We start from the raw sequence: 44,494 nt of genomic DNA, 5'->3' as shown, positions 1-44,494 counted from the left end.
CTTGGACCTCGCGCTTTCCTGAGGTCGCTATGGCACTGTCCAGCGTTTAAACGGAGAGCCGGATGCGCTGAAAGGTGCACGTCCGGTTCGGAGAGGAGAGGCAGGGAAATAGTCCGACTACGCCCTGCCTCTTACTCTACTCAAGTCCACTGTCCGGGGCCGGTTCTTTTATCTGTACTTCATGCTCGACGTGTACAGCCGCAAAATCGTGGGCGCCGAAGTGTTCGACGCGGAGAACGCGGTCAACAGCGAAACCGTGCTGCGAAAAGCACTGCTCCGTGAGGGTTGTGTGAACAATCCGCCGGTGGTGCATTCAGACAACGGCAGCGCCATGAAGGGCGGCACTCTGCCGGCCACGTTCGAGACATTGGGTGTCACACCGTCCTACAGCCGACCGCGTGTGTCCAATGACAACGCTTATATCGAGTCGCTGTTCGGTACCACCAAACAGCGTCCGGAATACCCGCCTGAGGGCTTTGAGAGCCTTGATCTGGCCCGTGACTGGGTGAGCATGTTCATCCGCTGGTACAACAACGAGCATCGCCATAGCGCGATCCGTTATGTGACCCCGGCCCATCGCCATGAGGGCAAGGATGTTGACATCCTGGCGAGCCGAAAAATGACACTGCTCAAGGCCAAGGAAAAGAATCCCGGGCGTTGGTCCACCGGTATCCGAAACTGCGAACCGGTCGGAGCTGTGTGGCTGAACCCGCTGCCAGAAGAACAGACTGTTAAAGAGCAGTGTATGGCTCATTAGAGCCTAATTGAATCAGGTGCCAACTACCTTGACAGACGACGCCATGAGCTCGCTGTTGGCGGAGCATGGATTGAATGCCTGATGCATTAAATGTAACCGCGCTGACGCATCTTTTCGATGAATGCTTTGCATTGATCAGACTGGCGAATAACTTCAGGGTCCAGTCGAACAGTGCCTTGACCCACTATTCGCACATGCGGATTTGGATGCTCTCTGAGCAGTCGACGGATTCTCTGCGTTTACTCACAGGCGGAGAGCAATTTTGATAGGCCCATCTCTAGTTCTTCCGGAAGCTTTGATTCGGATTCCCGGATACATCAAAAAGACAGTTTTTTCTGAGATCGCACAGTTCTTTGGCGGGCAATTGCTCCTCACACATTTTCAAATGTGGCTTCTGTATTTTTGGAAGCACGGATTTCAAGCACTTTTGGAAGGAGATAGTTGGGAAACTTAGTGGCCCGCGAATTTCGGCCTTTGTGTACAGCAAACACGTTATCGGAGAGGGGAGAAGGAGGCGGCCACAACACCCAACCTATGACACCATAATGTGGCCGTTCCGGCCAATTTATGGTGTCACGACCAGTAAAAAAAATCGACACGGCGAGTATGGTGGGCCCAGCTGGACTCGAACCAGCGACCAAGGGATTATGAGTCCCCTGCTCTAACCAACTGAGCTATAGGCCCGTTCAGCGAATGCTGTTTTGAAAGGTGTTTCCTGGGGGGAAACAAAGCGGGCGCCATTATACCGGTGAGGTGTGGCGCCCGCTACTGTTTGGGAAATTATCCCTGATTGCCCTGATCGTCGATGAAGCCACGCAGGTGATCGGAGCGTGAAGGATGGCGCAGTTTGCGCAGGGCCTTGGCTTCGATCTGACGAATCCGCTCACGGGTAACGTCAAACTGTTTGCCGACTTCTTCCAGGGTGTGGTCGGTGTTCATCTCGATACCGAAGCGCATCCGGAGAACCTTGGACTCGCGGGCGGTGAGGCCGGCCAGTACCGAGCGGGTGGCTTCGCGCAGACCTTCGGCGGTGGCGGAATCCACCGGGGAGAGGGCCTGGATATCTTCGATGAAGTCGCCCAGATGGCTGTCTTCGTCGTCACCAATCGGAGTCTCCATGGAGATCGGCTCTTTGGCGATCTTCAATACCTTGCGGATCTTGTCCTCAGGCATTTCCATGCGCTCGCCCAGTTCTTCCGGCGTGGGTTCGCGACCCATCTCCTGCAACATCTGGCGGGAGATGCGGTTGAGCTTGTTGATGGTCTCGATCATGTGCACCGGAATACGGATGGTGCGGGCCTGGTCCGCGATAGAGCGGGTGATGGCCTGACGAATCCACCAGGTGGCATAGGTCGAAAACTTGTAGCCCCGACGGTACTCGAACTTGTCGACGGCCTTCATCAGGCCGATATTGCCCTCCTGGATCAAATCCAGGAACTGCAGGCCGCGATTGGTGTATTTCTTGGCGATGGAAATAACCAGACGCAGGTTGGCCTCTACCATCTCTTTCTTGGCACGGCGGGCCTTGGCTTCACCGATAGAGACGCGACGGTTGATTTCCTTGATGTCGGCAACGTCCAGGTCTACTTCGGTCTGCACGTTCTGGATGCGCTTCTGCAGACGAACGACTTCGTCGATACGCTCGGCCAAGGGCGCTGCGTAAGGCTTCTTGCTCTTGGCAATTTTGTCGGCCCAATCCAGGTTGGTCTCGTTGCCCGGGAACGACTTGATGAAGTCCTTGCGGGGCATTTTGCACTCGCGAACACAGATCTGCATGATCGCGCGCTCGTTCTCACGAACCAGGTCGTTGGTGGAGCGAACCACGTTCACCAGCTCGTCAAAGGCCTTGTTGGCGAGTTTGAACGGTGCGAAAACCTGTCCCAGCTCGTTCAGGGCTTCCTGGGTCTTCTTGTCGGACCGACCGTGCTTGGCCAGGGCCTTGTTGGCGGCCTCCAGCTTTTCGTTGAGCAGTTCGAACCGGAGACGTGTCTCTTCCGGATCCGGGCCGTTATCGGTTTCTTCTTCCGAGGAATCGTCGTCATCGTCTGAATCCGAGTCGGAATCATCAGAGCTTTCGGGTGTGGTGTCCTCACCCATGAACGGCTCGGCGTCGTCCGGATCCAGGAAGCCGGTTACGATGTCGCTGATACGGCCTTCGTTTTCGAGAATGCGGTCGTAGGCCTGGATAACGGTGCCAGCGGTGCCCGGGAAGTGGGCAACGGCGGCCATCACATCGCGAATGCCTTCCTCGATGCGCTTGGCAATGACGATTTCGCCCTCGCGAGTCAGCAGCTCGACGGTGCCCATTTCGCGCATGTACATGCGAACAGGATCCGTAGTGCGGCCGGCGTCGGTCTCAACAGCGGCCAGAGCGGCAGCGGCTTCAGCGGCGGCGGCTTCGTCAGCGGTGGAGTCACCCTCGGTCATCAGCAGGGTATCGGCGTCCGGTGTTTCTTCGCACACCTGGATACCCATGTCGTTAATCATGCGAATGATGTCTTCGACCTGATCCGGATCGGCGATGTCTTCCGGGAGGTGGTCGTTTACCTCGGCGTAAGTCAGGTAACCTTGTTCCTTGCCTCGTGCAATGAGGTCTTTCAAACGTGATTTTTGCGAATTGCCTGACATAGACACCCTGTAAACTCGCTTTTAGAAGGAAAAAAGTTAAACAGCCATTATAGCTGCCGCTTAGTTGCTCTGCCACCAAGGAGCCTAGGCTCAAAGGTTAGATGGTGATCAGTGCCTCAAGTTTCAAGTGCTGCTAGTCCCCGGTGCCGCTGCTCAGGGCCCTCAGCTCCTGTCGTTCCTCACTCGAGAGGTTGGACAGGTTTCGTAACAGTGTGGCAAGCCGCTGCTGGCGGGATGCCTCTTCGTTCGGGCTCAGAAGCTCCCGGGCGGCGGCCAGTGTGCTCTCACGCGCCGGAATATGTTCAATCCCGTCAAACAGGTGGTAAAACCGCTCCCGAGCGGTCGTATCCAGTGCCAGCGTGCGCACCAGTGTTTTCCGGTTCAGGATCTCGTTCGCCAGAATCCACTCGGCAAAATTCCGGGCCTGATTGAACTGCCGGGAACTGCGGGCCAGTTCGGTAACCTCGGTGGCCAGGTCCGGTGCTTCCAGCAGGGCAAGGCACAGAATGCTGTCCTTGCTGAGCTTTACATCAATGCGATCTTCGGAAACCCGGTCCCGTCGCTCGCTGTTCCGCCATCCTTTCTGGCCCTGCTGGCGGTTTTGCCACTGGTTCCGGCCACCGCAAAGACGGAGCATTTCGTGCCACATGGCATCCCGGAGGGTGCTTCTGGGCATCTTGTTGAGCAGCGGTTCAACCCTGGCTCGCAGTTCGCCCCGGTGCTCCGGCAGTTGCAGGTCCAAACCTTCGCTCTGCCGGTCAAACAAATACCGTGACAGAGGCGTTGCCCCTTCAATGCGCTTCTGGAACGCCTCGGGCCCCTCCTTGCGCACCAGGGTGTCCGGGTCCTCGCCCTGGGGCAGCATCAGGAACTGAAGGTGCAGGCCGTCGGCCATCAGTTCCAGTGCGTTCTCCATGGCCCGGTCGGCGGCCCGGAAACCGGCCTGGTCGCCATCAAAGCAGAACACAATGTGCCTTACCTGCTTCAACAGGGCTGTCAGGCTGTCCTGGTTCGTCGCCGTGCCCAGTGTCGCAACCGCATAGTGAATGCCGTGCTGGGCGAGGGCGATCACATCCATGTAGCCCTCAACCACCAGCAGCTTGTCCAGCTGCCGGATGGCCTGCTTGGCTTCAAACAGACCGTAGATCTCTCGGCTCTTATGGAATACATCCGACTCCGGGGAGTTGATGTATTTCGCCTTGTCATCGCCCAGGGTGCGGCCGCCAAACGCCACGGTTCTGCCCCGGGTGTTACGAATCGGGAACATTACCCGGTTGCGGAACAGGTCCCTGGGCCTGCCGTACTTGTCGGAAACCGTGCCGGTTTCGATCAGCGGGCCCTGCAGGTCCTTGCTGGCGGCATCAAACAGGGCGGTCCCTGTTGAGGGCGCGTAGCCTACCTGATACTGCTCGATAATGGCATTGTCCAGGCCCCGTTGTTGCAGGTAATCCCTGGCATAGGCGCCTTGCTGGCCCTTCAGTGATGTCTGGTAGAAGCGGCTGGCAAAATCCAGGGCGTCGGTTAATGTTCGTGCCTGCTGGATTTCCTGCTTTGCCGCCCGGTCGTAGGGCACTTCCAGCCCCGCCCGTTTGGCCAGTTCCTCAACCGCCTCGGTAAAACCCAGGCCTTCAAACTCCCTGACAAAGCTGATGGCATCGCCATGGGCGCCGCAACCGAAACAGTGGTAAAAGCCCTTGTCCGGCCGGACATTGAACGAGGGTGTTTTCTCGTCATGGAACGGGCAGCAGGCCTTGTAGTTGGCTCCGGCTTTCTTGAGCGTGATGCGTGAACCGATCAGTTCCGCCAGGTCGATACGATCCAGCAGGTTTTCAACAAACTGTTGAGGGATCAGTCCGCTCATGGGGGCTCCACATCAGGCCGTCATCGGAGTTGGCCAATAGCCAAAAATGCCGCCGAAGCCAGGCCTCGGCGGCATTTTTGAGTCGCTCTGTGCAGCCTGCGGCTGTACAGGCAATCAGTGCTTTGCAGTCAAGCGGCGTCAGATAAAACTTAGTACAGACGCTCGAACTTGCGCTGTTCCCGCTGAAGCTTCTTGAGATGACGCTTAACGGCAGCGGCTGCTTTGCGCTTACGAACAGCGGTCGGCTTCTCGTAGTGCTCACGACGACGTACTTCGGAAAGTACACCCGCTTTCTCGCAGGAACGCTTGAAGCGACGCAGTGCTACGTCAAACGGTTCATTCTCTTTCACTTTAACAGCTGGCATTCGAAAATCACCTACCTGATAGATTCGGTTTCAATTTTGTCCGTCTGGCGAGGCCAGACCGGTTCTCGATTCCTGGTCAGATTGGCTAAAACTCGACCAGTGCATATTTTAGGGCGGCAATGATAGCGCCTGCGTTATGGCAAGGTCAATGTTTGTTCGATGAATCTGCCAGTGGGTTTCGGGTTTCTGCTAAAATGCGCGTCGTTTTCATTTCTGCCAACCAATGTGGCCCGAAATTATGCTGATTCTAGGTATCGAAACCTCTTGCGACGAGACTGGTGTAGCGCTTTACGACACGGAAGCGGCCCTTCTGGGGCACGCCCTGTTCAGCCAGATCGACATGCATGCTGATTACGGGGGTGTCGTCCCTGAACTGGCGTCCCGTGACCACGTTCGCAAGCTCCTGCCCCTCTGCGATCAGGTGCTTTCGGATGCCGGTAAAGGCCGTGCCGATATAGAGGGAATTGCCTACACCGCGGGTCCGGGCCTGGTCGGCGCGCTCATGGTTGGGGGCGCGGTTGCCCATTCGCTGGGGTTTGCCCTTGGAGTGCCGGTGCTCGGTGTGCATCACATGGAGGGCCACCTTCTGGCGCCCATGCTGGAGGATAATCCACCCGCGTTTCCCTTCGTCGCACTGCTTGTTTCGGGTGGCCATACCCAGTTGGTAAGGGTTGATGGTATTGGCGAATACGAAATGCTGGGAGAATCAGTAGACGACGCCGCGGGTGAGGCCTTTGACAAGACCGCCAAGATGCTCGGTCTGGACTATCCGGGTGGCCCGCGGGTGGCAGCGCTGGCGGAAAAAGGCACAGAGGGCCGTTATCGGTTCCCGAGGCCGATGACCGACCGTCCCGGCCTGGATTTCAGCTTCAGCGGCCTGAAAACCTTCACGCTCAATACCGTGAATGCTGCTCGTGAGGCTGAGGGGCTGACGGACCAGACCCGGGCGGATATTGCCCTGGCGTTCGAGGCTGCCGTGGTCGATACGCTCACTATCAAATGCCGCCGGGCCCTGGAGCAGACAGGCTGCAAGCGGCTGGTCATAGCCGGAGGGGTGAGCGCCAATAAACGGTTACGGGCGGGCCTGGAAAAAATGGCCGACAAACTCAAAGCCCACGTTTTCTACGCCCGGCCGGAATTCTGTACGGATAACGGTGCAATGATCGCCTACGCCGGTGCCCAGCGCATGAAGGCCGGCCAGCAGGACGGCGAGCGGATTGTAGCAGTGCCCCGGTGGCCAATGAACACGCTGCCGCCCATTAACGAACCTCGTTCAACCGGTCTGGTGGACTGATCGTTAAAGTCCGGCTTCCCGTCCCTGGGCGAGCCGGATGAGGTTGTTGCGGTGGCGAACCACAATCAAAAGTGCGAGCAGGCCGAACAGTGGCAGGGTTTCCGGTTCAAGGAAGGCGCTGATCAGCGGGCCGCAGACAATGGCTATCAGTGAGGCGAGGGCGGATATTCGCCAGCGCCAGATTACCAGCATCCAGATAGCGGCCATCAGCAGCGTTGTGACCGGCGCCAGCGCAAGACCGGCCCCGAGCGCCGTCGCGACCCCTTTTCCACCCTTGAATCGATAGAAGATCGGGATCATGTGGCCGGTGACGGCGAACAGGGCAACGACAGCCTGAACCATTACGGAAAGACCGGCGGCATGGGCCAGCCAAACGGGTAACCAGCCTTTCGCGGCATCCAGCGCAAGCGTGAGTAGCGCTGGCGGCCATCCGCCGGTTCGGTAGACATTCGTGGCGCCGGGATTGCCTGAACCCTGCGCCCGTGGGTCCGGGAGTTTCCAGAGTTGGCAGACCGGCAGGGCAAACAGCACTGAACCTGCCAGGTAAGCGGCGGCGCAGAGTAAAACCGTTAAAACCGGGTCACTGGGAAACATGCTGTGGGCTCGGAAGCAAAGACGTATACAACCAATATGTGCGAAAATGCCCGCCCTGAAAACGCGGGCCATGCTCTTCACAGTATCCCCTGGTTGTGCGTTATTCAATCACCAAAGAGTGGAAGAACTCCGGAGTACCCTTGGCAGACACTGTATTGATCGAAGGCCTGGTTGTGGAAACTGTGGTCGGCGTTTATGACTGGGAGCGGGAAGTCACCCAGAACCTGGTGGTCGATCTGGAAATGGCCTGGGATAACCGGGTGCCGGGTCGAACAGACGATGTCGCCGATGCCCTGGATTATGCGGCCGTCAGTGCTCGGGTGGAGACCTGTCTGCAGGCACTCAGGCCGCAACTGCTTGAGCACGGCGCTGAGGTGCTCGCCAGAGCCTTGCAGGATGAATTTGGCATCACGTGGCTTCGGTTGGCGATACGCAAGCCGGGGGCCGTACCTACGGCACAGGCGGTGGGTGTGCAAATCGAGAGGGGAGTCCGGTGATGGCAGCGGCCGTTCGGGTTTACATCAGTATTGGCAGCAATGTCGACAGGGAACGCTACGTCAGGGCAGCGCTCGATGCGCTCTCGGCATGGTTTGGCGAGCTGATTATCTCCCCGGTCTACGACAGCGAAGCGGTCGGGTTTGATGGCTCGCCCTTCCTGAACCTCGTAGTGGGCGTGGATACGTCCCTGTCGGTTGCCGAGCTTTCGAAGCGTTTCAAACAGTTGGAGGCGGACAACGGCCGGCGTCGGGATGTGCCTAAATTCAGTGCGCGAACGCTGGACCTCGATATTCTCACCTATGGCAGTGCCGTCGGGCGCATCGATGGCGTTGAACTGCCAAGGGGTGAAATCCTGAAAAACGCTTTCGTGCTTCGGCCACTGGCCGACATAGCGCCTGAAGCAGAGCACCCGGTGTGCGGCAAAACCTATGGCCAGCTATGGCGGGAGTACGACACTGGCCAGAAGCTCTGGCCGGTGGGCTTCAGCTGGCAGGGTCGGCAGATTTCACACGCTGCCGGTTGAGCGGAACAGCTCGATGAGGTGATCGGTCGAGCTGTCGCTGGCCTGGGTGCCATCTTCCTCGCCCAATAGCCGCGGCAGGATGCCTTTACCCAGTTGCTTGCCGAGTTCCACACCCCATTGGTCAAACGAATCCACGTCCCAGATAACCCCCTGCACAAAGGTGCGGTGCTCGTAGAGCGCGATCAACGCGCCCACAGTCTCGGGTGTCACCTTCTCCATGGTCAGCGTGTTACTTGGCTTGTTGCCTGGGATCACCTTGTGTGGCGCAAGCTGTTCAATCTCGCTTTCATCCCGTCCTTCGGCTTTCAGCTCGGCCCTGGCTTCTTCCAGTGATTTTCCGGCCATCATGGCCCTGGACTGGCTGAGGCAGTTGGCAAACAGGTCGGCGTGATGGGTGGCCACCGGATTGTGGGTTTTCAGAGGTATGATGAAGTCCGCCGGAATCAGGCGGGTGCCCTGGTGGATCAGTTGGTGATAGGCGTGCTGGCCATTGGCACCGACGCCGCCCCAGATCACCGGGCCGGACTGCCAGGCGAGTGGGGTGCCCGCTTGCGTAACGCTCTTGCCGTTGCTTTCCATATCCAGCTGCTGGAGGTGGTCTGGCAGGCTGCGCAGGTAATGATCGTAGGGCAGTATCGCGTGGGTCTCGGCTGCCCAGAAATTGGTGTACCAGATGCCCAGCATGGCCATAACCACCGGCAGATTCTTTGCCAGCGGCGCTTCACGAAAGTGCTGGTCCATGGCATGGGCGCCGGCCAGCAGGGCCCGGAAGTTGGTCATGCCAACGCTAAAGGCAATGGGCAGGCCGATGGCTGACCACAGTGAATAACGGCCGCCGACCCAGTCCCACATCGGGAAGACGTTCTCCGGATCGATACCGAAGTCCTGCGCCGCCGGCACATTGGCCGTCACGGCCATGAAATGCTGCGAGACGGCCTGTTCATCCCCGCAATGATCCAGAAACCACTGTTTTGCGACTTTACTGTTCTCGAGGGTTTCCTGCGTGCGGAATGACTTGGACTGGATCAGGAACAGAGTGGTTTCCGGATTGACCTGGCGCAGAGCCTCGCAAATCTCGGTGCCATCAATGTTGGCCACGTAATGGCAGCGAATGCCGGCCTGGGCGTAAGGTTGAAGGGCTTCGCCAACCAGCTTCGGGCCCAGGTAGGAGCCGCCGATACCGATGCTTACCACATCGGTGAAAGGTTTGCCGGTGTACCCGGTGCGGTGTTGGCCCAACACCTCCTCCACCAGGGTTTCCATGCGTTGCAGGGTGCGCTGCACCTCGGCGACCACGTTTTCGCCGTCAACGGTGATGGCGTCGGTTCCCGGGTTGCGCAATGCCGTGTGCAGGGCAGGGCGATCTTCGGTAACGTTGACTCTCTTTCCGCTGAGCAAGGCCTCCCGCCGTGCTTCCAGGTTACAGCTGCTGGCCAGTGCCAGAAGCGCGTCGAGCACGTCGTCAGTGATCCGATTCTTGGAAAAATCCAGTGACAGCCCTGCGCCTTCAATGAAATAACGCTTTGCCCGCCCGGGATCCTGGTTGAACAGGTCCTTCATGAGAACGCCGTCCAGGCGTTGCCGATGTTCCTTCAGTGTCTGCCATTCGGGTTTCGAGGTCAGTACTTCAGGATGTGCGGGCATCAGAGGTTCCTTTTCTGTTGGCTTATCGGGTCAGGGACAGGTTATCGATCAAGCGGGTGGTGCCCAGGAAAGCTGCCGTCAGGATGGTAATCTCCCGATCTTCAGCCGTGGCCGGTTTGAGTGTCTGACTGTTGACGATATTGAAGTAATCCGGCCTGAGCCCTGCGTCCCCGAGACTTTGCTCAGCTTCGCTTTCCAGGGCCTGGAAGTCTGTACGACCATCGGTGATCTTGGCGGCAGTGGCCTGCAGCGTCTGGTAGACCGCTGGCGCAATCTGCCGTTCCTCGGGCGTCAGGTAACCATTGCGCGAGCTTTTCGCCAGGCCGTCGTCCTCTCTCACCGTGGGGCCGCCCACCACATCCACAGGGATCATCAGATCCCGGACCATTTTCCGGATCACGGCCAGTTGCTGAAAATCCTTCTCGCCGAATACAGCGAAGTCCGGCTGCACCATATTGAACAGCATGGTGACCACCGTGGCTACGCCCTCAAAGTGACCCGGGCGACTGGCGCCACAGTGGCCGTCGCTGACATCCGGCACGACCACCTGGGTCTGACTTGCCAGCCCTTCCGGATAGATTTCCTCGGCGGAGGGCGCGAATACCAGTGTGTTACCGGCCGAGGCGAGCTTGTCCTGGTCTTCAGCCAGGGTTCTCGGGTAGGTCTCGAGATCTTCGCCGGCTCCGAACTGCATCGGGTTCACGAAGATGCTGGTAACCACCACATCCGCCATCTCCGCTGCTTTGCGCACGAGGGAGATATGGCCCTCGTGCAGGTTGCCCATGGTGGGTACCAGGCCGATGGTTTTGCCCTGCTGCCGGTAGCCGCGGAGGATGGTTCTCAATTCTTTCAAAGAATGTACAGTTCTCATGCCTTGAACGTATGCTCCTCAGCGGGGAATGAGCGCTCGCCTACGGCTTTCACGTAGGCCTGGAGGGCTTCCTGTACCGAATCTGTTTCTGCCAGGAAGTTCTTGACGAATCGTGGCTTACGGCCAGTGGTAATGCCCAGCATATCGTGCAATACCAGAATCTGTCCGTCGGTGTCTGGCCCGGCACCTATCCCGATGACCGGTGCTTTGACGGCCTGGGAGATGCGTGCCGCCAGCGGCGCGGGAACGCACTCCAGCAGGATGGCATCGGCGCCGGCGGCTTCCAGCTCGCAGGCGTGCTCAATCATCATCTCCGCCGCTTTCTCGTCACGGCCCTGGACCTTGTAGCCGCCAAATTTATTGACGAACTGCGGCGTGAGGCCCAGATGTGCGCATACGGGCACGGCGCGCTCGGTCAGAGCGGTAATGGTTTCTTTCATCCAGTCCGTACCCTCGAGTTTTACCATGTGCGCGCCCGCGCGCATCAGTTCCGCTGCGTTCTCCAGGGCAGACTCGACCGTACCGTAGCTCATGAAGGGCATGTCGGCCATGATCAGGGACCCACGGTTTCCTTTGGCCACGCAGCTGACGTGATACACCATCTGGTCCATGGTCACCGGCAGGGTGCTGTCATGCCCCTGAAGTACCATCCCGAGGGAGTCGCCGATAAGGATTACGTGAACGCCCGCTTCACTGACCACCTGGGAAAAGGTGGCGTCATAGGAGGTAAGGGCAGCGAAGGCTTCGCCCTTCTGCTTGAACTCACGCAGGGTATTGATGGTAACAGCCATAGAATCCTTGCCTTTTGGGTGGATGGGCCTGGGCGTGCCGGGGTGTCGGCATTGAAGTGTTAAGGGTAATCCGCCGGTGGAAGCTTGCGCAAGCCGTTGTCGGGGCATTGGCGACGCAGTTTGGCAATCGGTGTGCCGTCGGGCAGAGTCAGGCCGGCCTTCAGGTCCAGCAGAGGCTGGAGCGCAAAGTCCCGGTTCCGCAGTTCCCGATGAGGTACGGTGAGGCGCTCGTCATCCAACATCTGATCGCCGAAGATCAGTATGTCCAGATCAAGCGTTCGGGGTCCCCAGTGGCGAAGTCTCTCCCGGCCATGCTGTTGTTCGACGTTCTGCAGTTCGTCAAGCAGTTGGTGTGGTAGTAGGGAGGTTCTAAGCCATACCGCGCCGTTGACGAAGTCAGGCTGGTCCTGGGGGCCGACCGGGCGGCTGGCATAAAAGGGCGATTGGGCCACCAGAACCGTCTCCGGCAGGTTGGCCAGGGCGGAGACTGCCCGGGCCAATTGGGCTGCAGGGTCTTTCAGATTGCTGCCAAGACCGATAAAGACGTCTGTCATCATTGCTGGGCTGGGCGTTTGACCGGTTTGCGGCGGTGCCGCCGCTTCTTGGGGGCGTCGGTGCTCAGTTGTGAGAGCATTCGCTCCTGGCCCCGTTCATCTTCCTGCTGGAACTCGGTCCACCATTGGCCAAGCCCGGGCTCAATCTCACCAGACGCCTCGCGAACCAGCAGGAAATCGTAAGCGGCCCGGAACCGTGGATGAGTCATGGTGGCAAAGGCCCGCTTGCCCTGGCGTCGGGGCAGTCGCATCTGAAGTTCCCAGATCTCCTTCATCGGGCCAGAGAATCGTTTCGGAATCGAGGTTGCCTGCACCTGACGGCCAATCACCTTTCCGATGGCACCGTGCAATGCGGGCTGGACCGGGTCACCATTATCCTGCCTGCGATGCCACTCTGCCTGAAGTGCCGGCCAAAGCATGGCAGCAAACAGGAAATAGGGCGTGACCGATTTGCCCTGGGCAATCCGGGCATCCGTGTTTCTCAGGGCCTGGCGGATCAGCTCGTCCGGCTCACCCGACTCAATGGCTCTGACCGTCTCCGGGAACAGAGGCTCCAGCAGATTGTAACGGGTCAGAAGGTCGTAAGTGGCTTCGCCATGGCCTGCGGAAAACAGTTTGAGCACTTCATCAAACAGGCGGGCCGGCGGAATATGGGTTAACAGTGGGGCCAGTTCCCCGATCGGGGCCTCGGTCTCCGGTTCGATGTCAAAGCCGAGTTTGGCGGCAAAACGGATAGCGCGAAGCATGCGCACGGGGTCTTCCCGGTACCGCGTCTCGGGATCGCCAATCAGTCGCAGCTGGCGGTTGCGCAGATCCTCGATCCCGTTGGCAAAGTCGATTACGGTAAAGTCGCGGATGCAGTAGTAAAGCGCATTGACGGTGAAGTCGCGACGCAGGGCGTCTTCTTCCTGGTTGCCGTATACGTTGTCACGCAGAAGCAGGCCGTGTTCACTGGTCCGGCGATCGTCATCATCGGTGTCGGTGTCTGCTTCGGCAGCGTTGCCCCTGAACGTGGTCACCTCGATGACCTCGCGGCCAAACACCACGTGGACAATCCGGAATCGCCGTCCGATCAACCGGGAGTTCCGGAACAGGTCGTGCACTTCCTCGGGGGTGGCATTGGTCGCGATGTCGAAATCCTTGGGCTTGCCGCCCAGCAGGATGTCTCTTACGCCGCCGCCCACGAGGTATGCTTCATAGCCTGATTTGTTCAGGCGATGCAGAACTTTCTTGGCGGGTTCGCTGATAACCGAGCGGGAGACGTTGTGCTGGTCCCTGGGGATTTCCCGTCGCTGGTAGGTGCGGGCTTTCTTTTTTCCGTTGCCGGGCATGAAGGAACGGAGTTTGTCGACAAGTCGTTTAGGCATTGAAATCCGTGGTTGCGATGAGCAAAAACCGAGAGTTTAACGGTTTGAGCAGGATTTGCACACGTTTGCCGTGGATTACCGTTTCGGAGCCCAGATAATCAAAAGGCGGATCCGTTTTCACGAATCCGCCCTCAAAGCGTTGACGATCTGCATTGTTTTTGTTTTTGCCGGGATTTTTCTTGGTTTCTGTACCCCACTGCATATCCCCACTTCAGGGGCATCTCAGCAGTGCAAACGGAAAGCTTTGAATACACAGAGCGGTCAGAGACATCGAGCGGGCCTTGGGTAGCTGCAGCGTCACCTGGAAGGTGATTCTTCTCTACATCTACAACTCGCACGTGCCGTGGGACCACTAAAAAGCAAAGTACCCAAAACACTCAGTTCGCTTACGTTCTGTTGTTGTTTTTGTTACCGAACGCATCCTGCAGCTTTTTGTTCTTGTTGTTGGCGCTGCTTTGTCACTCTTGTTTTTGTTGTTGTGCGCCAAATAGGTTGCAGTCCATGTGCCAGTTTTTGAATTTCGTTTATTAACAGAGTCTTACGATTTTGTAGGCCATAAGTGTTACCCCGTATTCAACCTAAGTGTTACTGAGGTCACGTTACTTTCGTGAGGAGTGTTACCGACAGGAACATGGGGTAACAACTGAGCCCGGGTTCATACTATGCCGGACTCAGTTGCCAGAGGATTTTTTCCGGGGTATGCCGAGACGCTGGCGACGTTCCCAGAGCGATTTTCTGCTGATGCCCAGTTTCTGCGCCAATTCTGTCTCGCTCATGCGGTCCTGGTTCTCGAGAACAAAATGCTGGAAGTAATCTTCGAGGGAGAGATCGTTGGACGCGTCCACCTCCCGGGTATGTGTCTGCTCGTTGTTGCCGTCCACGAGAGTCTCGGGGATGTATTTGTCGCTGCCTTCGCTGTCCAGGTCCAGCAATGAGGGCGTGATCACGTCTCCGTCACACAGGATGGTTGCGCGCTCAATGGCATTCTCCAGTTCCCGTACGTTTCCCGGCCAGCGATGGCGTTCGAGGGCGCGCATGGCCTCAGGGCTTAGATTGAGATCGGGCTTGCCCATTCTTTCGCCCTGGCGCTTCAGGAAGCGGCGGGCCAGTCCCAGAATATCGCTCTGGCGCTCACGCAGCGGCGGGATACGGATCTGCATGACGTTCAACCGGTAGTAGAGGTCTTCCCGGAATTCCCCGGTACGCGTCATGGCCTTGAGGTTTCGGTGGGTGGCGGCAATCATCCGCACGTTGACGGTACGGCTCTGGGTGGAGCCGACTTTCCGGATCTCGCTTTCTTGAAGAACCCGTAGCAGGCGTGCCTGGGCTTCGGCCGGCAGTTCGCCGATTTCGTCCAGAAACAGGCTGCCGCCATCGGCGGCCTCGATCAGGCCGGTCCTGGCCGATACCGCACCGGTGAAAGCGCCCTTTTCATGGCCGAACAGTTCCGATTCAATCAGGCTTTCGGGGATGGCCGCGCAGTTGACCGAAATCAGCGGCTTGGCAGCGCGCGGGCTGAGCAGGTGCAGGGCGCGGGCCGCCAACTCCTTGCCGGTTCCTGATTCGCCCTGGATCAGGACAGTGGTTTCTGTCGGTGCTACTTTACGGATCAGCGTGAACACCCGCTGCATCGGCTCACACTGGCCGAACATGATGTTGGCAGGATCGCTGCTTTCCGGCGTTTCCAGGGCTGGTGCCGAGTCGTCACCCGAGTTCCGGCCGGCGGGTTTCCGGGCCAGAATGTTTTCGACCGCGGCCAGCATTTCATCGTGATCAAACGGTTTGGCGATGTACTCAACGGCGCCCATTTTCATGGAGTCCACCGCTGATCTCAGGCTGGCATAGCTGGTCATGATCAGCACCGGCGTGTTGGGTGCGCGATTGATCAGTTCGGTGCCCGCAGCGCCTGGCAGACGCAGGTCGGAAATGATCAGATCGAACTGATCGGGTTCGTGGTTCTGTTCGGCTTCCTCAACGGAGGCCGCATCGGCGACCTCATAGCCGGCATGCAACAACAGTTTGCGCACTGCCGAGCGAATAATGTCTTCGTCTTCCACGATCAGAATGCGAGGCATAACAGTCTCAAGACCTTTGGTTCTGGCTGATGGCAATAGTGCCGGTTTCCGGTTCGTAGGCTGGCAATCTCAGCCTCACGCAGGTTCCGCGGCCGGTGTCGGCATTAGCCGGGCTTTCCACCTGAACGTTGCCATAGTGCTCTTCAATAATGCTGTACACCAGCGACAGGCCAAGACCGGTTCCCTTGTTGGGGGCCTTGGTGGTGTAAAACGGCTCGAAGATATGATCGAGTTGATCCCCGGGAATACCGGAGCCCTCATCAACCACCTCGATGATAGCGGAGTAGCCATCGCCCTTTCCACTGACCCGGATGGTACCGCCTTCCGGTGAGGCATCGCGGGCGTTCGCCAGCAGGTTGACGAATACCTGGACCAGACGCTGCTCATCTCCCAGCACCTGCAAAGAGGGCGGGCAGTCGTTGACATAGTGAATGCCCAGGCCCTTGTCGCTGAGCGACAGCAGGTTGATTGATTCTTCCACACAGCGATGAATCGCTACCGGCTCGTACCGGTTGGCCTGGGCATGATTGCCGGTGCGGGCAAAGTTCATCAGCGACTGCAAAATGGTAGAGATGCGCCGGGTCTGCTGCTGGATCTGGTCAGCGGTGTCCAGGATGTCCGGGTTGTCGGTTTCCAGTTTCAGGTTCTGGGCCAGGGATGAGATACCGGTGACCGGGTTCCCGATCTCGTGGGCGACACCGGCGGCGAGTCTTCCCACCGATGCCAGCCGTTCGCTGTGCATCAGTTCGTCCTCAAGCAGCCGCGTTTCGGTCTGGTCCTCGACCAGGATAATGCTGCCACCTTCGGTGTGGTCCGGTCCGCTCAGGGCCGCTTTGTGGAGGTTCAGCCAGTGGGGTTTGCCACGCAGGTCCAGGCGATGCTTGTAGCGATGCAGGTCCGGGCCACGGTTGAAGTCATCAAGCAGCAGGTGCCAGTGCTCGGGCAGTGCCATCAGCCTGGCACCGACCACGTCATCGGCGGTGATGCCGGTGAGCGCCTCCATGGCGTGGTTCCACATCAGGATTTCACCGTCCTCGCCCACGGAGCAGGCAGGAATCGGCAGGTTCTGAAGGGTCTGGCGGTAATGCCGGCGCAGGTTGTCCAGCTCGCCGGCCAGGCCGGTCAATCGGTTCTGGTAGTCGCCGAGGGCGCGTTCTACATAGCGGATGTCCTGGGCAGTGCCGCCCTGGGCCATGGGCTTGAAGCCGAGATGGCGCTTGACCATGTCCCGGGCCACGGAGGGGCCGAGCAGGCCAGACAGGTTTATTTCCACCTGGTCGCGCAGTCGCCTGAGCTGGTACGGCCGATACTCCACATTGGGCAGTTTCAACTGGCCCAGTGCCCGCTCCACTTCTCGCCGCGCCACACCGTAGCCCAGCGGCTCCGCTAACTGTCTCACAAAGTCACTGGAGGACGTGGCCAGCAATTCACGGCGTTGCGGACGGGACAGTGCGCCCAGTGAGCAGGCTTGGGCTGCGCTGTTCTCCTCACTGGTGCTGGTGCTGAGGATGGAAATCAGCGCAAACACGGTAATGTTGGCAGTCAGGCTTACGAACGTGAAGATATGCCAGTTGCTGTAGTCCGGTATCAGTGGCGCATCCAGCCAGGCCAGTAGATTGGCCGTGTGCGAGAATGGCAGCACGAGCGTCACCACCCAGATGGCCAGCCCGACAACAAGGCCGGCGATTAGGCCGCGGCGATTGCCCTCGGGCCAGTAAATCACGCCCAGGGCGCCGGGCAGCAGTTGCAAAGTGCCGGAGAGGGAAATGGCGCCGAGAATGGACAGGTCGAGGTTTTTGCCGACAACTTCATGAAACAGCAGCGCCAGGAAAATGATCACGGCGATGAGCAGGCGCTTGATCCACTGCAGCCACCGGTAGATATCGCCCTGGTCTTTCGGGGTTTTCAGGGGCAACACCACATGGTTCAGCGCCATGCCCGCCAGTGCCAGGGTGCTGACGATCATCAGGCCGCTGGCCGCTGACAGGCCGGCAATGTACATCAGCAGTGTCAGTGCCGGGCTTTCCATGGCCTGGGCTGCCCCGATGGCAAAGAATCCTGGCCCTGTGGTCACCGCCAGCTCCTGGCCTCCCCAGAGAATCAGGGGCACCGGCAGGCCGAGCAGCAACAGGTAGAGTGGCAGGCCCCAGCTGGCTTTTGCCAGGGCCTTGGGCGAGGGGTTTTCGCTGAAGGTCATGTGGTACATGTGTGGCAGTACCAGAGCAGCGGCAAAGGACATCAGCATCAGTGCCCGCCAACTGCCGTCGTCAATGCTCAGGGTCATGGTTGTGGCTGGCGACGTCCGGTTGTCCAGCCAGCTTTCCAGTCCGCTCATGCCGTCAAAGACCCCGAAGAGAATGACGCCCCCGAGCACCAGCAATGCCCCAAGTTTCACCAGCGAATCAAAAGCAATGGCCAGCACCAGCCCCTGATGGTTTTCCGAGTTCTGGTCGCGCCTTGCTCCGAATAGCATGGCGAAAAGCACCACGATCAAGCTGAACATCACGCTGATTACCGCAGGCGATGTGTCCGGCGCAAGAATGCTGGCAGAGGTGGCAACGGCCTGTATCTGCATGCTCAGCAAGGCCAGAATGGCCCCGCCGGAGCAGAGGGTGACCAGGGTGCCAGCCCACTGGCTTCGGTAGCGGTAGGCAAACAGATCGGCGAGGGACGTGAGCTGATAGGCGCGTCCGATCCTCATGACCGGGTTCAGAAGCACAGGCGCCAGCAGGAAAGCGCCGCTGATGCCGAGATAGTAAGCCAGAAAGCCGTAGCCGGATTCGGCGGCCATACCAACCGCGCCGTAGACCGCCCATATGCCGGCATAGACACCCAGGCTGAGCACATAAACCAGGGGGTGGCGAACCCAGCGCCGGGGGACCATGCCTTTTTCGGTAAACCAGGCGATGCCGAACAGCAGAATCAGATACAGGAGGCTGGCGAGCAGCAGGCCGGAGGGACTAAAACTCATTGGGGTCCCGCCGCCATTCCAGCCAGAAACCGATGGCGATCAGCCCGGCCCAGATAAGGTAGGGGCTGTACCAGACGTTTCCCGGCGAAGTCCACCAGTCAAGGATGTTGGGCGAAAAGATATAGATGGCCAGTACCAACAGGAAGACCAGACGGTAGATATACATCAGGCATGCTATCCGCGCTGAGGTGTGAGAAGGGCTTTATACCATGTCCCTCACCGGGATGTCAGGTGGATGGCGCCCCGTCGCCAGTTACTCCGGCCCCACTCCAGCAGCGAATCCAGCGAACCGCTGGCAAGGTTGGCAGGCGGGTTCTGGCCAAGGGCAACGAGCGCCATGAACAGGTTGTCGACAGGCTTGTCATCATCAAGAGCTGGCGCATGGGTCTGCTTGCTCAGCTTCTGACCCTGCTCGTTGAGTATGACCGGGATGTGAAGCCAGCGTGGAGGAAGAGCACCCAGGGCACGATAAATCTGTTGCTGCTGCGCCGTCATGTCCAGCAGATCCGAACCACGCACCACGTCCGTGATGCCCTGATCAATGTCATCGACCACCACCGCCAGTTGATAGGCGTAGAACCCCTCCTTGCGGAGGATGACCGGATCGTCAAGCTCTGCCTGCACCGTCTGGTGCTGGGGTCCCAGCAGCTGGTCCTGCCAGTGGCAGTCTTCGTCTTCGAGGGCAAAGCGGATTGCGAATGGCCGGTCACCGTCAATTTCTGTGCGAGTGCGGCACTGGTTCGGGTGGCGCCCCTCATTGGCCTGCAATTCCTTGCGCGAGCACCGGCAACGATACGCGTAGCCGCTTTCAAGCAGCCGGTTAACGGCGTGCTGATAGGCGTCGTGACGTCTGGATTGAAAGCGTACCGGCTCGTCGGGAAACAGCCCGTGGGCGTCAAGGCTGGCAATGATCTGGCCGGTCGCCTCCGGCGGCTCTCTCAGAGGATCCAGGTCTTCAATGCGGATAAACCACTGGCCGCCCTGGCTGCGGGCTTCCAGAAAGCTGGCAAGTGCGGTAACGAGGGAGCCAAAGTGCAGCGGGCCTGTCGGAGAGGGCGCAAACCGGCCCCGGTAGTGAGGGTTGTTCATGGCGGTCAGTCAGCCGGCGGGGCTGGGAAAAGCCCCAACCGGCAGCTGTTGCGTAGTAGGCTCAGATGCCGGTCTGGCGTTCGCGAATCTCGGCCAGTGTCTTGCAGTCGATGCACAGGGTGGCTGTTGGTCGAGCTTCCAAACGGCGGATACCGATTTCTACGCCACACTGATCGCAGAAGCCATAGTCGTCTTTGTCGATGCGGTCGATGGTCTGGTCAATCTTCTTGATCAGCTTCCGCTCGCGGTCGCGGGTACGCAGCTCCAGGCTGAATTCTTCCTCCTGGGTTGCGCGATCGCTGGGATCCGCGTAATTTGCGGCGTCTTCCTGCATGTGGTGCATGGTGCGGTCGACTTCTTCCATCAGCTCCTGCTTCCATTGCAGCAGCAGATCTTTGAAGTGCTGGAGCATTTCCGCACTCATGTACTCTTCACCCTTCTTCATTTCATAGGGGGTGAAGTTGGTAAAACGTTCGCGTGGTTGTTCTGCAGTAGTTGCCATTGAACCCGGCCTCTTGTTTGTACTTCACAAGAACGGTTTGCTTCCCTCCGCGTGAGCCCCCGTGGCTGCGCGGTTGTACCCTGGATGAAGCATTCGTCCTGAAACGGGAATTTGCGGAAAATAGCAGATTAGTCACGGGGGTGCCAGCCTTGTGACATCGACTTTTGTACGGAGATCACATGAAGTTTCCAGAACCGCTGGTTGAAGGCCGGCTTATCCGCCGCTACAAACGCTTTCTGGCAGACGTGCGTCTGCCGGATGGTTCAGAAATTACGGCCCATTGTCCGAACACCGGCTCCATGCTGGGCTGTCAGCCGGAGGATGCCCGAGTCTGGCTTAGCCGTAGCGATAACCCCAAGCGCAAACTCCAGTACACCTGGGAGTTGGTGGAAACCTCGCCCGGGCAACTGGCCTGCGTGAACACCGCCCGGCCGAACAGCCAGGCTCGGGCGGCCGTACAAGCTGGCACCGTGGTGGAGCTGGCCGGCTATTCCGAGTGCCGCGCCGAGGTTAAGTATGGTTCGGAGAAGAGCCGGATCGACCTGCTGCTTTCCGGCCATGACACCGCGGCCGATGCCTGGGTGGAGGTCAAGAATGTCACGCTGGCGGAAGATGCTCAGGGTTTTTTCCCCGATGCGGTGACCGAGCGCGGCCAGAAGCATCTGCGGGAGCTGATTGCCCAGGTTGAGCAGGGCGATCGCGCGGTGCTGTTTTTCGTGGTGAATCACACCGGCATTCAAACCGTTCGCCCGGCGGACCATATTGATCGAAAATACGGTGAGTTACTGCGGGAGGCCTGCGATGCTGGCGTGGAAGTGATCGCCTATCGTGCCGATCTGAGCGAGAGCGACGGCACGCCAACAGGTGTGTTGACCCTGACCGAATCGGTGCCCGTTATTCTGGAAGTCTGACCTCAATCTGGCCGTCCCGCTCCCGCAGGTCCAGCTGGGTGAGCGCATCGCCCTGGCAGGGCCCGGCAATGCATTCGCCGTCTGAGGGCTTGAACAGGGCGCCGTGGGTGGAACACTGGATAAACAGGTTGTCGGAATCCATGAACCGGCCGGGCATCCAGTTCAGTTCAACGCCCAGATGCGGGCAGATGTTCAGGTAGGCGCGGGGCGTGCCACCGTCCAGAAACAGGAACCCGGTCAGCGGCATGCCTGCCGGCTCCCGGGCCTTCTCTCGGAGCCGGAATTCCAAGAATTGGCCCGGTGTCAGCTCGGAGGCCGGACAGACGGGCTGCCAGGTATGCGGGACGCTGCTCATTTCGGCAAGATCGTGTATCGCATGCGGGTCCCGTGATTCAGGGACATGACGATCTCATCGGCGTCCAGACGATGCGGAAAATAGCAGCCGGAAATCTTGGCGCTGGCAATACTGGAGCCTTCCATTCGGGATTTCGAGAAGTCGACACCTCGCAGGTCGGCGCCCCGGAAGTAGGCGTGGCGGAAATCCAGCCCCTTGGCATCCATTCCCCTGAGATCCAGACCCCGGAAATCGCCATGGGCGAAACTGGGTAACTCTGCAAGCTTTGCCTTTTCAGCATTGAACGCCTGCATGTCTTCGCTACGAAGAATATCGTAGAGCGGGTGACTGATCTGATGTACTTCGTGTTCGCTTTTATCGTCCATATCGAACCTCGCGCTCGCCAGTGGGAGCCAGTTGTTGTTCTTAGTCGGCCTTGCCGCCGGGGATGCCCAGATGTTGGCGGATCCGGTCGGCCACCGCCTCTGCCACATGCTCCTGGTCAGTGTGCAGGTGGATGGTGTGGCTCTTCTCCTCCGCGGTTAACGGTTCAAACCAGGTTTGCTGGACGTCCAGCAATTCCTCGGTTGCCTCGGAGGCATCGCCCTTGCGATTGCGGATCCACTCCCGGCGCAGATCTTCCGGCGCCTCGCAATGGATCAGGGCAAAGGGCACACCCTGATCTTCGGCTATCGATGCCAGCAGGGCCCGCTCTTTCTGTTTCAGGCTGGCGGCGTCCACAATCACCGGGAAACCGGCTGCCAGAACGTGACTGGCAAGCTCCGCCAGCCGCTGATAGGTTTTCTCTGTCGCTTCCTCGGTGTAAAGATTGCCGCCGGTCGGTGAGCGGGAGCTGTCGAGTGGGGCCAGTCCGTGCAGGCGCTTGCGCTCGACATCGGAGCGCAGGCGTATCAGCCCCAGTTCATTGGCCATGGCGGCGCTGACGCAGGTCTTGCCGCTGGCGGACAGCCCGGTGGTTGCCAACAGGTAGTGGTTGGGGATGGTGCCGTAATCCTCTGCCAGTTGGGCATAGTCGCGATAACGTTGCATCAGATCGGCTTTCTCGGCGTCCGTGATTCCCGGGTTGCCCATGGTGAACAGTGCGATCTTGGCGCGGACCATGGCGCGGTACGCCTTGTAGAGTGGCAGCAACGGCAGAGCCTCGAAGTCGTCCCGGTATTCCAGGTAAGTATTCAGCACCTGGTTGGCGAGGGCACTTTCCCCGCGGGACTCCAGATCCATCAGCAGGAACGCGAGATCGTTGATGACATCAATCCAGCGGAACGGCTCGCTGAATTCGATGCAGTCGAAAACGGTGACCTCACCCTCGAAGCGGGTGATATTCGCCAGATGGAGGTCGCCGTGGCATTCCCGCACCATACCGCTGGCGCGGCGTTCGGCGATCAGCTCCCGGTGCCGCTCGAAGGTGGATTCGGTCCAGGCCTGGAGGTTATCCAGCTGCAGAAGCAGATCCGAGTCGTCAATCATCGGACGGATCTGGTCGAAGTTCTCCTGCATGGCGGCAAACACAGCCTCCGGGGTTCCAAGCGGCTTTTCATCAGGCACGGGCGGCAACTGTTCGTGGAAGGCGGCGACCTGACGGGCAAGATCGGTCAACAATTCGGGCGCCAGTTTCCCTTGTTCCTGCAGGCGATCGAAAAGCTGGTCCTGGCCGAACTGCCGCATCTTGATGGCGTATTCGAAAGCCTCGCCCTCGCCGCCAAGGATAGGAGCTTCCGGTGTCCCGGTGATGGGCACCACCTCCAGATACAGGTTTTCCGCGAGCCTCCGGTTGAGTCGCAGCTCCTCCTCGCAGAAATGTTTTCTGCGATCGAGAGTGGAGAAGTTCAGGAAGCCGAAATCCATGGGCTTCTTGATCTTGTAGGCGTAGTCACCGGTCAGGATCACCTGTGAGATGTGAGTTTCGATAACCTGCAAACCATCGACAGGATGGTCGTACAGGTCTGGATTCTGCATGGCCAGAATCAGATTGCCTGGGGATGTCTCACTCACCGTGCTCTCCTCGCGTTCCCTGAACCCATTGATTTTTCTTGCTCTATCATAACGGGCAGATTACAGAAATAACACACGGATGGCCTGCCTTCCTCACCGCTCCCTTCGTTATAATCGCGGCATGAAAAAATCCAAAGCATCTTCCAGCCCGAGGCGAAAGCCCTCCAGACGTTCCTCCAACAACGGTCGCCGGCCGTGGTTCTGGCGTTTTATGTTCCGGTTATGTGCCATCGGTCTCGTTTTGCTGGCTGGCTGGATGGTTTACCTCGATGCCGTGGTGACCTCCCGTTTCGAGGGCCGGCGTTTCGAGGTTCCGTCCCGGGTTTACGCGCGCCCTCTGGAGCTTTTCGATGGCGCCAGCGTCAGTGCCGGTGCCCTGGAGAGGGAACTGAGCCTCTCCGGTTTCCGTAAGGGTGACGGCAGGAAATCCGGCAGTTACCAGCGCACGGGCAATCGCTTTGTGATCAGTACCCGGGGCTTTTCCTTCCCGGACGGCGATGAACCCAGGCGCAGGATCTCACTGATGATATCTGGCGATCGGGTTCAGGGCTTTTCGGTGATTGAAGGCGATAATGCCCCGATTGTGCGGCTTGAGCCGGCGCAGATTGGCGGCATCTACCCGGCGCACAAGGAGGACCGGGTGCTGGTTCAGCTGGATGAAGTGCCGGCCCTGTTGCCCACCACTCTGATGGCGGTGGAGGATCGTAACTTCTACGACCATTTCGGCATCGCGCCACTTTCTATTGGCCGGGCCATGCTTGCCAACATCCAGGCCGGGCGCATCGTTCAGGGTGGCAGCACGCTGACTCAACAATTGGTGAAAAACTTCTTTCTGACTCGAGAGCAGACGCTGGTGAGAAAGGCCAACGAAGCCCTGATGTCGGTGCTCCTGGAGTTGCACTATGAAAAAGACGATATCCTCGAAACCTATCTGAACGAGGTCTACCTCGGACAAGCCGGTACGCGCAGCATTCATGGTTTCGGTCTTGCCAGCCAGTTCTATTTTGGCGAATCCCTCAAGGATCTGGATGTGCACCAGATCGCTTTGCTGGTGGGCATGGTCAAAGGCCCCAGTTACTACAATCCGCGCCGCCACCCGGAGCGCGCAACCGAGCGGCGGAATCTGGTGATTTCTGAAATGGAACAGGCCGGCCTCATTGAGCCGGGGCGCGCGTCCAGGGCTCGTGGATTGCCGCTGGGCGTCAGTGAGCGCCCGTCGTATTCGGAAAATCGGTACCCGGCCTATATCGATCTGGTTCGGCGACACCTTGCCCGCGATTACAAGGAAGAGGATCTGCGCAGTGAAGGTTTGCGGATTTTCACGACCCTGAACCCGGCGATCCAGTACGCGGCAGAGTATGCGGTAACCGATACCCTCCCGAGGCTGGGCGGCGGGCAGAATGCCGAGGCGCTGGAAGCGACTCTGGTGGTAACGGCGAAGGATTCCGGGGAAGTGCTGGCACTTGTGGGTGGCCGCGATCCGCAATTTGCCGGGTTCAACCGGGCACTGGATGCCAACCGTCCCATCGGGTCGTTGATCAAGCCGTTTATCTATCTGTCGGCGTTGCAGGAGCCGGAGAGGTATACCCTGACCACACCGGTGCTGGATAAGAGCTTTACCCTGGAATTCGACGATGGCAAACGCTGGCAGCCCAAGAACTATGATGGCGAGGAGCGGGGCGAAGTACCCCTGCACAAGGCCCTGTCCCACTCTTACAACCTGCCTGCCGTGCGTGTCGGGCTGGATATCGGAGTGGATCGGGTGCAGGAGACGCTGACAGCGTTCGGCGTCGATACCCCGATTTCACGTTACCCGTCGATGCTTCTGGGCTCGGTTTCCATGAGCCCGGTGACCGTGGCGCAGATCTATCAGGGGCTGGCGACATCCGGCTTCAATACGCCGCTGCGCACGATCCGTGAAGTCACGGACGCCGGCGGTGAGGCGCTATCCCGTTACAGTCTTGAAGTTGAGCAAGTGGCCGATCCCGCCGCCGTGCACCTGGTGCAATACGCAATGCAGGAAACCATGCAGGAGGGGACAGGACGCTCTGCCTATTACACCGTGCCTGAAGAGCTCAGTCTTGCCGGCAAGACCGGCACCACCGATGATGGTAGGGACTCCTGGTTTGCCGGGTTCAGTGGCGACCTGCTTGCGGTGGCCTGGGTTGGGCGGGATGATAACGGGCCAACTTCACTGACCGGGGCCAGTGGCGCTCTGCCGGTGTGGTCGAGGTTTATGGCGCAGGTTCCCCAGCACGGCTTCTCGCCGGTGGTACCCGACGGGGTCAGTTATCACTGGGTGAATTCGGAGCGGCAGGCACTCACAGACGAATACTGCGACAATGCCCGCCTGCTGCCCTACATTGCTGGCAGTGAACCCACGCAGACAATTTCATGCTCCGGAACTCTGGAACGTCGAATCCGGGGTTGGTTTGAAGGACTGTTTCAATGATTGACCGACTTTCGTTAAGGACTGCCCTGATCGCCACGCTGCTATCCGTGGCTGGTTGTGCTTCCGGGCCAGGAGGCGGAATCTACGTGCCGATCGGCAGTGAGCCGGCCAAGGCGCCCGAACCACCCAGAACCAGTACTGATAGCGAAGAAAGCGAAGCCCCCGTGTGGCGCAAGAGCGAACAGCCAGAGGCGGCTTCGGAAACCCGGGAACCGGCCCGGTCCAGCTCCCCTAGCTATCGGGAAACCGGGGATGGGCTCTCACCGGCGGCGCTCAGCCTGGTACGTGAGGCCGATCAGCTGTTGGCCCAAGGTAACGTCTCTGGCGCTATCGCACGCCTCGAACGGGCACAGCGGATCGCCCCCCGATCTGCGGAGGTGTATTTCAAGTTGTCCGAGGCCTATGTGGCGGGTAATCAGTTGGGCTCAGCGGAGCAGTTCACCCTGAAGGGGTTGTCCCTGGCGGGAAGTGATATTCGGCTGCAGAGAGCCGGCTGGCTGTTGCTGGCGGATATTCGCCGGGCTCGAGGTAATGTGGCGGGTGCGGATCAGGCCGAGGAAAGGGCCGCCGCACTCTAACTGTTTCTTGCCTGGCAGGCGGTCCCTGTTGTTCAGCGACCGACTGCCAGGACAGGTGCTTATTCGACCAGAGGAATCAGCTCGGCTTCGGTTGTCTGGTTGGCAACAACCTCAAGGCTCTGTGTTCCCTCGAAGTCAAGGTTGTCATCCTCCTCGTTGTTGTCCTCCTGGCAGCTGTAACTGATGGTGTAGTTACCCTCTGGCAGGAATGCTGCCGTATAGCTGTAGAGGCTAGATTCATCATCGAGCTCAACCGGCACAATCATTAAAGGGTTGCCTTCCTCATTGTTTACATTCAGATCTGAGGTTTCGGCATTCTCACCAGAGAAGACGTAAACAGCGCCGTCATACTCACAATCAGCCACACCGTCGTCTTCGAGGCGCGTCGAGCGGATCAGCGCCACATCAACTTGTCCACTGATAGAGCCAACCTCAAGGTTGTTGACCAGTCTCAGGGACGGTTTCAGCATATAGTCGGCCAGGGCCTTACCCTGAGGGTCGACGATGGACTTGCGCACGTCAAAGTCGATGGTGAAGTTGGTGGTTGTGTCTGCGGCCACCAGGAATTCACCCTTAAGCTTGAGGCCACTTTGCTCGCCAGACGGAACTGCCAGTGAGTACTCGCTGTCGCCTGTAGATTCGCGCTTCACAAACGAGTTATCCGTGTCGACAATCAGTCGAAGTTCGGTGTATGTGCCGGCAGGTACTTCTTCATCTGTAATCAGAGGTTCGCTCAGGCCACCCTGAAGATCCAGCAGATTCACCTGTTCGAAGCCTTCAAGGGGAAATTCCACCCATTGTCCTTCCTCGGGTTTTAAACGAATTTCCGTGAAAGCAATGGTGACATTGCTCAGGTCCATGGCCGGGGCGTCGGTAATACCGAAGGACACTGTTCCGGTGCCCGAAGACGCTGAACTGTCGCTACCACTGCCACCACAGGCCGCCATGCCCGCAGCAAGAGTTGAAATGGCAATAAGTTGAACCGAACGTTTCATATAAACCTCCAAGGTTTATTTGCTGGACTCATAGCGAAGCAACATCGCTACCTGACTCCACCCTCACGCTGCGGTAGAGGGCAGAGTTCCGGAAATTTTGTTAACGTTCCCTAATGTCTGGGCAACCGTTGAATCGTCAGATCGGGAACGCGGCCAATGCATCGGCCCGGCGACTTGAGATAGACTTCGCCGCTGGCATGAACCCACGCAGGTAAACAACGGCTTTGGCAATTTTTCCTTTCAAGCCCTCGAAGTCCCGGCGTTTTGACGCTCTGGTGCGGCCCCATCTGGATGCGATGTACCGGTTTGCTTACCGTCTGGCGGGTCAGCAACAGGATGCTGAGGATCTGGTTCAGGATGTGGTGGTCAAGCTATTCCCAAAGCTTGATGAGCTGGAAAGCGTTGACCAGCTAAGGCCCTGGCTGAATCGGGTGCTCTACAGGCAGTTTATTGATCAGGTGCGGCGTAAGAACCGACAGAGTGACCGCCCGTTGACGGAGCTGGTCGGCAGTGAAAGCCAGGCCGATTGGCTGGACAGCCTCGAATCCGACAGTGTTGGCCCGGATCTGCAACTGGAGCAGTCGCGCCTTGGACCGGCATTGGATCGGGTCATGATGACTCTGACGCCCGATCAGCGAACTCTTTTGTTGCTTCATGATGTGGACGGCTGGCGCCAGGAAGACATCGCGGAGGTGCTGGACATCCCGTTGGGAACCGTGAAATCGCGATTGCACAGGTGTCGGGCCGCCCTGCGAAAGAAATTGCAGCGGGAGCTGGAACCAACCGAGCCGGCCGGACGTGTGGGGGAGTGAGGTGAAGACAATGTCCTGCAATGAAATCCGGGTGGATCTACCCGCCTACATCAACAATGAGCTTTCCGCCCCCGCCCGTGACCGGGTGCAGGAGCACGTTGCTGCCTGCACGTCGTGCAGAGAGAGGCTTGCCTCGGAGCGGTCTCTGAACCGGGCGTTGCAGGAGCAATTCAGAGTCCCTGGGCCTTCCCCTGATTTTCACAGCCGTGTTTTGTCCTCTGCCCGAGGCGAAGCCAGACCGGAGTCCGGATGGAGTCACGGGGCACTGGGTGGCGCCATTGCGGCGGCTCTTGCCCTGGGTATCGGCCTGGGCTTTCTGTTCCAGCCCGATGATGTGACTGATAGCGCCCAGCCTGTTGTCGCGTCCTCGGCGTCCTCGGACAGTGCCGCTGAAGAGTCGGCAAACGGGATTGCCGAACCTGTTGAGAAAACCGTGCGCCTTGCCTTCCGTTCGGGTGAGGCTCTGGAAAACGTTACGCTTACCTTGGAGCTGCCACCGAATGTGGAACTGGCTTCCTGGCCGGGGCATCGGGAGCTTAGCTGGCAGGTGAGCCTGAACGCTGGGGAGAACGTCCTGTCGCTGCCCCTGAAGCTCCTCTTTCCCGGTGCCGGTGAGTTGGTGGCCCGACTGGACACCGGAGATCGCCAGAAAACCTTTCGGGCCCCGATTCCCGAATATCCACAACGCCCGGTCGAGGATCCCGAATCATGACAGGTTGCAGGTTCTTATTGAGTGCCAGGCTGGTCGGATTGCTGATGTTGGGGTTTTGGGTCCCTGCAACAACACTGGCTAATGATGATCTGGATGTTACCATGCGAATGGTGACTGACGACGCAGAACTCACCGATTCGGTCGTGCGGGAAATCGAGTTGCCCCGCGCTATCGAAAAACCCGAGAATCCGGGTGAGTCTGGCTCTCGAGGGCTGGATACGGCGAGTGAAGCCCGAGAAAGGGGGCGCGAGTTTGGTGAGTCCATGTCCGAAAAAGCCAGGCAATCCCGGGAGCTGATCAAGGGTAAGCCTGAGTTACCGGAGCGGCCGGAACGCCCAGAGCTGCCGGATGCACCAGGGCTGGATCGCTGAAACCGGATACATAACCGGACCTGCCCCGCGTGGATTAATCCGGAGAAACCTGTTTGCTGGTATTTTGGCGCGCCCTGTCCCTGATCCTGTTGTTAATGCCCACGATGATTCTTCAGGCGGCTGAAACGGAAGCCGGCATGGAGGATTTCCGTGCCGGCGTTGAAGCCTTTGAAGCAGGAGACCTGAACGCCGCGAAACAGCGCTTCCAGAGGGCCGTTGATGCTGGCCTGAGATCTCCCTCGCTTTTCTATAACCTCGGTGTTGTCTGCTACCAGCTGGGCGATTATGGCGCCGCTGAATCTGCCTTCCGTTCCTTGCTCGACGGCTCCAATGGCGCCCTCGCGCGTTATAACCTCGGTCTGGTCGCGCTTGCCACGGAGGAGTCTGCCGAAGCCCGTCGCTGGTTCGAGCAGGCCTCGGCCGAGAGCGCTCCGGATAAGATTCGGACACTGGCTCGGGCGCAACTGAATAGACTGGCCGGCGGAGTTCCGTCGTCGGCCGGTCAGCCCTCCATTCGCGGCTATCTGGGTATCTCGGGCGGTTACGATTCCAATATTGCCGGCCTGCCCGAGGATACGGCGTCGAGTGAAGGTGGGGTGTTCCTCGAGGCGCTGGCTGCCGGAACCTACGAGCGGCCAGTCGGCACCCGCTCACGGCTTGCCCTCGATGCTGCCGCCTACTCCCGGGAACATACGTCCGATGAAGAATACGACACTCAGGTGTTGCAGGGACGACTGGCCTGGTCTGAGACCCTCGCTGCAGTTGAGCGCGGCGCTCTGGTGTCGTTGGTGAAGTCCTGGTTTGGCAGCGAATCCCTTGAGACCCGATACGGCATCGAGGGGTTTTATCGTTGGCGTGAGTGTTCGCTACCCGTAGCCCCGGATCAGTGTGGAGTTGCCCTGGCGGCGGCTACCGTGAATGGTGGTTCAGGCTTCGAGGCCTATGACGGACAGTGGTATCGGGCACGCGTTCATGCGCGGAAGTACCTGGGACCCTGGCGATTGGACGGCGACTACTCACTGGAAATCAATGACCGGCGGGATCTGCAAACAACCAGTGAGTTTATCAGTGTCTCACCTACCCACCACACACTGGAGTTTGCCGGTCGCTACCGCTGGCGGCCAGATATCGTATTCGGAACGATGGGCTCTGTTCGCCACAGTCGATACCGGGACGCCCATCAAGTGGTGTCCGGGGAAGGCGAGAGCGGTCGCAGAACAGATAACCGTCTGGAGATCGGATTGCTGGCGGAAAAGTCTCTGGACAGCCTTTGGCTGGTCCGGGGGGAGTGGCTGGTTCGGGATAACAGAAGCAGTCTGTCGCAGTATGACTATCAGCGCCAGACCCTGATGTTCACCCTCGAAGGGGCCTTCTAGCTCTGCAAGGCAAAGCCAGAAGGCGGGCTACCCGTTACAGTCCTGCGTTTCTCAGGCGGTTGGCGTGTTGCTTGAAAACCGCTTTTGGATCAGTTTCGAAGAGGCTGTGCAGGCCCAACGCCTGATTCACTTCATCCAGATGGTTCATGAAGTAATTATCCCGGATAACCTTGCCAAAGCGGCTGCTGCAGCGGCCTACCAGACCGTCGTTCTGGCTGAAGCCGAAGGCGAGGCTGGTGGTGCCCAACAACGCGTCGGACGGATCCAGAACGTTGGTCAGAACACCGGTGCCACCCCAGGAGTAGAAGCGGACACCATTTGCCGAGTAGGCGCCTTCACCGCAAGCGGTGGTTGGAATCCCAGCAGGGGCAAAGTTGTTGAATTCGGCGCTGCCCTGAGTGGTGAGGGATTCCAGGCTTGACCGCAGGTCCTGGTTATAACCGCCACCGGACAGCAGATCGATAAGCCCACCCAATGCATTACCCAGACTGGCCGCCAGGCTTTCGGCAGGGGAGCCGTAGATAAGGTCGGCGACCGGCGAGCCTTTATGGGGCGAGCCGACGGACGTCACTGAGGCGACCAGATCCGGCCGCACCCTGGCGATGTAACGGGCCGTGGGGCCCCCGTGGCTGTGGCCAATCAGATTGACCTTGCCGTGCACCGCGGCGATCGCCTGTACCTGCGGCAGAAGCGCTTCACCGCGAGCAATGGTGCTGTCCAGGGCGGGCACCTGAGTGGTGTAGACATCAGCGCCGTATTTGCGGAGATCCTCGGCGACGCCGTACCAGTAGTCCACGCCGGCAATCGAATCAAAGCCGAACATGCCATGCACCAGCACAACCGGGTAGCGAGTATCCGTATAGTTTGAAGGGGTAGAGTCCCACCACCAGGCGGCGGAGGGGGCCGACCAGGCCACAGTCAGGGCCAGGGCCATTGCTTGGATCCAGAGTTTCATTGTCGTTCCTACAGTTTGATGTTGTGTTTGTTATTCAAACTGCGGCTCAACCTAACGGGTTGCTCCAGAGACTTCCTGCTCGTACTGCATCTGCCTGTAGGCAGACCGAGTGCTTCCGTGCGCTGACTTGATTTTTGTGTTTGTTAGATTGGTGCCGTCAGAGCATCTCGGTAGAGATTAGATCAACATTTGATCAGGCTGGATGGTAAGTCAACGGCACAAGAGGCCAGGCAGGGGTATTCGCCGTGGAACTGTGATGCCCATCACATCGGTGGCCCCGCAGGACATGTTCTGCGGGGCAGCGATGGGGACAGCGGAAGTATCAGAGCGTGGCCATGACCTTTTTGGCCGCCGCTACCGTATCGGCGATGTCCTGTTCGGACAGTGCCGCTGTCGTAAAGCCAGCCTCAAAGGCGGATGGTGCCAGGTATACGCCTTCTTTAAGCATGCCCTGGAAGAACTTCTTGAACCGTTCGACATCACAGCCCATCACCTGGTCAAAGCGGGTAACAGAGCTTTCCTCGGTAAAGAAGAATCCGAACATGGCCCCGGCACTCTGGACCGTCAAAGGGATGCCAGTGGCGTCAGCGGCTTCTTTCAGGCCGTCGCGAACGGCATTGGTTTTCTCGGTCAGCCGGTCGTGGAAACCGGGCTCGGAGATTGCGTTCAGTGTCGTCAGGCCGGCGCACATGGCCAGGGGGTTACCGCTCAGGGTGCCTGCCTGGTAAACCGGTCCCAATGGTGAGATGTGTTCCATGATTTCCCGTTTGCCGCCAAAGGCGCCGACCGGAAGTCCGCCACCAATCACCTTGCCCAGTGCGGTGAGGTCCGGGGTTACGCCATACAGCCCCTGCGCGCCGCCAAGGGAAACCCGGAACCCGGTCATTACTTCGTCGAAGATCAGCACGGTGCCGTGCTCGTCGCACACTTCCCGCAACCCCTCCAGGAAGCCTGGGACCGGTGGAATGCAGTTCATATTGCCAGCGACCGGCTCTACGATAATCGCGGCGATCTGGTCGCCCATCTCCCGGAAGCATTCGCGAACGCTGTCCATGTCGTTGTAGGTCAGCGTGATGGTGTGCTCAGCCAGGCTGGCGGGGATGCCCGGGGAATTCGGCACGCCCAGGGTGAGGGCGCCGGAGCCTGCTTTGACCAGCAGTGAATCCACGTGGCCGTGGTAGCAGCCCTCGAACTTCACGATCTTGTCGCGACCGGTGTAGCCCCTCGCCAGGCGGACAGTGCTCATGGTGGCCTCGGTACCCGAATTCACCATGCGGACCAGTTCGATGGATGGCACCAGTTCGCACACTTTCTTGGCCATCTCGGTTTCGAGGGCGGTCGGCGCACCATAGCCAACGCCCAGATCAACCTGCGCATGCAGGGCGTCTTTGATGCGTTGGTCACCGTGGCCAAGAATCATGGGGCCCCAGGAGCCGATGTAATCGATGTAGCGCTGATCGTCTTCGTCGTAAAGATAGGCGCCCTGGGCGTGCTTGAAGAAAATCGGCGTGCCGCCAACGCCTCGAAAGGCCCGGACCGGAGAATTCACGCCACCGGGGATGTATTTCTGGGCCTGCTCGAACAGGGTTTCGGAGTGCGTCATGGATCTGGGCTCCTGTTATTCCGGAAGTGAAAAAAGTGGATGATGGCTTGCGAACAGGCGCTCGAACGCTTTGGCTCGCATCTCAATGTCATGTGTGTCGCCGCCAAAAAGGCCGCCTACCACGGCGAGCATGTCGGCCCCGGCACGGATAAGAGGTTCGCCGTTGTCTGTGGTTACCCCGCCGATGGCGGTGATCGGGAGGCCGAAACGCTTCGCGTCGGTCAGCACACCGGGAGGCGCTGCCGGGGCGCCGGGTTTGGTCGACGACGTATAAAATCGCCCGAACGCCAGATAGTCCGCGCCCGCCCCCAGAGCAGCCTGTGCAAGTGCGAGATCGGCGTGACAGGTTATGCCGATTATGGCCTCATCACCGAGAAGGCGGCGGGCCGCTGCCACTGAGCCGTCCGTCTGACCCATGTGTACCCCGGCAGCCCCGACCCGTTTCGCGAGATCAGGATCGTCGTTGATCAGCAACGGAACGCCCGCATTTCGGCATACAGCCTGCAAACTGACCGCCTGGGAAATCCGTTCAGCCATCGGCGCGCTCTTTTCGCGATATTGTACCATGACCGCGCCGCCCCGAAGCGCAGCCTCAACCGATTCGATCAGTGTTTCGGGTGGTGTCAGTACGCTGTCGGTAATGGCGTAGAGCCCCGGGCGCAGCCCTTTACTCATCGCTCCCACAGAATACCTCGATCCGGCACCGGCTGGCCTTTACCGACTTCCAGAGCGTGGAGTATGGCGCGATGAACGTAGTTCTGGGCCTGGGAAATGGCGGCTCGGGGCGACAGCCCGGAGGCTCTGCCGGCAGAAATGGCCGCTGCCAGGGTGCAGCCGGTGCCATGGTACTCACCACCGATTCGTTCAATTTCCCAGCGCATGGGCTCCGGGGCGTGGTTATAGAGCGTGTTGATAATGTGAATGCCGGTGCCGTGTCCACCAGTGGCCAGCACGGATTCGCAGCCGCCCTTCAGCAGATTGTCGGCGGCCTGATCGGCGTCTTCACTGTTGCCGAGCATGGCCAGTTCGACGCCATTGGGCGTGATCATTTCGGCCACGGGAAAGAGCTTCTCCTTCATCGCGCTGACCAGTTCGTCGTCGGCTAGATCACCGCCCCCTGCGGCTTTGATCACCGGGTCGGTAATCACGGGAATGCCCGGATGTTCACGGATGAAATCCACGAGCACATCCACCAACGCAGCATTGCCCAGGGCACCGGTTTTGATGGCATGAATCGGGGAATCATCGGCGAGACACTGGAGTTGTTTTCGGATCAGGTCTGCCGATACGGGCTCGGCGCCATACACGTTACGGGTGTCCTGCACGGTGAGGCAGGTAAGAACCGGCAAGGGATGGCAGCCAAGGGAGGTGACGGCCTGGATGTCGGCCTGAATGCCCGCGCCGCCGGACGGATCAAGGCCGGAAAGAATCAGAACCTGTGGTCGGGTGTAGCGTTTGATGACTCAGCTCCTCAAAACGGTTTGACAACAGCCAGGATAACAACGGCCAGAAGAATCAGCACCGGCAGTTCGTTGAACCATCGGTAGAACACGTGGCTTCTAGTGTTCTGGTCGTCCCGGAAGACCTTTACAAGGTGCCCGCAATAGAAATGGTAAACGATCAGAATGGCCACCAGAAACAGCTTGGCATGCATCCAGCCCTGGCTGAAATAGCCGGAGGCATTGTAACTGATCAGCCAGACACCGAAGACGACGGTGGCGACCATTGAAGGGGTGGTAATGCCCCGGTAAAGCTTGCGTTCCATGATCTTGAAGCGCTCACGACCGGGCTCGTCCTCGCAGGCCGCGTGGTAGACGAACAGTCTGGGCAGATAGAAAATGCCGGCGAACCAGCACACTAGTGAAATAATATGGAAGGCTTTCACCCACAGCATTCGTCAGCTCCGTCGGTATTGGTAGTAACTCTCGATATCGGCTTTCAGCACCACGCCGTATACCCGCTGGATCATTGGCGCGACGTGACGTTGTACGTAAAGGGCCTCGGCATTGGTTGCATCGAACTCGTTTAATGCCTCCTCGAGGGTGGCCTGATATTGCACGGGGGCCACGTCGCGACGGTTCGCAGGTATGTCCATCAGGTCAATGGACTCGGGCGGTTCGATCTCTTCCTCGGACACCAGCTTTTCGGTGTCCTCCAGATATCGGGCGAGATCCACCGCCGGCAACAGGGCGGTCGGCCCGCTGCTGCCCTCAACCACCAGCCACTTCGGCTCGGATTTCAGTACTTTCCGCGCTTCTTCTACTGTCAGGTGCCGTTCGGTGCGCAATATACTGCGATCCATGATTGCGCCAACCGATACCCGCCGCAGCGCCTGAATCACCGGGGAATTCTGATAGCTAAGCCCCTGGTTCTTGAGAATGGTCAGGAACAGTGACCTCTTTCCGAACGCCTCGCTGGTCACCAGGCTCGAGGTGGTGATGATCAGCATGCCCGGGAGGATGATGTTGGGGTTACGCGTGAGCTCCATCAATGCCATCAGGGCGGCGAGTGGCGCCTGCAGTACGGCGCCCATCATGGCTCCCATGCCGAGCATGGCGTAGAAGCCAACAGAGGAAGCCTGCTCCGGCATGATCTGGGCGCCAATCAGCCCCATGGCGCCGCCCAGGGTTGCCCCCATAAACAGGGTGGGGCCGATCACGCCACTTGGCATGCCCAGCCCGATGGAGAGCGATGTAATCACCAGTTTGGCGGCCCCGGCTCCGAGCAGGAGCCAGAACCCGAGTTCGCCGTTAATGGTTTCGTTGACGGTGTCGTAACCGATACCCATGGTTTCCGGAATAAAAATGGCAAATGGCACCATCAGAAGACCCGCAAACGTGATGCGCAACAGCACTGGGCGGTGGTGATGCTTGCCCATAGTGTCAACCAGCTGGATAAACAGCGCGGCCGAAATGCCGATAATCACCGCTATGGCGAGTATCCAGGGGATTTCCGTTAGCGAGTTCATGGTCAGCGCCGGCACGTTAAAGGCCGGCTCTGTGCCATAGACCGCCTGAGTAACGATGGCAGCGCTGACAGAGGCCAGGATAATCGGTGTAAAACCCGCAATGGTGTATTCCATCATCACCACTTCCATGGCGAAGATGACGCCGGAGATCGGCGTGTTGAAAGAGGCTGAAATGGCGGCCGCACAACCGCAGGCCACCAGTGTCCGGATGCTGTTGTTCGGAAGCCGCATCCACTGGCCCATCAGGCTGGAAAAAGCCGCTCCCAGGTGCACGGCAGGCCCCTCACGACCCGCCGACTGACCACTGACCACGGTGGCAACGCCCGAGATGAACTGCACGATCGCGCTGCGCATGGAAATGTAGCCCTGGTGGTAGTTCAGGCGTTCCATCACATGCACAATCCCGACCTTGCGGTCATGGGTGGCCAGACGATGCATCAGCAGCCCCAGACCGAGGGCGCCAGCCAGAGGCAGGAGCCCGCGGGTAATCAGGTCCAGTTGTTCGAAGGATTCGGAGCCATTCCCGGGCAGGAAATGCTCAAGCGGCCATTCGATAGCCAGCCGAAAAACCAGGATCACGCCGCCGGTAATCAACCCGGATAACAGGCCGAGTACGGCCAGTTGTGGCAATGCATCAACACCGGACAGTCGGCGCCGGAAAACAGGAATCAGATGCTCGGTAATCTGGTGCCAGATTTTCTGCATGAGGCCAGCGTTCCGGTGGATTTGGGTGGACTGTCAGAAAGATTCTGACAACATTGTAACGGTCGCCCTGAGGGCTGCAATAAGTCATTGGTTTATCATGGTAGACTACGGCGTCAAAGCTCTTAATTCTGATACGACGTCGCTGGAGAAAATGGTGATTAGAGTAGGCATCGTTGGAGGCACCGGCTACACCGGTGTGGAACTGCTGAGAATCCTCGCGGTTCACCCTGAAGTTTCGGTCAGTTGCATTACCTCCCGGTCTGAGGCGGGCATGCCGGTAGCGGACATGTATCCCAATTTGCGCGGCCATTATGACCTGGCGTTTTCGGAGCCGGATGTAGCCGTGCTTGGAGACTGCGATCTGGTTTTCTTCGCCACGCCTCATGGTGTGGCCATGAGAATGGTTCCGGAACTGATGTCGGCCGGCGTGCGTGTAGTGGATCTGTCCGCCGATTTTCGTCTGAAGGATCTGGATGTCTGGGCCAACTGGTATGGCATGGCCCATGAAAGCCCGGAATGGGCGGAGAAGGCGGTTTACGGTTTGCCGGAAGTGGTGCGCGATGAAATCCGCACTGCTCAACTGGTGGCTAATCCGGGTTGCTATCCGACTGCAGTTCAGCTGGGATTCCTCCCGTTGCTGGAGCAGGGACTGGTGGATCCAAAGCGCCTGATCGCCGACGCCAAATCCGGCGCCAGCGGCGCGGGCAGGCAGGGCAAGATCGGCATGCTCCACGGGGAGATCGGTGAAAGCTTCAAGGCCTACGGCGCCTCGGGGCACCGTCATCTGCCCGAAATCCGCCAGGGTTTGTGCGGTGCTGCTGGCGGGGATGTGGGTGTGACGTTCGTGCCCCACCTGATTCCGATGATCCGCGGCATCGAGGCGACGCTCTACGCCGAGCTGAAGAATCCGGCGGACTTTGATCGGCTCCAGGCCCTGTTCGAGCAGCGTTTTGATGACGAGCCTTTTGTCGATGTGATGCCTTTCGGCAGCCATCCGGAAACCCGGAGCGTGCGTGGGGCGAACCAGTGTCGCATGGCACTGCACAGGCAGGAACAGAGCAACGTTGTTATTGTTTCTTCCGTCATTGATAACCTGGTTAAAGGTGCAGCCGGGCAGGCGGTCCAGAATATGAACATCATGTTTGGCCTGAAAGAAACCATGGGGCTTGAGGCCCCGGCGCTTTTGCCTTGATACCCAAGGGAAGATTGTGAGCGAACAGCGAAAGCCGGCTGAAGAGTATGTGGTCATCCGGCATCGACCGGGTTATCGCCTGCGCAGAACCACCATCCTTCTGGTTTTTACCGTGGTAGCTGCGGTCGTGGGGTATGCCGCTGGGCTCGCCCAGGGCGGGTTCCGTTTTTCCAGTGCCGAGGAGTCGAACCAGGTGCTGGAAAACGAGGTCGAGAAGCTCCGGGATGATTATCGCAAGGCCCGGCAGCAGCTTATCAACCTTGAGCGTGGGCAGGCGATTGACGAGCAGGCCCTGAACCAGGCGCGAAAAACCATTGTGGATCTGGAAACCCGCATTGTGTCACTGCAATCGGACCTGACTTTCTATAAAAACATCATGGCTCCGTCGGAAACCAGCAAGGGGCTTCAGGTAGACAGCTTTTCACTGGTTCGGGCTCGCAATCAGGACAGTTATGACTTCAAGTTGGTGCTGACCCAGGTCGGCAACAACAAGAGCTACATTTCCGGTGTGGTGGCAGTCAATGTCATTGGTTTGCGGGATGAGGAAAAAGAGGTCATCGCCTTGCGTGATCTTTCGGAGGATATAGCCGATCTCGGTGTGAAATTCCGTTTCCGGTATTTTCAGGATGTCGAAGGTTCCCTGAAACTGCCGGAAGAATTCGAACCGCTTGAGGTCCAGGTGGTAGCCCAGGCGGAGGGAAGAAAATCCTCGCAAGCCGAGCGCACCTTTAACTGGGACGATTTAACGGAGAACTGACATGCTTGGCAAGAAAAAGCAGAAACCGCGCCGGCCCACCGGCCATTTTGATACCCTGATTTCCTCACGAACGACCGTGGAAGGCGATGTGCATTTCAGCGGTGGGCTTCACGTGGATGGCCGTATTCGCGGTAAAGTGGTTGCCGATGAGGGCACCGATGCGGTACTGAGGGTCTCGGAAGTTGGCGAAGTAACCGGCGATATCAACGCGCCTCACGTCATTATTAACGGTACTGTGAACGGTGATGTTTACGCATCGGCACATCTTGAACTGGCGGAAAAAGCCTCTATTAATGGCAGCGTTTACTACAACCTGATCGAAATGGCGATGGGTGCCTCGGTAAACGGCAATCTGGTGCACCAGCGGGAGCCTGTCGGGCTGCTTTCCCAGGATGCAAAAGCTGCCGGATCCGTTCAAAAACAGGCTTCTGCCGGTGATCAGACTCCGGAGTCCGAGGTGTCGGAGGATGGTGGAAAGTCCGAATAGTTGATTGTTTTAGTCAGGAATACCATAATCGCCTGAGTTGTTCACGATAATCCGGAGGCGAACTTGAGCGCAGTTCAGCAACAAATAGCTACACCGCTGTTCTTCAGTGACAGTGCCGTTGCCAAAGTACGTGAGTTGATCGAGGAAGAAGAAAATCCCGAACTCAAACTCCGCGTCTTTGTGACGGGCGGGGGCTGCTCCGGATTTCAGTACGGCTTCTCGTTTGATGAAAGCCAGGATGAGGAGGACACCGTGATCGAGCGTGATGGCGTTTCTCTTCTGGTGGATCCGATGAGTTACCAGTATCTGGTGGGCGCTACGATTGATTATCAGGAAGGCCTGCAGGGCTCACAGTTCGTGGTCCAGAACCCCAATGCAAGTTCCACCTGCGGGTGTGGCAGTTCCTTCTCTATCTGATCTCTGATCCGAAAAGATTTCAGGCCGGGTAGATAGCACCCAGAATGCGAGGGCCGGCCGCGCCGGTTACGTCAGGAAGGTTTCCCGGCTTACCTTCGAAAGCCTGTTTTGCCAGCCAGGCAAACGCCACAGGCTCCACCATTTGAGGGTCGACCCCCAGTTCCGAGGTCAGTGACAGGCTGGCCTCCGGCAGAGCCTTGCCGAGCTCTTCCATCAGGAGTGGATTTCGCGCCCCGCCGCCACATACGTAGATCCGAACATCCTTGGTTTCAGGCAGCTGGTTAACAACGCTGTTGACGGTCAGCTGCAGCAAGGTCCTCTGAATGTCCTCGGTCGGAATCTCAGGGTGGCGACCTACCAGTGTTTTGACCCAGTCAAGATTGAACCGCTCTTTCCCCGTGCTTTTCGGGGGTGCCTTCGAGAAGTAGGCATCGGAAAGCATGTCCTCGAGAAGCTCCTCGTTAACCGATCCCTCGCGCGCCCAATGGCCGTCGCTGTCAAACGGAAGCCCGGTCTGGTCCAGGCACCAGGCATCCATCAGTGCATTGGCCGGGCCGGTGTCGAAACCGGTTGCAGGCGCGGTGGTGCTGGCCGGGAGCCAGGTGATATTGGCAATGCCGCCGAGATTAAGAATACAGCGGTTCTCTGTCTCCGAGCTGAAAAATGCCTTGTGGAAGGCTGGAACCAGCGGCGCTCCCTGGCCCCCAGCGGCCATATCCCGTCTCCGGAAATCTGCGACCGTCGTAATGTTGTTGACTTCGGATACCACGGAAGGATTGCCAATCTGGATCGAGAAGGGTGCTGTGCCGGAAGGCTGGTGACGAAGCGTTTGTCCGTGGCTGCCTATGGCGCGAATTGTCGCCCGGTCAAAGCCGGACGTTTGAATAACGTCGTTCGCCGCCTGGGCAAACAGGGTGCCGACCAGGGTATCCAGTTCACCGATTTCGTCAGGCGCGGCGTGATTCTGGCTGGCGGCCAGCAGCCGGTGGCGAATTTGATCGGGGTAGGGAGTCGTGTGCGAGGCGTGGATATGTACGGTGTTGTTCTGGAAAGACACCAGCACGGCATCAATGCCATCCATGCTGGTGCCCGACATCAACCCAATCCAGGCTTCCATTTGTTTCTCAGTCGTCTGAAGCCAGTGCGAGTTGCTGATAGCTCTCGCGGAACACGTCAAACTGCGCGATTCGCTGTTCGGTGAATTGCTTGAATCGGGCCATCTCGGAAGACGGAATGGGCTTGGCGTCCGGCAACTTGACCGTGCGGGAGTTGCGCGGCGACCCGTTCAGCCTGAACTCATAGTGCAGGTGAGGTCCGGTTACCATGCCCGATGAACCAACATGCCCGATGGTTTGGCCCTGCTTGACTCGGGTGCCATTCTTGATGCCTTTACCCAGGCGGCTCATGTGTGCATACAGCGTGGTGATGTTGTCGCCGTGCTGGAGGATGACAGTTCGTCCGTAACCACCTTTCCAGCCTGCGAATTTCACCCGACCGGAACCTGCCGCCTTGATGGGAGTTCCGGGAGGCGCTGCGTAATCGGTGCCTTCATGCGGACGTACTACGTCCAGAACGGGATGGCGGCGCTGAAGGTTGAACGGAGAAGAAATCCGGGCATTGATGGGGGTTCGCAGGAATGCCTTGCGCATGCTTTTGCCATCGGGAGCGTAGTAATCGCTGTCGCCATTGCTGTCGGTATAAAGCAGTGCGAGGTTTTCTTCGCCGCGGTTAACGAATCGTGCAGACAGGATCCGGCCGGTGTCGAACTTTTCGCCGTCTAGGTAGAGTTCTTCGTAAACCACTTCGAACTGGTCGCCCTTCCGGACGTCGTAGACAAAGTCGATATCCCAGCCGAAGATGCCTGCCAGCTCCATGGTCAGGCTGTCGTTGAGGCCCGCTTCGCGCGCAGCCAGATAGAGGGAGCCGTCAATGGTGCCTGATGCAAAGGCTGGCCGCGCTTCCGGTTTGCGAACTTCGGTTTCGCCGGTAAAGCTTTCGCCTTCTTTGGTAATCTTCAGGGTTTCCAGGCGGTTTCTCTGCAAGTCGATGGCAGCAAGCCCACCGTCTTCGGTTGTCGCAAAACGAATGGTTTCGCCGGCGTACAGGCGCTGGAGTTTTTCGGCCTCTCCGTCGCCATGAATAACCGAAAGCATGATGCCGTCGTTAAAGCCAGCTTTCTTGAACAGGGAGGACAGCGTGTCACCAGACTTGATCGCGAAGGTTTGCCATTCAATTTCCGGCAACTTCGGAGCGACAGGTTGCTCGGGAGCGGAAACGCTTGCCTGCTGCGTAGCCTCTGTCAGGACATCGGATTCAGGCGCTTTCGGCTGGGTGTCCGCAACGGGAGCCTCTGTCGGCATTGCTTGCTCAGGCGCTGCGCCGGTTTCGGAAACGGTGCCTTGCTCCAGATCCAGGGCATAGGACATCCGTTTGGCTTCAACGTTGCTGCTGGGGCTCATGAGAATGGCAGCGGTAACAACAACGGTAGCCGCGGCAGCAATGGTAATGTGAGTTTTAGGAAACATTTTCAGCACGTATCGCACCCGTTTTAATCGGTATTACGGCAGCTTGTACTACCTAATTAAAGCTGTTGTTCAAGTATAGTCCAACAGATTACCGTATAAAATGCATGCGGGACAGCGTGGAACATTACGGTTGCTGCTCCATCCTCCGGATTTCTTTTGACAGCGTTGTTATAATACGCCGCCCTGCAAAGTCGGTGTTGGCCAAAATCTGGTCAGCATATAGTAGCAGGGGAACAGGTAACTCACAGATTTCTTTTGTTGAACTCTGTAACTGACAGAATCTTTCCAAGATCAAAGCGGGGACGTGTTGTTCATGGCATCCATTGATGAAGCGTTGGCGATAATCAAGCGAGGCGTAGACGAACTCATTCCGGAAGATGAGCTCATCGAAAAATTGAAGGAAGGTCGTCCGCTGCGGATTAAGGCGGGTTTCGACCCCACTGCGCCGGACCTTCATCTTGGGCACACCGTTCTTATTAACAAGCTGCGGCAGTTTCAGGATCTTGGTCACGAGGTGATGTTTCTGATTGGAGATTTCACCGGAATGATCGGTGACCCCACCGGGAAAAGCGCCACGCGTCCTCCTCTAACAGAGCAGCAGGTCGCCGAGAACGCGGTCAGCTATAAAGAGCAGGTGTTCAAGATTCTTGATCCCGCGAAAACGCGCGTCATGTTCAATTCCGACTGGATGGGTAAGATGAGCGCCGCCGATATGATCAAGCTTGCCGGGCAATACACCGTTGCGCGAATGCTGGAGCGGGATGACTTCACCAAGCGCTACCGCGCCGAGCAGGCGATTGCGATTCACGAGTTCCTTTACCCGTTGGTTCAGGGGTATGACTCTGTCGCCATGGAGGCCGATGTTGAGCTGGGCGGGACCGACCAGAAGTTCAATCTTCTGATGGGGCGAATTCTCCAAAAGCACTACGGTCAATCGCCCCAGGTGATCCTTACCATGCCGATTTTGGAGGGGCTCGACGGTGTTCAGAAGATGTCCAAGTCTCTGGGCAATTATGTGGGCGTGAATGACTCGCCAGGTGAGATGTACACCAAGTTGCTTTCCATGCCGGATGATCTTCTATGGCGTTACTTCGAGCTGTTGAGCTTCCGGCCGCTTGCAGAGGTGGAGGAGTTCCGTAAGGCTGTCGCCGATGGTGCTAACCCGCAGGACTATAAGAAGTTGCTGGCGGAAGAGATTATTGCCCGGTTCCACGATGAGGAGGCAGCTCGCACTGCCCACAAGTCCGCCGGTAACCGAGTGGCGCTCGGCGAGATCCCGGACAATGTGCCGACTGTCGAAGTGCCTTTAGAGGGTCAGTCCGAGATTCCGATGGCGGCGGTGCTTCGCCTGGCGGGTTTGGTCAAGAACGGCGCGGCAGCCCGGGATGTCCTGGGGCGTGGTGCGGTATTTGTCGATGGTCAGAAATTCGAAGGCGATCGGATGTTTGTGGAAGGCGATGATTGCGTAATCCAGGCTGGCAAGAAGAAGATCGCCCGGGTTCTGATTACTGTCTGATCGATTTGGGGCGATTTTGAGTTTTTTTCAGAATCGCCGTTGACACCCTCGGGCAGGTCTGTAGAATGCGCATCTCTTTCGAGGGGAGCACCGCTGAGGCGACTGAGGAATCGAAAGATAACTGTTTGAAAGCGCTGAAGAAAATGAGTTTCAAAATTCTTCAGAAAGCAGTTGACAGGCAAGCGATTCACTGTAGAATGCGCGCCTCGAAACAAGCAGTAAGCCGGGTCATTTTTCGGCGCTTTCCGGAGACGGAAAATATCGAAAATAAACGGTTGACAAGGCGGCGCTACGATGTAGAATACGCGGCCTTGATTGAGCAACAGCTCAAACGCTCTTTAAAAAGTTGACCAAGTAATTCGTGTGGGCGCTGGCCGAGGTATTTCGGATATGAAATATCAGGACAGTGACTCGTCGAAATTGAGTTTTGT

At 58.5% G+C, this 44,494-nt stretch carries 44 protein-coding genes and 1 tRNA gene; 17 read left to right on the top strand and 28 right to left on the bottom strand.

Annotated elements, in window-relative coordinates:
* Positions 1 to 124: 124 nt before the first annotated feature.
* Positions 125 to 757, top strand: a complete 633-nt coding sequence (locus AC13E3_RS02670) for a transposase (RefSeq protein ID WP_482901676.1) — start codon at positions 125 to 127, stop codon at positions 755 to 757.
* A gap of 607 nt (positions 758 to 1,364) precedes the next feature.
* Here AC13E3_RS02670 and AC13E3_RS02665 read toward each other — a convergent pair.
* The 4 genes from AC13E3_RS02665 to rpsU all read right to left on the bottom strand — a co-directional run bounded on the left by AC13E3_RS02665 (position 1,365) and on the right by rpsU (position 5,611).
* Positions 1,365 to 1,441 (bottom strand) — tRNA-Ile (locus tag AC13E3_RS02665).
* A gap of 96 nt (positions 1,442 to 1,537) precedes the next feature.
* On the bottom strand, positions 1,538 to 3,385 hold the full coding sequence (rpoD, locus tag AC13E3_RS02660) for an RNA polymerase sigma factor RpoD (protein WP_008169681.1): 1,848 nt from the start codon (positions 3,383 to 3,385) through the stop codon (positions 1,538 to 1,540).
* A gap of 133 nt (positions 3,386 to 3,518) precedes the next feature.
* Complete coding sequence (gene dnaG / locus AC13E3_RS02655; protein ID WP_273157828.1) at positions 3,519 to 5,246, bottom strand: DNA primase; 1,728 nt, start codon at positions 5,244 to 5,246, stop codon at positions 3,519 to 3,521.
* Positions 5,247 to 5,395: 149 nt separating this feature from the next.
* Positions 5,396 to 5,611 carry a 30S ribosomal protein S21 gene (gene rpsU, locus AC13E3_RS02650; RefSeq protein WP_007153483.1) on the bottom strand — a complete coding sequence of 72 codons (216 nt, stop codon included), beginning with the start codon at positions 5,609 to 5,611 and terminating at the stop codon, positions 5,396 to 5,398.
* Positions 5,612 to 5,849: 238 nt separating this feature from the next.
* Between rpsU and tsaD the strand changes: the two genes are divergently transcribed.
* Positions 5,850 to 6,905 (top strand): tRNA (adenosine(37)-N6)-threonylcarbamoyltransferase complex transferase subunit TsaD, encoded by a 1,056-nt coding sequence (gene tsaD, locus AC13E3_RS02645; RefSeq protein ID WP_104271583.1) that lies wholly within the window; start codon positions 5,850 to 5,852, stop codon positions 6,903 to 6,905.
* Positions 6,906 to 6,908: 3 nt separating this feature from the next.
* Here tsaD and plsY read toward each other — a convergent pair whose 3' ends face one another.
* A complete protein-coding gene (plsY, locus tag AC13E3_RS02640; RefSeq protein ID WP_104271581.1) occupies positions 6,909 to 7,499 on the bottom strand; it encodes a glycerol-3-phosphate 1-O-acyltransferase PlsY in 591 nt (196 codons plus the stop codon).
* 140 nt (positions 7,500 to 7,639) lie between these two features.
* On the opposite strand from plsY, the gene folB reads away from it, so the two are divergent.
* Positions 7,640 to 7,996 carry a dihydroneopterin aldolase gene (gene folB, locus AC13E3_RS02635; protein WP_008169661.1) on the top strand — a complete coding sequence of 119 codons (357 nt, stop codon included), beginning with the start codon at positions 7,640 to 7,642 and terminating at the stop codon, positions 7,994 to 7,996.
* Positions 7,996 to 8,520 (top strand): 2-amino-4-hydroxy-6-hydroxymethyldihydropteridine diphosphokinase, encoded by a 525-nt coding sequence (gene folK, locus AC13E3_RS02630; protein WP_008169659.1) that lies wholly within the window; start codon positions 7,996 to 7,998, stop codon positions 8,518 to 8,520. Before folB ends, folK (AC13E3_RS02630) begins: the two co-directional genes overlap by 1 nt.
* Here the strand turns inward: folK (AC13E3_RS02630) and pgi are convergent.
* The 11 genes from pgi to dksA form a co-directional block, all read right to left on the bottom strand.
* The gene (gene pgi / locus AC13E3_RS02625; protein ID WP_104271513.1) at positions 8,503 to 10,164 is read right to left on the bottom strand and encodes a glucose-6-phosphate isomerase; all 1,662 of its coding nucleotides are present in this window, start codon (positions 10,162 to 10,164) and stop codon (positions 8,503 to 8,505) included. The two genes, folK (AC13E3_RS02630) and pgi, sit on opposite strands and share 18 nt — an antisense overlap.
* A 22-nt stretch (positions 10,165 to 10,186) precedes the next feature.
* The gene (gene panC, locus AC13E3_RS02620; RefSeq protein WP_053114245.1) at positions 10,187 to 11,035 is read right to left on the bottom strand and encodes a pantoate--beta-alanine ligase; all 849 of its coding nucleotides are present in this window, start codon (positions 11,033 to 11,035) and stop codon (positions 10,187 to 10,189) included.
* Complete coding sequence (panB, locus tag AC13E3_RS02615; RefSeq protein ID WP_008169652.1) at positions 11,032 to 11,826, bottom strand: 3-methyl-2-oxobutanoate hydroxymethyltransferase; 795 nt, start codon at positions 11,824 to 11,826, stop codon at positions 11,032 to 11,034. Before panB ends, panC begins: the two co-directional genes overlap by 4 nt.
* Before the next feature lie 59 nt (positions 11,827 to 11,885).
* Entirely contained in the window at positions 11,886 to 12,383 is a 498-nt protein-coding gene (gene folK, locus AC13E3_RS02610) for a 2-amino-4-hydroxy-6-hydroxymethyldihydropteridine diphosphokinase (RefSeq protein WP_008169650.1), read from the bottom strand.
* A complete protein-coding gene (gene pcnB, locus AC13E3_RS02605) occupies positions 12,380 to 13,747 on the bottom strand; it encodes a polynucleotide adenylyltransferase PcnB (protein WP_482901675.1) in 1,368 nt (455 codons plus the stop codon). The genes folK (AC13E3_RS02610) and pcnB overlap by 4 nt, the downstream gene beginning before the upstream one ends.
* Positions 13,740 to 13,949: a hypothetical protein gene (locus AC13E3_RS02600; protein ID WP_482901674.1), complete on the bottom strand. Its 210-nt coding sequence runs from the start codon at positions 13,947 to 13,949 to the stop codon at positions 13,740 to 13,742. The genes pcnB and AC13E3_RS02600 overlap by 8 nt, the downstream gene beginning before the upstream one ends.
* 469 nt (positions 13,950 to 14,418) lie before the next feature.
* Positions 14,419 to 15,822: a sigma-54-dependent transcriptional regulator gene (locus AC13E3_RS02595; RefSeq protein WP_482901673.1), complete on the bottom strand. Its 1,404-nt coding sequence runs from the start codon at positions 15,820 to 15,822 to the stop codon at positions 14,419 to 14,421.
* 7 nt (positions 15,823 to 15,829) lie between these two features.
* On the bottom strand, positions 15,830 to 18,793 hold the full coding sequence (locus tag AC13E3_RS02590; RefSeq protein WP_482901672.1) for an ATP-binding protein: 2,964 nt from the start codon (positions 18,791 to 18,793) through the stop codon (positions 15,830 to 15,832).
* A complete protein-coding gene (locus AC13E3_RS02585) occupies positions 18,783 to 18,959 on the bottom strand; it encodes a hypothetical protein (RefSeq protein WP_008173184.1) in 177 nt (58 codons plus the stop codon). The genes AC13E3_RS02590 and AC13E3_RS02585 overlap by 11 nt, the downstream gene beginning before the upstream one ends.
* 50 nt (positions 18,960 to 19,009) lie before the next feature.
* On the bottom strand, positions 19,010 to 19,882 hold the full coding sequence (gluQRS, locus tag AC13E3_RS02580) for a tRNA glutamyl-Q(34) synthetase GluQRS (RefSeq protein WP_482901671.1): 873 nt from the start codon (positions 19,880 to 19,882) through the stop codon (positions 19,010 to 19,012).
* Between the two features lie 61 nt (positions 19,883 to 19,943).
* Positions 19,944 to 20,384: an RNA polymerase-binding protein DksA gene (gene dksA / locus AC13E3_RS02575; protein ID WP_008173182.1), complete on the bottom strand. Its 441-nt coding sequence runs from the start codon at positions 20,382 to 20,384 to the stop codon at positions 19,944 to 19,946.
* A gap of 179 nt (positions 20,385 to 20,563) precedes the next feature.
* Between dksA and sfsA the strand changes: the two genes are divergently transcribed.
* Complete coding sequence (gene sfsA / locus AC13E3_RS02570) at positions 20,564 to 21,295, top strand: DNA/RNA nuclease SfsA (RefSeq protein ID WP_482901670.1); 732 nt, start codon at positions 20,564 to 20,566, stop codon at positions 21,293 to 21,295.
* Here sfsA and AC13E3_RS02565 read toward each other — a convergent pair.
* From AC13E3_RS02565 to AC13E3_RS02555, 3 genes are read right to left on the bottom strand one after another with little or no spacing between them, the layout of a single operon-like run.
* The gene (locus tag AC13E3_RS02565; protein ID WP_405418439.1) at positions 21,279 to 21,650 is read right to left on the bottom strand and encodes a Rieske (2Fe-2S) protein; all 372 of its coding nucleotides are present in this window, start codon (positions 21,648 to 21,650) and stop codon (positions 21,279 to 21,281) included. The genes sfsA and AC13E3_RS02565 overlap by 17 nt on opposite strands.
* Positions 21,647 to 22,015: a pentapeptide repeat-containing protein gene (locus tag AC13E3_RS02560; protein ID WP_014575923.1), complete on the bottom strand. Its 369-nt coding sequence runs from the start codon at positions 22,013 to 22,015 to the stop codon at positions 21,647 to 21,649. The genes AC13E3_RS02565 and AC13E3_RS02560 overlap by 4 nt, the downstream gene beginning before the upstream one ends.
* A 40-nt stretch (positions 22,016 to 22,055) precedes the next feature.
* Positions 22,056 to 23,642: a bifunctional aminoglycoside phosphotransferase/ATP-binding protein gene (locus AC13E3_RS02555; protein WP_482901669.1), complete on the bottom strand. Its 1,587-nt coding sequence runs from the start codon at positions 23,640 to 23,642 to the stop codon at positions 22,056 to 22,058.
* Positions 23,643 to 23,763: 121 nt separating this feature from the next.
* On the opposite strand from AC13E3_RS02555, the gene mrcB reads away from it, so the two are divergent.
* Both mrcB and AC13E3_RS02545 read left to right on the top strand, forming a co-directional pair.
* Entirely contained in the window at positions 23,764 to 26,094 is a 2,331-nt protein-coding gene (gene mrcB, locus AC13E3_RS02550; RefSeq protein ID WP_108019623.1) for a penicillin-binding protein 1B, read from the top strand.
* Positions 26,091 to 26,672 carry a tetratricopeptide repeat protein gene (locus AC13E3_RS02545; protein WP_405418441.1) on the top strand — a complete coding sequence of 194 codons (582 nt, stop codon included), beginning with the start codon at positions 26,091 to 26,093 and terminating at the stop codon, positions 26,670 to 26,672. The genes mrcB and AC13E3_RS02545 overlap by 4 nt, the downstream gene beginning before the upstream one ends.
* 59 nt (positions 26,673 to 26,731) lie before the next feature.
* Here the strand turns inward: AC13E3_RS02545 and AC13E3_RS02540 are convergent, their stop codons facing one another.
* A complete protein-coding gene (locus AC13E3_RS02540) occupies positions 26,732 to 27,667 on the bottom strand; it encodes a DUF4382 domain-containing protein (RefSeq protein WP_008173166.1) in 936 nt (311 codons plus the stop codon).
* A gap of 224 nt (positions 27,668 to 27,891) precedes the next feature.
* Here AC13E3_RS02540 and AC13E3_RS02535 point away from each other — a divergent pair, with 224 nt between their 5' ends.
* The 4 genes from AC13E3_RS02535 to AC13E3_RS02520 are packed head-to-tail and all read left to right on the top strand — an operon-like array spanning position 27,892 to position 30,938.
* Positions 27,892 to 28,479, top strand: coding sequence for an RNA polymerase sigma factor (locus AC13E3_RS02535; RefSeq protein WP_008173164.1), 588 nt, complete (start codon positions 27,892 to 27,894; stop codon positions 28,477 to 28,479).
* Between the two features lie 10 nt (positions 28,480 to 28,489).
* A complete protein-coding gene (locus AC13E3_RS02530; protein ID WP_482901668.1) occupies positions 28,490 to 29,191 on the top strand; it encodes an anti-sigma factor family protein in 702 nt (233 codons plus the stop codon).
* Complete coding sequence (locus tag AC13E3_RS02525; protein WP_092033775.1) at positions 29,188 to 29,562, top strand: hypothetical protein; 375 nt, start codon at positions 29,188 to 29,190, stop codon at positions 29,560 to 29,562. The genes AC13E3_RS02530 and AC13E3_RS02525 overlap by 4 nt, the downstream gene beginning before the upstream one ends.
* A gap of 53 nt (positions 29,563 to 29,615) precedes the next feature.
* Positions 29,616 to 30,938 (top strand): tetratricopeptide repeat protein, encoded by a 1,323-nt coding sequence (locus AC13E3_RS02520; RefSeq protein WP_008173158.1) that lies wholly within the window; start codon positions 29,616 to 29,618, stop codon positions 30,936 to 30,938.
* A 34-nt stretch (positions 30,939 to 30,972) separates the two neighbouring features.
* On the opposite strand, the gene AC13E3_RS02515 is transcribed toward AC13E3_RS02520, so the two are convergent.
* The 6 genes from AC13E3_RS02515 to AC13E3_RS02490 all read right to left on the bottom strand — a co-directional run bounded on the left by AC13E3_RS02515 (position 30,973) and on the right by AC13E3_RS02490 (position 37,169).
* Entirely contained in the window at positions 30,973 to 31,893 is a 921-nt protein-coding gene (locus AC13E3_RS02515) for a lipase family alpha/beta hydrolase (protein WP_041644915.1), read from the bottom strand.
* A 322-nt stretch (positions 31,894 to 32,215) separates the two neighbouring features.
* Complete coding sequence (gene hemL / locus AC13E3_RS02510; RefSeq protein WP_008173155.1) at positions 32,216 to 33,496, bottom strand: glutamate-1-semialdehyde 2,1-aminomutase; 1,281 nt, start codon at positions 33,494 to 33,496, stop codon at positions 32,216 to 32,218.
* Positions 33,497 to 33,511: 15 nt separating this feature from the next.
* On the bottom strand, positions 33,512 to 34,171 hold the full coding sequence (gene thiE / locus AC13E3_RS02505) for a thiamine phosphate synthase (RefSeq protein ID WP_008173154.1): 660 nt from the start codon (positions 34,169 to 34,171) through the stop codon (positions 33,512 to 33,514).
* A complete protein-coding gene (gene thiD / locus AC13E3_RS02500) occupies positions 34,168 to 34,926 on the bottom strand; it encodes a bifunctional hydroxymethylpyrimidine kinase/phosphomethylpyrimidine kinase (protein ID WP_273070309.1) in 759 nt (252 codons plus the stop codon). Before thiD ends, thiE begins: the two co-directional genes overlap by 4 nt.
* A 41-nt stretch (positions 34,927 to 34,967) precedes the next feature.
* On the bottom strand, positions 34,968 to 35,390 hold the full coding sequence (hemJ, locus tag AC13E3_RS02495; RefSeq protein ID WP_273070301.1) for a protoporphyrinogen oxidase HemJ: 423 nt from the start codon (positions 35,388 to 35,390) through the stop codon (positions 34,968 to 34,970).
* A 3-nt stretch (positions 35,391 to 35,393) separates the two neighbouring features.
* Positions 35,394 to 37,169 (bottom strand): chloride channel protein, encoded by a 1,776-nt coding sequence (locus tag AC13E3_RS02490; protein WP_405418453.1) that lies wholly within the window; start codon positions 37,167 to 37,169, stop codon positions 35,394 to 35,396.
* A 154-nt stretch (positions 37,170 to 37,323) separates the two neighbouring features.
* Here AC13E3_RS02490 and argC point away from each other — a divergent pair, with 154 nt between their 5' ends.
* The 4 genes from argC (at position 37,324) to erpA (ending at position 40,022) form a co-directional block, all read left to right on the top strand.
* Positions 37,324 to 38,361, top strand: coding sequence for an N-acetyl-gamma-glutamyl-phosphate reductase (gene argC, locus AC13E3_RS02485; protein WP_039881989.1), 1,038 nt, complete (start codon positions 37,324 to 37,326; stop codon positions 38,359 to 38,361).
* A gap of 16 nt (positions 38,362 to 38,377) precedes the next feature.
* The gene (locus AC13E3_RS02480; RefSeq protein ID WP_474546647.1) at positions 38,378 to 39,118 is read left to right on the top strand and encodes a DUF6776 family protein; all 741 of its coding nucleotides are present in this window, start codon (positions 38,378 to 38,380) and stop codon (positions 39,116 to 39,118) included.
* A gap of 1 nt (position 39,119) precedes the next feature.
* The gene (locus tag AC13E3_RS02475; RefSeq protein ID WP_286811485.1) at positions 39,120 to 39,605 is read left to right on the top strand and encodes a bactofilin family protein; all 486 of its coding nucleotides are present in this window, start codon (positions 39,120 to 39,122) and stop codon (positions 39,603 to 39,605) included.
* 63 nt (positions 39,606 to 39,668) lie between these two features.
* Complete coding sequence (gene erpA / locus AC13E3_RS02470; protein ID WP_008173146.1) at positions 39,669 to 40,022, top strand: iron-sulfur cluster insertion protein ErpA; 354 nt, start codon at positions 39,669 to 39,671, stop codon at positions 40,020 to 40,022.
* Between the two features lie 19 nt (positions 40,023 to 40,041).
* Here the strand turns inward: erpA and AC13E3_RS02465 are convergent, their stop codons facing one another.
* The gene (locus tag AC13E3_RS02465; RefSeq protein WP_008173145.1) at positions 40,042 to 41,139 is read right to left on the bottom strand and encodes an anhydro-N-acetylmuramic acid kinase; all 1,098 of its coding nucleotides are present in this window, start codon (positions 41,137 to 41,139) and stop codon (positions 40,042 to 40,044) included.
* A 7-nt stretch (positions 41,140 to 41,146) separates the two neighbouring features.
* Positions 41,147 to 42,556: an OapA family protein gene (locus tag AC13E3_RS02460; protein WP_008173144.1), complete on the bottom strand. Its 1,410-nt coding sequence runs from the start codon at positions 42,554 to 42,556 to the stop codon at positions 41,147 to 41,149.
* Between the two features lie 304 nt (positions 42,557 to 42,860).
* On the opposite strand from AC13E3_RS02460, the gene tyrS reads away from it, so the two are divergent.
* Together tyrS and AC13E3_RS02450 are read left to right on the top strand one after the other, a co-directional pair.
* Complete coding sequence (tyrS, locus tag AC13E3_RS02455) at positions 42,861 to 44,063, top strand: tyrosine--tRNA ligase (protein ID WP_008173142.1); 1,203 nt, start codon at positions 42,861 to 42,863, stop codon at positions 44,061 to 44,063.
* Between the two features lie 65 nt (positions 44,064 to 44,128).
* On the top strand, positions 44,129 to 44,413 hold the full coding sequence (locus tag AC13E3_RS02450) for a hypothetical protein (RefSeq protein ID WP_008173139.1): 285 nt from the start codon (positions 44,129 to 44,131) through the stop codon (positions 44,411 to 44,413).
* The last annotated feature ends 81 nt before the right edge of the window (positions 44,414 to 44,494 follow it).

Source organism: Marinobacter sp. L-80 (assembly GCF_056859395.1).
The sequence above is the reverse complement of the archived record's forward strand: the minus strand, read 5'-3'. Positions and strand labels throughout refer to the sequence as shown.

What these genes read in the sequence shown, in the direction of transcription:
- rpoD (WP_008169681.1), bottom strand. Translation starts at nt 3,385, where the DNA reads ATGTCAGGCAATTCGCAAAAATCACGTTTGAAAGACCTCATTGCACGA.
- dnaG (WP_273157828.1), bottom strand. Translation starts at nt 5,246, where the DNA reads ATGAGCGGACTGATCCCTCAACAGTTTGTTGAAAACCTGCTGGATCGT.
- rpsU (WP_007153483.1), bottom strand. Translation starts at nt 5,611, where the DNA reads ATGCCAGCTGTTAAAGTGAAAGAGAATGAACCGTTTGACGTAGCACTG.
- tsaD (WP_104271583.1), top strand. Translation starts at nt 5,850, where the DNA reads ATGCTGATTCTAGGTATCGAAACCTCTTGCGACGAGACTGGTGTAGCG.
- plsY (WP_104271581.1), bottom strand. Translation starts at nt 7,499, where the DNA reads ATGTTTCCCAGTGACCCGGTTTTAACGGTTTTACTCTGCGCCGCCGCT.
- folK (WP_008169659.1), top strand. Translation starts at nt 7,996, where the DNA reads ATGGCAGCGGCCGTTCGGGTTTACATCAGTATTGGCAGCAATGTCGAC.
- pgi (WP_104271513.1), bottom strand. Translation starts at nt 10,164, where the DNA reads ATGCCCGCACATCCTGAAGTACTGACCTCGAAACCCGAATGGCAGACA.
- panC (WP_053114245.1), bottom strand. Translation starts at nt 11,035, where the DNA reads ATGAGAACTGTACATTCTTTGAAAGAATTGAGAACCATCCTCCGCGGC.
- panB (WP_008169652.1), bottom strand. Translation starts at nt 11,826, where the DNA reads ATGGCTGTTACCATCAATACCCTGCGTGAGTTCAAGCAGAAGGGCGAA.
- folK (WP_008169650.1), bottom strand. Translation starts at nt 12,383, where the DNA reads ATGATGACAGACGTCTTTATCGGTCTTGGCAGCAATCTGAAAGACCCT.
- pcnB (WP_482901675.1), bottom strand. Translation starts at nt 13,747, where the DNA reads ATGCCTAAACGACTTGTCGACAAACTCCGTTCCTTCATGCCCGGCAAC.
- AC13E3_RS02600 (WP_482901674.1), bottom strand. Translation starts at nt 13,949, where the DNA reads ATGCAGTGGGGTACAGAAACCAAGAAAAATCCCGGCAAAAACAAAAAC.
- AC13E3_RS02595 (WP_482901673.1), bottom strand. Translation starts at nt 15,822, where the DNA reads ATGCCTCGCATTCTGATCGTGGAAGACGAAGACATTATTCGCTCGGCA.
- AC13E3_RS02590 (WP_482901672.1), bottom strand. Translation starts at nt 18,793, where the DNA reads ATGAGTTTTAGTCCCTCCGGCCTGCTGCTCGCCAGCCTCCTGTATCTG.
- AC13E3_RS02585 (WP_008173184.1), bottom strand. Translation starts at nt 18,959, where the DNA reads ATGTATATCTACCGTCTGGTCTTCCTGTTGGTACTGGCCATCTATATC.
- gluQRS (WP_482901671.1), bottom strand. Translation starts at nt 19,882, where the DNA reads ATGAACAACCCTCACTACCGGGGCCGGTTTGCGCCCTCTCCGACAGGC.
- dksA (WP_008173182.1), bottom strand. Translation starts at nt 20,384, where the DNA reads ATGGCAACTACTGCAGAACAACCACGCGAACGTTTTACCAACTTCACC.
- sfsA (WP_482901670.1), top strand. Translation starts at nt 20,564, where the DNA reads ATGAAGTTTCCAGAACCGCTGGTTGAAGGCCGGCTTATCCGCCGCTAC.
- AC13E3_RS02565 (WP_405418439.1), bottom strand. Translation starts at nt 21,650, where the DNA reads ATGAGCAGCGTCCCGCATACCTGGCAGCCCGTCTGTCCGGCCTCCGAG.
- AC13E3_RS02560 (WP_014575923.1), bottom strand. Translation starts at nt 22,015, where the DNA reads ATGGACGATAAAAGCGAACACGAAGTACATCAGATCAGTCACCCGCTC.
- mrcB (WP_108019623.1), top strand. Translation starts at nt 23,764, where the DNA reads ATGAAAAAATCCAAAGCATCTTCCAGCCCGAGGCGAAAGCCCTCCAGA.
- AC13E3_RS02545 (WP_405418441.1), top strand. Translation starts at nt 26,091, where the DNA reads ATGATTGACCGACTTTCGTTAAGGACTGCCCTGATCGCCACGCTGCTA.
- AC13E3_RS02540 (WP_008173166.1), bottom strand. Translation starts at nt 27,667, where the DNA reads ATGAAACGTTCGGTTCAACTTATTGCCATTTCAACTCTTGCTGCGGGC.
- AC13E3_RS02530 (WP_482901668.1), top strand. Translation starts at nt 28,490, where the DNA reads ATGTCCTGCAATGAAATCCGGGTGGATCTACCCGCCTACATCAACAAT.
- AC13E3_RS02525 (WP_092033775.1), top strand. Translation starts at nt 29,188, where the DNA reads ATGACAGGTTGCAGGTTCTTATTGAGTGCCAGGCTGGTCGGATTGCTG.
- AC13E3_RS02515 (WP_041644915.1), bottom strand. Translation starts at nt 31,893, where the DNA reads ATGAAACTCTGGATCCAAGCAATGGCCCTGGCCCTGACTGTGGCCTGG.
- hemL (WP_008173155.1), bottom strand. Translation starts at nt 33,496, where the DNA reads ATGACGCACTCCGAAACCCTGTTCGAGCAGGCCCAGAAATACATCCCC.
- thiE (WP_008173154.1), bottom strand. Translation starts at nt 34,171, where the DNA reads ATGAGTAAAGGGCTGCGCCCGGGGCTCTACGCCATTACCGACAGCGTA.
- hemJ (WP_273070301.1), bottom strand. Translation starts at nt 35,390, where the DNA reads ATGCTGTGGGTGAAAGCCTTCCATATTATTTCACTAGTGTGCTGGTTC.
- AC13E3_RS02490 (WP_405418453.1), bottom strand. Translation starts at nt 37,169, where the DNA reads ATGCAGAAAATCTGGCACCAGATTACCGAGCATCTGATTCCTGTTTTC.
- AC13E3_RS02475 (WP_286811485.1), top strand. Translation starts at nt 39,120, where the DNA reads ATGCTTGGCAAGAAAAAGCAGAAACCGCGCCGGCCCACCGGCCATTTT.
- AC13E3_RS02465 (WP_008173145.1), bottom strand. Translation starts at nt 41,139, where the DNA reads ATGGAAGCCTGGATTGGGTTGATGTCGGGCACCAGCATGGATGGCATT.
- tyrS (WP_008173142.1), top strand. Translation starts at nt 42,861, where the DNA reads ATGGCATCCATTGATGAAGCGTTGGCGATAATCAAGCGAGGCGTAGAC.
- AC13E3_RS02450 (WP_008173139.1), top strand. Translation starts at nt 44,129, where the DNA reads ATGCGCATCTCTTTCGAGGGGAGCACCGCTGAGGCGACTGAGGAATCG.